Annotated in this window: 64 protein-coding genes and 2 tRNA genes (1 of these 66 running past the window's edge); 46 read left to right on the top strand and 20 right to left on the bottom strand. The window is 63.5% G+C overall.

What is annotated here, in order from left to right; all coding sequences use genetic code 11:
* Positions 1–279, top strand: partial view of a dTMP kinase gene (tmk, locus tag OQF70_RS03005; RefSeq protein WP_280535754.1) — the end only. 339 nt of this gene lie to the left of the window's left edge; the window shows 279 of its 618 coding nt (coding positions 340–618); the start codon falls outside the window, past its left edge; the stop codon is at positions 277–279.
* Positions 280–350: 71 nt separating this feature from the next.
* Here the strand turns inward: tmk and OQF70_RS03000 are convergent, their stop codons facing one another.
* Together OQF70_RS03000 and OQF70_RS02995 are read right to left on the bottom strand one after the other, a co-directional pair.
* Positions 351–668: a hypothetical protein gene (locus OQF70_RS03000; protein WP_280535753.1), complete on the bottom strand. Its 318-nt coding sequence runs from the start codon at positions 666–668 to the stop codon at positions 351–353.
* Positions 669–743: 75 nt separating this feature from the next.
* A complete protein-coding gene (locus OQF70_RS02995) occupies positions 744–977 on the bottom strand; it encodes an Lrp/AsnC ligand binding domain-containing protein (RefSeq protein WP_280535752.1) in 234 nt (77 codons plus the stop codon).
* A 124-nt stretch (positions 978–1,101) separates the two neighbouring features.
* On the opposite strand from OQF70_RS02995, the gene OQF70_RS02990 reads away from it, so the two are divergent.
* Together OQF70_RS02990 and OQF70_RS02985 are read left to right on the top strand one after the other, a co-directional pair.
* Positions 1,102–1,797, top strand: coding sequence for a TrkA family potassium uptake protein (locus OQF70_RS02990; RefSeq protein ID WP_092817656.1), 696 nt, complete (start codon positions 1,102–1,104; stop codon positions 1,795–1,797).
* Positions 1,794–2,027 carry an Lrp/AsnC ligand binding domain-containing protein gene (locus OQF70_RS02985; protein ID WP_092817655.1) on the top strand — a complete coding sequence of 78 codons (234 nt, stop codon included), beginning with the start codon at positions 1,794–1,796 and terminating at the stop codon, positions 2,025–2,027. The genes OQF70_RS02990 and OQF70_RS02985 overlap by 4 nt, the downstream gene beginning before the upstream one ends.
* Before the next feature lie 234 nt (positions 2,028–2,261).
* Here the strand turns inward: OQF70_RS02985 and OQF70_RS02980 are convergent, their stop codons facing one another.
* Positions 2,262–2,795 carry a DUF5813 family protein gene (locus OQF70_RS02980; protein WP_280535750.1) on the bottom strand — a complete coding sequence of 178 codons (534 nt, stop codon included), beginning with the start codon at positions 2,793–2,795 and terminating at the stop codon, positions 2,262–2,264.
* 158 nt (positions 2,796–2,953) lie between these two features.
* Between OQF70_RS02980 and OQF70_RS02975 the strand changes: the two genes are divergently transcribed.
* Positions 2,954–4,198 (top strand): carboxylate--amine ligase, encoded by a 1,245-nt coding sequence (locus tag OQF70_RS02975; RefSeq protein WP_280535749.1) that lies wholly within the window; start codon positions 2,954–2,956, stop codon positions 4,196–4,198.
* Between the two features lie 28 nt (positions 4,199–4,226).
* On the opposite strand, the gene OQF70_RS02970 is transcribed toward OQF70_RS02975, so the two are convergent.
* The 3 genes from OQF70_RS02970 to OQF70_RS02960 all read right to left on the bottom strand — a co-directional run bounded on the left by OQF70_RS02970 (position 4,227) and on the right by OQF70_RS02960 (position 6,577).
* Positions 4,227–4,517 (bottom strand): DUF5808 domain-containing protein, encoded by a 291-nt coding sequence (locus OQF70_RS02970; protein ID WP_280535747.1) that lies wholly within the window; start codon positions 4,515–4,517, stop codon positions 4,227–4,229.
* Between the two features lie 83 nt (positions 4,518–4,600).
* Complete coding sequence (locus OQF70_RS02965) at positions 4,601–6,235, bottom strand: bifunctional N(6)-L-threonylcarbamoyladenine synthase/serine/threonine protein kinase (protein WP_280535746.1); 1,635 nt, start codon at positions 6,233–6,235, stop codon at positions 4,601–4,603.
* A 21-nt stretch (positions 6,236–6,256) separates the two neighbouring features.
* Positions 6,257–6,577, bottom strand: coding sequence for a 30S ribosomal protein S24e (locus OQF70_RS02960; RefSeq protein ID WP_280535745.1), 321 nt, complete (start codon positions 6,575–6,577; stop codon positions 6,257–6,259).
* Positions 6,578–6,724: 147 nt separating this feature from the next.
* Between OQF70_RS02960 and OQF70_RS02955 the strand changes: the two genes are divergently transcribed.
* The 10 genes from OQF70_RS02955 to OQF70_RS02910 all read left to right on the top strand — a co-directional run bounded on the left by OQF70_RS02955 (position 6,725) and on the right by OQF70_RS02910 (position 15,891).
* Entirely contained in the window at positions 6,725–7,225 is a 501-nt protein-coding gene (locus tag OQF70_RS02955) for a DUF367 family protein (RefSeq protein WP_280535744.1), read from the top strand.
* Between the two features lie 285 nt (positions 7,226–7,510).
* Positions 7,511–9,913 (top strand): cation-translocating P-type ATPase, encoded by a 2,403-nt coding sequence (locus OQF70_RS02950; protein WP_280535890.1) that lies wholly within the window; start codon positions 7,511–7,513, stop codon positions 9,911–9,913.
* Positions 9,914–9,978: 65 nt separating this feature from the next.
* A complete protein-coding gene (locus OQF70_RS02945; RefSeq protein WP_280535743.1) occupies positions 9,979–10,278 on the top strand; it encodes a hypothetical protein in 300 nt (99 codons plus the stop codon).
* Between the two features lie 120 nt (positions 10,279–10,398).
* A complete protein-coding gene (locus tag OQF70_RS02940) occupies positions 10,399–10,584 on the top strand; it encodes a hypothetical protein (protein ID WP_280535742.1) in 186 nt (61 codons plus the stop codon).
* A 26-nt stretch (positions 10,585–10,610) separates the two neighbouring features.
* On the top strand, positions 10,611–11,855 hold the full coding sequence (locus OQF70_RS02935; RefSeq protein ID WP_280535741.1) for an MBL fold metallo-hydrolase: 1,245 nt from the start codon (positions 10,611–10,613) through the stop codon (positions 11,853–11,855).
* Positions 11,856–11,961: 106 nt separating this feature from the next.
* Positions 11,962–12,633 (top strand): hypothetical protein, encoded by a 672-nt coding sequence (locus OQF70_RS02930; protein WP_280535740.1) that lies wholly within the window; start codon positions 11,962–11,964, stop codon positions 12,631–12,633.
* A 128-nt stretch (positions 12,634–12,761) separates the two neighbouring features.
* Positions 12,762–13,400 carry a hypothetical protein gene (locus tag OQF70_RS02925; RefSeq protein WP_280535739.1) on the top strand — a complete coding sequence of 213 codons (639 nt, stop codon included), beginning with the start codon at positions 12,762–12,764 and terminating at the stop codon, positions 13,398–13,400.
* Between the two features lie 147 nt (positions 13,401–13,547).
* Positions 13,548–13,619: transfer RNA gene (locus tag OQF70_RS02920), tRNA-Thr, on the top strand.
* 154 nt (positions 13,620–13,773) lie between these two features.
* Entirely contained in the window at positions 13,774–14,973 is a 1,200-nt protein-coding gene (locus OQF70_RS02915) for a site-specific integrase (RefSeq protein WP_280535738.1), read from the top strand.
* A 189-nt stretch (positions 14,974–15,162) separates the two neighbouring features.
* On the top strand, positions 15,163–15,891 hold the full coding sequence (locus OQF70_RS02910) for a hypothetical protein (RefSeq protein WP_280535737.1): 729 nt from the start codon (positions 15,163–15,165) through the stop codon (positions 15,889–15,891).
* 92 nt (positions 15,892–15,983) lie between these two features.
* Here OQF70_RS02910 and OQF70_RS02905 read toward each other — a convergent pair whose 3' ends face one another.
* On the bottom strand, positions 15,984–17,099 hold the full coding sequence (locus OQF70_RS02905; protein ID WP_280535735.1) for a hypothetical protein: 1,116 nt from the start codon (positions 17,097–17,099) through the stop codon (positions 15,984–15,986).
* 147 nt (positions 17,100–17,246) lie between these two features.
* Here OQF70_RS02905 and OQF70_RS02900 point away from each other — a divergent pair, with 147 nt between their 5' ends.
* From OQF70_RS02900 to OQF70_RS02885, 4 genes are all read left to right on the top strand, one after another.
* Entirely contained in the window at positions 17,247–17,495 is a 249-nt protein-coding gene (locus OQF70_RS02900) for a MarR family transcriptional regulator (protein ID WP_280535734.1), read from the top strand.
* Positions 17,496–17,704: 209 nt separating this feature from the next.
* Positions 17,705–17,836, top strand: a complete 132-nt coding sequence (locus OQF70_RS02895; RefSeq protein ID WP_280535733.1) for a hypothetical protein — start codon at positions 17,705–17,707, stop codon at positions 17,834–17,836.
* Positions 17,837–18,124: 288 nt separating this feature from the next.
* A complete protein-coding gene (locus OQF70_RS02890; protein ID WP_280535732.1) occupies positions 18,125–20,110 on the top strand; it encodes a hypothetical protein in 1,986 nt (661 codons plus the stop codon).
* Positions 20,111–20,337: 227 nt separating this feature from the next.
* A complete protein-coding gene (locus OQF70_RS02885; RefSeq protein ID WP_280535731.1) occupies positions 20,338–20,742 on the top strand; it encodes an SHOCT domain-containing protein in 405 nt (134 codons plus the stop codon).
* 197 nt (positions 20,743–20,939) lie between these two features.
* Here the strand turns inward: OQF70_RS02885 and OQF70_RS02880 are convergent, their stop codons facing one another.
* Complete coding sequence (locus OQF70_RS02880; RefSeq protein WP_280535730.1) at positions 20,940–21,890, bottom strand: PD-(D/E)XK nuclease family protein; 951 nt, start codon at positions 21,888–21,890, stop codon at positions 20,940–20,942.
* 589 nt (positions 21,891–22,479) lie between these two features.
* Between OQF70_RS02880 and OQF70_RS02875 the strand changes: the two genes are divergently transcribed.
* The 8 genes from OQF70_RS02875 to OQF70_RS02840 all read left to right on the top strand — a co-directional run bounded on the left by OQF70_RS02875 (position 22,480) and on the right by OQF70_RS02840 (position 26,317).
* Positions 22,480–22,980 (top strand): hypothetical protein, encoded by a 501-nt coding sequence (locus OQF70_RS02875; RefSeq protein ID WP_280535729.1) that lies wholly within the window; start codon positions 22,480–22,482, stop codon positions 22,978–22,980.
* On the top strand, positions 22,977–23,471 hold the full coding sequence (locus tag OQF70_RS02870) for a hypothetical protein (RefSeq protein ID WP_280535728.1): 495 nt from the start codon (positions 22,977–22,979) through the stop codon (positions 23,469–23,471). Before OQF70_RS02875 ends, OQF70_RS02870 begins: the two co-directional genes overlap by 4 nt.
* A 166-nt stretch (positions 23,472–23,637) precedes the next feature.
* Positions 23,638–24,024, top strand: coding sequence for a hypothetical protein (locus OQF70_RS02865; RefSeq protein WP_280535727.1), 387 nt, complete (start codon positions 23,638–23,640; stop codon positions 24,022–24,024).
* Positions 24,021–24,407 (top strand): DUF6166 domain-containing protein, encoded by a 387-nt coding sequence (locus OQF70_RS02860; protein ID WP_280535726.1) that lies wholly within the window; start codon positions 24,021–24,023, stop codon positions 24,405–24,407. Before OQF70_RS02865 ends, OQF70_RS02860 begins: the two co-directional genes overlap by 4 nt.
* Positions 24,400–24,567, top strand: coding sequence for a hypothetical protein (locus OQF70_RS02855; RefSeq protein WP_280535725.1), 168 nt, complete (start codon positions 24,400–24,402; stop codon positions 24,565–24,567). The genes OQF70_RS02860 and OQF70_RS02855 overlap by 8 nt, the downstream gene beginning before the upstream one ends.
* 284 nt (positions 24,568–24,851) lie before the next feature.
* Complete coding sequence (locus OQF70_RS02850; protein WP_280535724.1) at positions 24,852–25,076, top strand: hypothetical protein; 225 nt, start codon at positions 24,852–24,854, stop codon at positions 25,074–25,076.
* Between the two features lie 438 nt (positions 25,077–25,514).
* The gene (locus OQF70_RS02845; RefSeq protein WP_280535723.1) at positions 25,515–25,976 is read left to right on the top strand and encodes a hypothetical protein; all 462 of its coding nucleotides are present in this window, start codon (positions 25,515–25,517) and stop codon (positions 25,974–25,976) included.
* Positions 25,977–25,978: 2 nt separating this feature from the next.
* Entirely contained in the window at positions 25,979–26,317 is a 339-nt protein-coding gene (locus OQF70_RS02840) for a hypothetical protein (protein WP_280535722.1), read from the top strand.
* 40 nt (positions 26,318–26,357) lie between these two features.
* Here OQF70_RS02840 and OQF70_RS02835 read toward each other — a convergent pair whose 3' ends face one another.
* Entirely contained in the window at positions 26,358–27,017 is a 660-nt protein-coding gene (locus tag OQF70_RS02835) for a hypothetical protein (protein ID WP_280535721.1), read from the bottom strand.
* Between the two features lie 102 nt (positions 27,018–27,119).
* Positions 27,120–28,469 carry a PD-(D/E)XK nuclease family protein gene (locus OQF70_RS02830; protein ID WP_280535720.1) on the bottom strand — a complete coding sequence of 450 codons (1,350 nt, stop codon included), beginning with the start codon at positions 28,467–28,469 and terminating at the stop codon, positions 27,120–27,122.
* Between the two features lie 420 nt (positions 28,470–28,889).
* Here OQF70_RS02830 and OQF70_RS02825 point away from each other — a divergent pair, with 420 nt between their 5' ends.
* A complete protein-coding gene (locus OQF70_RS02825; RefSeq protein WP_280535719.1) occupies positions 28,890–29,399 on the top strand; it encodes a hypothetical protein in 510 nt (169 codons plus the stop codon).
* Positions 29,400–29,715: 316 nt separating this feature from the next.
* On the opposite strand, the gene OQF70_RS02820 is transcribed toward OQF70_RS02825, so the two are convergent.
* From OQF70_RS02820 to OQF70_RS02805, 4 genes are all read right to left on the bottom strand, one after another.
* The gene (locus OQF70_RS02820) at positions 29,716–30,222 is read right to left on the bottom strand and encodes a DNA-binding protein (RefSeq protein WP_280535718.1); all 507 of its coding nucleotides are present in this window, start codon (positions 30,220–30,222) and stop codon (positions 29,716–29,718) included.
* Positions 30,215–30,907: a MarR family transcriptional regulator gene (locus tag OQF70_RS02815; RefSeq protein ID WP_280535716.1), complete on the bottom strand. Its 693-nt coding sequence runs from the start codon at positions 30,905–30,907 to the stop codon at positions 30,215–30,217. The genes OQF70_RS02820 and OQF70_RS02815 overlap by 8 nt, the downstream gene beginning before the upstream one ends.
* 321 nt (positions 30,908–31,228) lie before the next feature.
* Complete coding sequence (locus tag OQF70_RS02810) at positions 31,229–33,070, bottom strand: cation:proton antiporter (protein ID WP_280535889.1); 1,842 nt, start codon at positions 33,068–33,070, stop codon at positions 31,229–31,231.
* A 161-nt stretch (positions 33,071–33,231) separates the two neighbouring features.
* A complete protein-coding gene (locus OQF70_RS02805; protein WP_280535715.1) occupies positions 33,232–33,579 on the bottom strand; it encodes a hypothetical protein in 348 nt (115 codons plus the stop codon).
* Between the two features lie 119 nt (positions 33,580–33,698).
* Between OQF70_RS02805 and OQF70_RS02800 the strand changes: the two genes are divergently transcribed.
* Genes OQF70_RS02800 through OQF70_RS02790 form a run of 3 tightly spaced genes read left to right on the top strand, consistent with a single transcriptional unit; the run spans position 33,699 to position 37,179 of the window.
* The gene (locus OQF70_RS02800) at positions 33,699–34,823 is read left to right on the top strand and encodes a tRNA (guanine(26)-N(2))-dimethyltransferase (protein WP_280535714.1); all 1,125 of its coding nucleotides are present in this window, start codon (positions 33,699–33,701) and stop codon (positions 34,821–34,823) included.
* Between the two features lie 59 nt (positions 34,824–34,882).
* Complete coding sequence (locus OQF70_RS02795; protein WP_280535713.1) at positions 34,883–36,154, top strand: YihY/virulence factor BrkB family protein; 1,272 nt, start codon at positions 34,883–34,885, stop codon at positions 36,152–36,154.
* Positions 36,154–37,179: a phosphatase PAP2 family protein gene (locus OQF70_RS02790; protein ID WP_280535712.1), complete on the top strand. Its 1,026-nt coding sequence runs from the start codon at positions 36,154–36,156 to the stop codon at positions 37,177–37,179. Before OQF70_RS02795 ends, OQF70_RS02790 begins: the two co-directional genes overlap by 1 nt.
* Here OQF70_RS02790 and OQF70_RS02785 read toward each other — a convergent pair.
* Together OQF70_RS02785 and OQF70_RS02780 are read right to left on the bottom strand one after the other, a co-directional pair.
* On the bottom strand, positions 37,137–38,039 hold the full coding sequence (locus OQF70_RS02785) for an RNA methyltransferase (protein ID WP_280535711.1): 903 nt from the start codon (positions 38,037–38,039) through the stop codon (positions 37,137–37,139). The genes OQF70_RS02790 and OQF70_RS02785 overlap by 43 nt on opposite strands.
* Positions 38,036–38,665, bottom strand: coding sequence for a hypothetical protein (locus OQF70_RS02780; RefSeq protein WP_280535710.1), 630 nt, complete (start codon positions 38,663–38,665; stop codon positions 38,036–38,038). Before OQF70_RS02780 ends, OQF70_RS02785 begins: the two co-directional genes overlap by 4 nt.
* Before the next feature lie 134 nt (positions 38,666–38,799).
* Here OQF70_RS02780 and OQF70_RS02775 point away from each other — a divergent pair, with 134 nt between their 5' ends.
* The 12 genes from OQF70_RS02775 to OQF70_RS02720 all read left to right on the top strand — a co-directional run bounded on the left by OQF70_RS02775 (position 38,800) and on the right by OQF70_RS02720 (position 49,502).
* Positions 38,800–40,023, top strand: coding sequence for a dihydropteroate synthase (locus OQF70_RS02775; protein ID WP_280535709.1), 1,224 nt, complete (start codon positions 38,800–38,802; stop codon positions 40,021–40,023).
* Positions 40,024–40,293: 270 nt separating this feature from the next.
* Positions 40,294–40,989: a 6-hydroxymethylpterin diphosphokinase MptE-like protein gene (locus OQF70_RS02770; RefSeq protein ID WP_280535708.1), complete on the top strand. Its 696-nt coding sequence runs from the start codon at positions 40,294–40,296 to the stop codon at positions 40,987–40,989.
* Between the two features lie 111 nt (positions 40,990–41,100).
* Positions 41,101–41,391 carry a 50S ribosomal protein L21e gene (locus tag OQF70_RS02765; protein ID WP_092817731.1) on the top strand — a complete coding sequence of 97 codons (291 nt, stop codon included), beginning with the start codon at positions 41,101–41,103 and terminating at the stop codon, positions 41,389–41,391.
* 11 nt (positions 41,392–41,402) lie between these two features.
* Complete coding sequence (locus tag OQF70_RS02760; protein WP_280535707.1) at positions 41,403–41,759, top strand: RNA polymerase Rpb4 family protein; 357 nt, start codon at positions 41,403–41,405, stop codon at positions 41,757–41,759.
* Positions 41,760–41,860: 101 nt separating this feature from the next.
* Positions 41,861–42,559, top strand: a complete 699-nt coding sequence (locus OQF70_RS02755) for a DUF655 domain-containing protein (RefSeq protein WP_280535706.1) — start codon at positions 41,861–41,863, stop codon at positions 42,557–42,559.
* Positions 42,560–42,621: 62 nt separating this feature from the next.
* A complete protein-coding gene (locus OQF70_RS02750) occupies positions 42,622–43,500 on the top strand; it encodes a 16S ribosomal RNA methyltransferase A (RefSeq protein WP_280535704.1) in 879 nt (292 codons plus the stop codon).
* Between the two features lie 187 nt (positions 43,501–43,687).
* Positions 43,688–44,917, top strand: a complete 1,230-nt coding sequence (locus tag OQF70_RS02745) for a mechanosensitive ion channel family protein (RefSeq protein ID WP_280535703.1) — start codon at positions 43,688–43,690, stop codon at positions 44,915–44,917.
* On the top strand, positions 44,914–45,495 hold the full coding sequence (locus OQF70_RS02740; protein WP_280535702.1) for a HemK2/MTQ2 family protein methyltransferase: 582 nt from the start codon (positions 44,914–44,916) through the stop codon (positions 45,493–45,495). Before OQF70_RS02745 ends, OQF70_RS02740 begins: the two co-directional genes overlap by 4 nt.
* Before the next feature lie 117 nt (positions 45,496–45,612).
* Entirely contained in the window at positions 45,613–46,617 is a 1,005-nt protein-coding gene (locus OQF70_RS02735; RefSeq protein ID WP_280535701.1) for a 5-methyltetrahydropteroyltriglutamate--homocysteine methyltransferase, read from the top strand.
* Complete coding sequence (locus OQF70_RS02730) at positions 46,617–47,690, top strand: methionine synthase (protein WP_280535699.1); 1,074 nt, start codon at positions 46,617–46,619, stop codon at positions 47,688–47,690. Before OQF70_RS02735 ends, OQF70_RS02730 begins: the two co-directional genes overlap by 1 nt.
* Before the next feature lie 60 nt (positions 47,691–47,750).
* Complete coding sequence (locus OQF70_RS02725) at positions 47,751–48,200, top strand: Lrp/AsnC family transcriptional regulator (protein ID WP_280535698.1); 450 nt, start codon at positions 47,751–47,753, stop codon at positions 48,198–48,200.
* A 144-nt stretch (positions 48,201–48,344) separates the two neighbouring features.
* Positions 48,345–49,502 carry a DUF63 family protein gene (locus tag OQF70_RS02720; RefSeq protein WP_280535697.1) on the top strand — a complete coding sequence of 386 codons (1,158 nt, stop codon included), beginning with the start codon at positions 48,345–48,347 and terminating at the stop codon, positions 49,500–49,502.
* A 42-nt stretch (positions 49,503–49,544) separates the two neighbouring features.
* Here the strand turns inward: OQF70_RS02720 and OQF70_RS02715 are convergent, their stop codons facing one another.
* Together OQF70_RS02715 and OQF70_RS02710 are read right to left on the bottom strand one after the other, a co-directional pair.
* Complete coding sequence (locus OQF70_RS02715; protein ID WP_280535695.1) at positions 49,545–50,336, bottom strand: inositol monophosphatase; 792 nt, start codon at positions 50,334–50,336, stop codon at positions 49,545–49,547.
* Between the two features lie 257 nt (positions 50,337–50,593).
* Positions 50,594–50,677: transfer RNA gene (locus OQF70_RS02710), tRNA-Leu, on the bottom strand.
* Positions 50,678–50,793: 116 nt separating this feature from the next.
* On the opposite strand from OQF70_RS02710, the gene OQF70_RS02705 reads away from it, so the two are divergent.
* From OQF70_RS02705 to OQF70_RS02690, 4 genes are all read left to right on the top strand, one after another.
* The gene (locus tag OQF70_RS02705) at positions 50,794–51,285 is read left to right on the top strand and encodes a DUF309 domain-containing protein (protein WP_280535694.1); all 492 of its coding nucleotides are present in this window, start codon (positions 50,794–50,796) and stop codon (positions 51,283–51,285) included.
* Positions 51,286–51,355: 70 nt separating this feature from the next.
* A complete protein-coding gene (locus OQF70_RS02700) occupies positions 51,356–52,159 on the top strand; it encodes a succinylglutamate desuccinylase/aspartoacylase family protein (RefSeq protein ID WP_280535693.1) in 804 nt (267 codons plus the stop codon).
* Between the two features lie 107 nt (positions 52,160–52,266).
* On the top strand, positions 52,267–53,043 hold the full coding sequence (locus OQF70_RS02695) for a hypothetical protein (protein WP_280535692.1): 777 nt from the start codon (positions 52,267–52,269) through the stop codon (positions 53,041–53,043).
* Positions 53,044–53,108: 65 nt separating this feature from the next.
* Positions 53,109–53,342, top strand: a complete 234-nt coding sequence (locus OQF70_RS02690; protein ID WP_280535690.1) for a flagella cluster protein — start codon at positions 53,109–53,111, stop codon at positions 53,340–53,342.
* Between the two features lie 70 nt (positions 53,343–53,412).
* On the opposite strand, the gene folD is transcribed toward OQF70_RS02690, so the two are convergent.
* Both folD and OQF70_RS02680 read right to left on the bottom strand, forming a co-directional pair.
* Positions 53,413–54,306, bottom strand: coding sequence for a bifunctional methylenetetrahydrofolate dehydrogenase/methenyltetrahydrofolate cyclohydrolase FolD (gene folD / locus OQF70_RS02685; protein WP_280535689.1), 894 nt, complete (start codon positions 54,304–54,306; stop codon positions 53,413–53,415).
* 175 nt (positions 54,307–54,481) lie between these two features.
* Positions 54,482–54,758 (bottom strand): zinc ribbon domain-containing protein (locus OQF70_RS02680; RefSeq protein ID WP_280535688.1); only part of this gene is annotated, 277 nt, incomplete at its 5' end.

Below are 54,758 nucleotides of genomic sequence, written 5' to 3'. Positions count from 1 at the left end.
ATCCATCGACCGTTCACGCGCGAACCGGACGTCACCGTCTACCTCGACCTCGATCCGGAAACCGCGACCGAACGGTCGGGATCGACGAACAAGTTCGAACAGCGCGAGTACCTCGAGCGCGTCAGCGACAACTACGAACGGCTGATCGAGGCGGAGCCGGACCGGTTCGTCCGCGTCGACGCGACCCGGCCGCCCGCGGCGGTCCTCACGCGCGTGGAGTCGATCATCGGCGACCTTACCGACGACCGAGGCGTCGACCTCACCGACGACCGCCGGTGACACCGCGGCAGCGTGGCTCGGAGAGATGTGGCACGGCGTGGACGTGGCGCCGCGACGATCCACGACCGTCCTCAGGCGGACTCCGGCAGCTCGTACTCGTCGGGGGGGACGACGTACAGGACGTCGATCGCGACCCCGAGCGCGGTGGGGAGGAGGATCATCACCGTGAACACGGCCGCCGGCGTGCCGAGGTCGATCCCGATCCCGAACGGCCCCGAGACCACGAGCGTCGAGATCCACAACGCGACGGGGACGAGAAAGGCCACGTAGATCGCGGTTCCCCACGTGGTGTCGAGACGGATCCGGAGAAATCGGGTCATCACCGCCGCGATGAGGGTGTGAAGGCCCAACACCACGAGGAACAGGAAGACGTCGAGGATCGTGGCCATACACGGCGTACGTGGGCCGCGCTTTTTCCTCTATCGGCTTCGGCGTTACGTGTCACGCCACGAACAGCACGTCGGTCACTCGTCGATCGCCACGTAGGTCTTCGTGTCGAGGACGCCGTCCAACGCCTGAATGGCGGTGGTGGTCGTCGAGAGCACCTGATAGACCTCCGGAACCTCGAAGACGACCATCACGTCCCAGTCGCCGGCGATGACGTGGGCGGTCTCGACGCCGTCCATCTCGCGGATCGATTCGATGAGCTCCGGCGACGTTCCGACGTCGGTCTCGACCACCACGTATGCCCGAACCATACGTGAACGTATACCACACGATCGCAAAAACCTTCGTACGGTCCACACCCGGGATCGATCCGGCGGCGAAAGCGGACCGCAATCCGCCAACAGGGTTATTTCCCGGCCGGTCGTACGCCAGTGTATGAGGGTAGTTAACATTGGTTATGGGCGCGTCGGCGGCCGGACGGCCCGCGTCCTGGCCGAGGAGGGGCACACGGTGACAGTGATCGAAGCCGACCCCGACACGGCACGCCGGGCCCGCAACGCGGGGTTCGAGGTCGTGGAGGGTGATGGATCCCACGAGGACGTGCTGGAGTCCGCCGGCATTGCCGACGCCGATGCCCTCGGCGCGCTAACCGGCGATCTCAACACGAACTTCGCCGCGTGTATGATCGCGAACCACTACGATTGCCGGACGGTGATGCGCATCGATGAGGACTACCGCGAGGACATCTACCGGAAGTACGCCGACGAGGTCGACGAGGTCGTCTACCCGGAACGGCTCGGAGCGATCGCCGCCAAGAACGCGCTGCTGGGGGGCAACATTCAGGCGATCGCCGACATCGCCCAGCACTTACAGGTCCTGCTCGTGACGGTCTCACCGGAATCACCGATGCGCGGGTACACGCTCTCGGAGGTCACCCTCCCCGGCGAGGCACGGATCCTCGCGTTCGGCAAGGGGGATGCACAGCTCGGCATTCCCCTCCCCGATGACTCGCTCGAGGCCGGTGACCGCGTCGCGATCCTCGCGGACCACTCGGTCCTCGATGACGTCCGGCAGCTGCTCGTCGGAGAGACGGACCCGCCCGCTCGGGCGATGGCGGGGGGTGACCGATGAGCGTCACTGCCTACGTGATGGTGAAGGCGAACACCGGTGAGGCCGACCGGCTCAAAGCCGATCTGGCGGCGCTTGACGGCGTCGAGACCGTCAGCATCGTCGCCGGCGACGTCGACTTCATCGTCACGGTCGTTACCGAGACGCCGGCCGACGTCAAGGACGTCGCCGCGACCGCGATCCAGGACCTCGACGGCGTCGAACGCACCCAAACCTACGTCGCGATGGAGTGATCCGAATCCACGGTTGTCCCGGGTGAACGCATCGGATCGATGGCAGATGACGGATTCCCCTCCGTCCGAGCCCTTTTGGGACAGTACGACCCAGCCGCCCCGTGACCTGAGGCTCGCCCCGGTACGGGTCAGACGGGTGTGCGGCACCCCGGCCGGGATCGGAATCCGCCGCCTGCTCGCCACATCCAGCCATAATCCGAAGCCGATCGGACGATGGACCCATCCTAGCCGGGGTCAGGCCCCGTCGTTCCCATGCTGGCGGGCCTTCGATCGGATGCTCGTCACCGGTTCGGTGTAGTCGTATCCGGGGATGATCCCCTGCACGTAGGTTCCTTCCACGAAGTCGACGAACGCGGCGGCGTCCGCGACGCCGCGGGCTGTGTTCGCGTCCGTCAGCGACACCTCGACGACGATCTCCGATCCCGAACGCCGCACCGATGGATCGAGGTCCCGGGACCGCCTGGTGACCCCAGAGACGTCCTCGACGCGCAGTTCGAAGGTCTCGAGCCAGCCGTCTTCGACGACGTCAGCGACGTGCTCGTCGGTCACTGCCGACAGGGTCGGAAGCGTGACGGTGGCCGTGAACGTCGTCGCCTCGGTCACCGAGTCAGCTCCCGTTCCAGACTCGGGGTCACGCCGTTCGGACGGATCGACCGTCACACGTCCGTCGAACGCCGTCGTCGTATAGTCCCACGTCGACCCGTCGATCCGCTCGAAGGATCCGTCGGTTTCGAAGGCACGTTGGACCGACGTCGAAGCCTCGCTCATACGGAGTAGTGGGGCTGTATCGCCAAAAGTTCGTTGTGTCGATCCGATCGGGATCGGTCTCACGGTCTCACGACCACCCACATACCGGTCCCGTCGCCGACGGTGGCAGCAGCCGCCGGTTATGACGAGCTTTTTGGGCGGCGTCCCCACTGGCCGGTATGGCCGAGGAGTTCCTCTCGACGTCGGCGCTTCGCGATGCCCTCGCGGACGCCACCTTCGATCGTCCGCCAGCGATCGTGAGCAACGCGCATATCACCGGATTGAGCGTGGCACGCGCGCTGGATGCACACGACGTTCCAGTGATCGCACTCGACCGAAACGGAGACGGCGTCGCGCCGCCGTCAAACACGGTCGATTTCGCCGGCACCGTCACGTACCCGCTCGAGGATTTCGCGGGGTTCCAGGCCGATATCGAGGCGATCGTCGACGCCGTGGGCCGGGAGGTCGTTCCCTTCGGGTGTATGGACGAGTGGGCCCACGCATACGCCCGTATCGACGTCGACGGCGTTCGCCTCCCCTTCGCGGACGCGGACGTCGTCGACTCGGTGCTGGACAAATCCGAGCTGTACGCCACCTGTGAGCGGCTCGACGTCCCCTATCCGGAAACTCATCGCCTTTCCGACACCTCGATCGACGAGGCGATCGACGCCCTGGGGTTCCCGCTCGTCGTCAAGCCCGCGCTGAAACGGGAGTTCGAGGAGGCGTTCGGGACCAACGTGATCGAGGTCACCGACCGCGAGGAGTTCGCCGACGTCGTCGCCGCCGCCGACGACGAGGGTATCGACGTGATGGCACAAAAACGGGTCGACGTCGCCCCGGGCGAGGACCGGTCGCTTGCCTCCTACGTGCCGCCGACGGGCGTCGAGGAGGCGATCGGCGTCGTGGGGAACGCCCGCGTCCGGTACCCCCAGCAGTTCGGGACGTCCTGTCTCGTCGAGCGCGTCGATCACCCCGAGATCGAGGACCGGGCCCTCGGCGTGCTCGAGGAGACGGGGTACTACGGCATTAGCGAGTCGGAGTTCGTCTACGACGCAGACCGGGAGGAATATCTCCTGCTCGACGTCAACACTCGTCCCTGGAAGTGGATCGGGATGCCCGTCGCCGCCGGCGTGAACCTCCCGATGGCCGCCTACGCCGCGGTGACCGATGCGACCTATGAAGCCGACACGCCGCGTGATTCGCGGTGGGTCTACCTCCGCGATTACCTCTCGCTGCTCGGCAGCGAGGACGCCTTCTGGGACGTTCTCTCGACGGACGACTGGTCGGCGTTGCTGTCCGGATCCTTCGAGACGACGGCGGACACCGACCTCACGACCGGCGTCTACCGGCCCACCGACCCCGATCCGGCCGCGAAGCTCATCGAGACGGAGTTCACGGATCGGGAGTACTACTGCGCCTGCTGAGAAGTGCTCGAGAACCGCGGGGTCCGCGTCAGTCGTCTTCGACGATGACTTCGACCGGACCGTCATCGTCGGCGTCGCCCGCCTCCTCGTCGCTCGCATCGGCCGACTGCTTGCCCTGCCAGTAGAGGCCGGCCGCGACCGCGAGGACGACCCACGATCGCCAGCTCGCGAGGTTCAAGGTGTAGCCGATGCCGAACGGCTTCTCCACGATCATTCCCTTGCCGGGCTGCCAGTAGGACGAGAGGAGTCGGCCGAGACTCGGTCGCTCGAAGTTGTACGGGATACCCAGGAGTTCCCCGGAGGACGGTTTGTCTGCCATACGCAGGAATAGGCGGACCGACGGCTAAACCGTTTTGGCTCGTGTCGGAATCGATTCGCGATGGTGTCGCGACTCGCGGTGGCTCACCGATACCGGCCGCGGCCCTCGATCGTGCGGAGCCGATCGAGGACGTCGACGTCGCCGACCGCGGCGTATCCGGATTCGGCGGCCGCAACGAACGGATCGGGATCGGTCATCGTTCCCTGGATCGACTGCGCGAGGATATGGATGTCCATCGCGTGGTCCTCCACGTGGCCCGTGTGGTAGCCGAGCCCGAAGTCGATGAGCAGCGGCGAGTCGCCCCCGACACGAACGTTCCGCGTCGTCGGATCGCCGTGGACGATCCCGGCACGATGCAGGCGCGCGAGGTGCGCACCGACCTCGCGAACGCGGTCCGGGGTGATCGCGTCGGCCAGGTCGACGGTCCCGACGTGCTGGAGGATCAGAGTCGCGTTCGGGACGTCGACGTCGTGAACGAGCGGCGTCGGCACGCCGGCACGCCGCGCCTCGTGGAGGAGGCGCGCCTCGAGAGTGGTTCGCGTCCGCCGAAGGGTCGCATCGAGGGCCGGATGCCGGTAGTCCTTCGGGACTCGCCGCTTTCGGACCCGGTCGTCGTCGACGGTCTCGACCGTCGCTTCCGCCCCACGGCGGTCGATCGGCGTCGATCCGGTAGTCGACGTCGCCCCGACAGTCGGCGTCGACCCGGCAGTCGGCGTCGGAGACGGATCGGTGGATCCACGCCACGTCACCGGGACCTGATCGGGCCGGTAATTCGGGTCGATCGCCGAGTCGGCGATCGGGACGGTGTCGCCCGCCGCCAGCATCCGCGCGCCGAGAACGGCGATCATCCCGGCGTTGTCCCGCAGGAACCGCGGCTCCGGGGCGTAGAAGTCGACGCCGCGTTGTGCACACATCGTCGCCAACATCTCCCGGAGCCGGTCGTTCTGTCCGACGCCGCCGCCGAGTACGAGCTGGTCGTTGCCGGTCAGCGACAACGCGCGTTCGGACACCTCGGTCAGCATCGCGAACACGTGCTCCTGCAGGGAGAAACAGACGTCCTCGACGGGGACACCCTCGTCGTAGCGGTCCTTGGCGGCCGACATGATCCCCGAAAACGAGAAGTCCATCCCCTTGACGACGTACGGGAGATCGACGTAGTCGCCGTCGGCGGCAGCGCGCTCGACCTTCGGACCGCCGGGGTGTGACCACCCGACGTGTCGCGTGAACTTGTCGATCGCGTTGCCGACGCCCGTGTCCATCGTCTCGCCGAGCACGCGATAGCGACCGTCGTGGTACCCCAGAAGGTGTGCGTTGGCGCCGGAGGCGTTCAGACAGATCGGATCCTCGAACCCCGATCGATGGCGGCCGATCTCGAGGTGGGCGACCATATGGTTGACCCCCACGAGCGGGACGGCAAGCGACCCCGCGACGGCCCGAGCGGCGGTTCCGACGGTGCGCAAACACGGTCCCAGCCCGGGGCCGCGTGAGAACGCGACCGCGTCGATCCCGCCCGGATCGGCGTCGTCCTCGGCGTGGGAGAGGGCGATGTCGATGACCTCGGGGAGCGCCTCGGACATATGCTCGGCGGCCTCACGCGGGTGAATGCCGCCGCTATCCGGTTCGTACGCGTTCGACTCGATGAACACCTCGTCGGTCTCGGTGTCGTGGATCGCGGCGCTTGCACACCACGCAGTCCCTTCGATCCCGAGAACGCGCATTCAGAATTGTCGGCGCCGCGATCAGGCTTCCTCGGCTTCCGCCTCGGCCTCGTCGTCGGCGTCGACGCCGATCTTGTTGCGTTCGAGCATGTACTCCTGTTCGACCTCACGGGCATCATCCGGGGTGTCGTAGGCCTTCGCGTAGCCGATCGTCTTGCGCATTCCGAACTTCGTGTCGAGCTCGTGGATGACGACCTCGTCGGAGCCCTTATCCAGGGTCGCGGCGAGGGAGTCACGAACCGAGAGGCGGGACGGCGTGGCCTCCTCGTGGGTGATCTCGAAGCGGATGTCGGTCCGGTGCAACATAGGGTTCTCCTCCTCGGAGACGATGTCGATGTCCATGGTCAGTTATCACTACCTCCCCGCGAAAGAACTAAAAGGATTTCGAAGCCGACGTTTCCGCCGCTGTGCGCCGTCTGCCGTGTGTGGCGCCGGCAGACCGGCGCCGAAAGGCGGTCGGTTTTTGCCGGCCGGGCGCCAACCCAGCCCGTGGACGTACACGTTCGCTACGAGGGGGATGACGATCCCGAAAAATGCACGGCGCGGAAGCTCGCCCGCTTCGATCTGGTGACCCTTCATCGGTCGGACCGGGCGACGCCGCCCGGCGTCGTGTTGAATCCACACGCGGAGCGGGCGCTTTCTCCGGCCGACGCCGCGATCGCCCGGGAAAACGGGCTCGTCGCGTTGGACTGCTCGTGGGAATCGGCCGGGGAAAAGCGGTTCTCGCTGGACGGAGACCACCGTGCACTCCCGTATCTCGTCGCCGCCAACCCCGTGAACTTCGGTCGTCCGATGCAACTTACGACCGTCGAAGCCCTCGCTGCGGCGCTCGTGATCTTCGGTGAGAAACCCCACGCCGAACGCCTCCTCGCGAAGTTCACGTGGGGAGAAACGTTCCTCGAGTTGAACGAGGAACCGCTCGACAGGTATGCGGCGTGTGCCGACTCCGCCGAAGTCGTCGAGATCCAGAGCGAGTACCTGGATCGCTGACCGGACGATCATCCTCGTCCTCGTCCCCGTCTCCGCCTCCATTCCCTGCTCTACGACGTCGGTATCAGTGCCAGGTTATTATTATAATGGTGTGGGTTTATTAAATATAGCCAACTCATCGGGGTGTATTGGCAGTTGGATTAATAACTCTCGGGACGGTACGGTCGGATAATGACCGACGATGCGCCCCGCTGTGACGGGGATTGCGATGCCGGCCACGATCACGGTCCGCCGGATGAGTCGGACCCGACTGCAGACCCGGACCCGACTGCAGGATCCGGAGGGATGTCCGACGAGGAGATCCGTCAGGTTCGGCTCTCGGTTCCGGACATGGATTGTGCATCGTGCGCGAACAAGGTCCAGCAGGCGTTGACGATCGACGGCGTCGTCGACGCCGATACCCGCCCCACGATGGGGGTCGTCTCCGTGGGCTACGATCCGTCGATCGTGACCGAGGACGACGTCGTAACCGCGATCGAGTCCGCGGGATACGACGTGGTGACCGATTCCGAGGACGAAAACGGAACCGAAACCGGCGGAGAACCGCCGCTGTACCGCACGCCACGGGCGATTCGGACCGGTATCGGTGGGGTCCTGTTGGCGATCGGCCTGATCGTCGAGTGGGGACTTCCGGGGCTCGATCCCACTCTCGCGAGCGTCGGACCGTGGGCGATCACGGGATCGTGGATCGCGTACGTCCTCGCGGTCACGGCCGCTGGTCCGCCGATCCTCCGGGCGGGGTACTACTCGGCACGGGCCCTGAGTCTCGACATCGACCTGTTGATGTCGGCCGGAATGCTCGGCGCGCTGGCGATCGACGCCCCCTTCGAGGCGGCGACGCTGGCGGTGTTGTTCTCGACGGCGGAGCTGCTCGAACGCTTCTCGGTCGACCGGGCGCGAAACTCCATCGAGGAGCTGATGGAGCTCTCGCCGGACACGGCGACGGTGCTGCGCGACGATGACGACACCGGAACGCAACGGGAACGGGCCGTCCCCGCCGAATCTGTCACCGTCGGCGAACTGGTGGTCGTTCGGCCGGGCGAGAAGGTGCCGCTCGACGGGGTCGTCCGTGAGGGCACCTCCGCGGTCGACGAGTCGCCGATCACCGGCGAATCGGTCCCGGCCGGCAAGGAGCCCGGCGACGAGGTGTACGCCGGATCGATCAACGAGGAGGGCTACCTCGAGATCGAGGTCACCGCGACGGCTGAGGACTCGACGATCGCGACGGTGGTCGATCTCGTCGAGGCGGCAAGCGCCGAGGAGACGGCGGCTGAACGGTTCGTCGACCGGTTCGCCGGCGTCTACACCCCGATCGTCGTCGGGCTCGCGGTCGCGACGGTCGTCATCGGATCGCTCGTGGGTGGCGGGACGCTCGAGGTGTGGTTCGTGCGCGGACTGGCGTTGCTCGTCATCGCCTGTCCGTGCGCGTTCGTCATCTCGACGCCGGTCAGCGTCGTCTCGGGGGTGACCGCCGCCGCGCGAAACGGCGTCCTGATCAAGGGCGGTGAGCACCTCGAAGCGGCCGGCGACGTCGACGTCGTCGCGCTGGACAAGACGGGAACGCTCACCACCGGCGACCTCGGCGTTACCGACGTGATCCCGATCGGCCACGAGTCGGTCGCCGACGTGCTCTCGTGTGCGGCACGCCTCGAACGGCGGAGCGAGCACCCGATCGGACGAGCGATCGTGGATCGAGCCGCGGCGGAGGGTCGGGCCGCGACCGAGGACGGCGACGACGCGGTCGACGCCGTCTCCGACTTCGAATCCATCACCGGCGAGGGGGTTCGCGCGGAGATCGACGGGGAGACACACTACGTCGGAAAACCGGAGCTTTTCGCCGGTCTCGGGTTCGACCTCGAACACGCCCACGTCGGCGGAGGGGACCGAAGCCGATCCGACGGCGGCGAGATCCGTACCGGTGAAACCCCCACCGGCGAAACCGCCCCCAGAAACACCCTCTCCGAGGAGGTCGCCGACGGGGCGATCGCCGAGGATCTCACGGCGTGTGACCACGGGATCGCCGTCGATCTCGTCAACGAGACGATCCCGCGGCTGCAAGGCGAGGGAAAGACGGTCGTCCTCGTCGGGACGGAGACGCGACTTGAGGGAGTCATCGCGGTTGCGGACACGGTGCGGCCCGAGGCCGGGTGGACGGTTGATCGGCTCCACGACCTCGGGATCGACCGCGTCGTGATGCTCACCGGCGACAACGAACGCACCGCACAAGCGATCGGTGAGCGTGTCGGCGTCGACGAGGTTCGCGCGGACCTCCTCCCGGACCAGAAGGCCGAGGCGGTGCGGGAGCTCCGCGCGGAAACCGACGGGGGCGTGGTGATGCTGGGGGACGGCATCAACGACGCGCCCGCTCTGGCGGCCGCCACGGTCGGCGTCGCGATGGGGGCCGCCGGCACCGACGCGGCGCTTGAGACGGCCGACGCCGCGCTGATGGGCGACGATCTCACGCGGCTCCCCTACCTGATCGACCTCTCGGCGCGTGCGGCGTCGGTCATCCGCACGAACATCGCGGCCTCGCTGGGCGTGAAGGCGCTGTTGGCACTGGGCGCGCCGTTCGGGTACGTGACGATCGCGATGGCCGTCCTCGTCGGGGATATGGGGATGAGCCTCGGCGTGACGGGGAACGCCCTGCGGCTCGGGCGCGTTGAACCGACAGAACCGAACGACCGGTGACGGGACCGACCGCGAATACGTGGGAGACCTTCACACTAATATGGGTGCGGGTCCTACTGGCAGGTATGGACGCGAGCCGTCTCGAAACCGCCCTGGCCGAGGAGTTCGGTGGCAGCGCCGCCGAGCGGCGCGTCGTCGCCCGACAGGCCCGCGATCTCTCGGATTCCGGGAAGCCCAAGCGGGACCGTGGCCACGCGCTCACGGTGCCTGACGTCCTGCGACACCTCTCGGACGCGCCGGAGGGTTCGGACCTCGTCGAGCGGTGGAACTGGTGGCTGGGCGCGCTTGAGACCGCGTACGGCGGCTACGACCGGTTTACGGTTCGCGTCGTCGCCGACGACGACGAGCTCGACGTCGACCAGTGAGGACGGGACGCACGGCGGACCTGCTGGGTGACGGCGAGGCGATCGTCTCGACCCCACACTTTCAGTTTCACTCCGGAGTGTTGGCTCGGATATACCCCGTGTCGCGTCGAATCGACGTGTATGAGCTCGCGAACGCGGTCGACCCGGTTCGTCGGAACGACCCGCGTCGACGTCACCGACTGCGCGGCCACACGCATCCCCGATCGGATCGCGGCCAACGCCGTGGCTGACGCCGAGGTGTATCTCGAACGTCGCGGCGGCCGGACCTACCTCGTCACCGAGACGGCCCGGATCGACGCCCACTAGCGTCCCGGTCGCGTATCCCACCGACGATGGACGTCCAGTTCCTCGGCGGTGCCCGCGAGGTCGGCCGGAGCGCGGTCCTGATCGACGACCGCCTCCTGATCGACTACGGGATGCAGGCCGGAACGCCCCCGCAGTTCCCGGTGGGGGACGTCGATCCGGACGCCGTCGTCGCGAGCCATGGACACCTCGATCACGTCGGAGCGATCCCCGCGCTGGTGAGCGACGACGGCCGACCGCCGATCCACTGGACGCCGCCGACGCGGGAGCTGGCGCTCACGCTCGCACGAGATACCCTCAAACTTCACGGCGGCACGTTTCGGTGTCCGTTCACGGAGATCGACGTCGAGCGGGTCACGCAGGCCTCACGAACCCACGGGTACCGGGAGCCGTTCGAGGCCGCGGGATACGAGATCACGTTCTACAACGCTGGTCACATCCCCGGGAGCGCGCACGTCCTCGTCGATGACGGGGAGACGCGGCTCCTGTATACGGGGGACTTTCACACCGACGACCAGCGGCTCGTCGCGGGGACGACCGCGCGCCCCGACGCCGACGTCGTGATCTGCGAGAGCACCTACAGCGACGTATCGCACGCAAACCGTGCCGACGTCGAGGATCGCTTCATCCGGAGCGTCGAGACGACGCTTTGGGAGGGCGGCACGGTCGTCGTCCCGGCGTTCGCGATCGGCCGGACGCAGGAGCTGCTGCTCGTCTGTGCGGCACACGACGTCCCCTGTTACGTCGACGGGATGGGAAAGGGGGTAACCGAGATGCTGCGACACCACCCCGCGTTCGTCCGCGACGCCGAGGCGCTTCGGCGGACGACGTCGCACGCCCGGTTCGTCACCGGTCGCGATGGGCAGCGCACGCGCATCACCGATCAGCGGGCCGCGATCGTGACAACCAGCGGAATGCTGTCCGGCGGCCCCGCGATGACGTACATCCCCGAGATCCGGTCGAACCCGGTGAACAAGATCACGATGACCGGCTACCAAGTCGAGGGAACCCCGGGGCGGGAGCTCCTCGAAACCGGCAGCGCCGAGATCGACGGCCGGATGATGCCCGTCAGCGCGCAACTCGAACAGTACGACTTCTCCGCGCACGCCGACCGCGAGGGGCTTCGATCGTTTCTCGAGCCGTACGTCGAGTCGGGATCGCGGATCCTCGTCGTCCACGGGGACCGGTGTCGAGCGTTCGCGGATGCGCTCTCGACGGCGAGCGGGGACGCGAGTGCGCCCGCCGTCGGTGAGACGCTCCACCTCGGCTCGTGAGTCGGCCGGCGGCGCATTGGTCGGCGGCGTCGACGCGGCGTCACCGACGAGCACAGAGTTTGCCAACGTGCGAGAGTATTTTGGGTGCGGCCGTTCAGGTATCGGTATGAGTGACGAGCCAGGTTCGGACCGCCGCTCCCCGGTCGGGGAGCCGGTCGTCCGGGCCGACCCCGAGATCACCGGCGACCGGGCCGCGGAGGCGATCGGCTTCGATCCCGACGATCCCGACAGCGTCGCGGAGGCAGCGACGGTCGTCCACCGGTTCGCGACCGGCGACGTCGGCGGCGACGACCACGTGCTGATGTTGCGTGGAGCAGCCGCCTGCGCGGCGCTCGTCCGTGGAACCGGGTCGTATAAACACGCGGCCGAGCGGGCCGGCGACGGGGTCTCGGTTTCGTTCATTCGGAAGTGGGCCCGCGTCCACGACCTGCCACAGGCGATCCGCCGTCACGTGGCTCGTGGACACATCCCGCCGACCGCAGCGAAACACATCGCGCGCGTCGGCGGCCGAGACCGGTATCTGCTTGCATGGGGGGCCATCGACGGCGGTCTCACCGTTCGCGACGTGCGGGCGATCGCCTCGGACGTCAACGACGGCACGCCGATCGAGGCGGCACTTCGTGAACACGACGTCGTCCCCGGTCGGATCACGCTCGACCTCCCGATCGACGCCTACGTCGCGCTTCGGCGCGAGGCATCGATGCGGAACGAGGGTCCCGGGTCGATCGTCGGCACGGCGCTCGAGGCCACCGATCGGGACGACAACCGGGACGCCTGATCGAGGCGACGACGACCCACGAACGCGTCACGGATCGGGCGTTCGATGGTGCCCCGTTTCGAACTCGGACCGGCCGACTCGGGGCGGTTTCCAAAGGTCTTTGCCCGTTGCGATCCTTACGACAGTCGATGGATGACGCCGTGCGGGCTCGTGAGGCCGCACGCGAGGCGCTTGCGGACGTAGAGCCGACGCGCCTCCGTGCGGTCCTCGACGAGAGACTGGTCGATGCCGCCGTGACGCCGGGGGTTCTCGCGATCGTGACCGCGCGGGCGCTATCGCCCGACGTCGCAGCCGACCACGTCGAGGAGCGCGCCGCCGGCGTCCAGCTGATCTACGAGGGGCTTCGACTCACCAGACAGCTCTCCCACGAGGAGCCCTGGGTCACTGCCGCGGACGGTGCGGACATCGACGCCGACCTCGACGTGCTCGCCGCCGACGTGCTCGTCTCGCGTGGGTTCTCGCTGCTCTCGCGGACCGAGGCCGCGACCGCGGCCGTCGAGGTCGTCCGCGCGTTCGGCCGGGACCAGACGCTCCGGGAGCGCCCCGACGCGGACACGCTCGCCCTGGACCGGAACCTTGAGGAGGACGTCTTCGAGCTCGCCGTCGTCGCCGGCACGACCGCCGTCGGTGGCGATCCCCCGACCGACCTGCTCGCGTACGCACGCGAGCTTGCCGCCGACTACGACGGCGGCTTCCCGCCCGCCGGCCAGGCCCTCTCCGACGGGACCGCCGACCGGATCGCGACCCTCTCCGAGGAACGCGTCTGACGGAGACGACGACGTCGTGATCGACGAGGCGATCGAAACGCCACCTGATCGACGGGCGATCCGACCGCCGTGTGAGGGTGTCGCGGTGCCCGAACGGATCGAAACCCCTAAAGACGAATCCGCTCAACCGACGTATGCGCATCGAGCGCCTGGGTAGCTTAGCGGTAAAGCGCGTCCTTGGTAAGGACGAGACCCCGAGTTCAAATCTCGGCCTAGGCTTAAGCGGTCTTACAGGCTCTCTCGGCTGATTTCGCCCTTCTCAGGAGAGCCAAACGATGTCCAATAACGCACGAAAACGCTACAACCCGATAGCCGCGCCGTCTTGCGATTCGAGAAAGTGTCATGGCACACAAACAAACCGAGGGATGCGACGATGACCAACCAACCCGATCCCCTCGACAACCTTCCCGCTGGAGATGGCACTCCACGGGATGGCCTACCGCCAGCTCCGGAGTCTGTCGATTTCGACTTCCCGCTCGTCAGCGAACGTTCACGCGAAGACCTCGAAGCATACGGGCTCAATATGGTCGAGGACTACCACGATTTCAAGCAGGAAGTTCTCTCGTGGCTCGCCACATACGGAAAGAACCCAGAGAAAGGTCAGGGCCTCGCAGAGAGCACCCTTCAGTCAACACACTACAAGCTGGAGATCGTTTTTCGGTGGCTCTGGGAGGACGAAGACGCCTACACGACAGCCCTCACACCGGATCACGCCGACCGCTTCATCCGTCTCCTCAATCGCTCAGACGAGATGGCCGACTCCAGCGTGCTTCACTACGGGAAAGCTGTACAACGGCTATTCAAGTACCAGAACCAGATCCACGGAACCGACTACGACTGGGAGCCGAAACCCGAACTGAGTCAGGCGACCGGTGACGAACGGGATTACCTTCGTCGAACAGCCTTCAAGCCGCTCTACCAGGCCGCGCTGGAATACAACTCTGTCAAGAGCTATCATAGTGAGATGTCCACCGAGGAGCGTGATCGGCTCAAGACACACGTCTCACAGCGCCTCGGTATCCCCAAGGCAGAGGTCGGACCCGAGCACTTCGAACAGGCGAACTCGTGGAAGGAGCCATCAATCATCGCAGTGACGCTGGATACGGGACTCCGGCCCATCGAAGTCGGTCGAGCCAGCACAGACTGGGTCAATCTTGAGAATAACGAACTCAACATCCCCAAGGACGAGTCCACGAAGAACGAGGCTCACTGGAACTGTTCTATCAAGAAACGCACGTCAAGAGTCCTCGAACGGTGGTTGGAGGAGCGAGCAACGTACGACAAGTACAATGGTCGGAACGAACTCTGGCTCACGAAGCAAGGAAGCAAGTACAGTTCGAAGTCGTGTAACTATCTACTGAGTCGTCTCGTTGATGAGGGTAATCTCCCCATCCCGGACCACAAGGAGATCACGTGGTACTCGATTCGTCATGGGGTAGCTACCTACTGGGCAAATCACATCGGTCCACATCACGCGAAGGAACAGCTCCGTCACAAGAGCGTCACTACGACGATGAAATATCTTCACTCCGACGCTGAAACTCGCAACGACGCCGCCGAGCAGATCTGGTAGACACCCTGCTGTCGGAGCATCAGCCTACGTCGCGACAGCAGGGTCGCGCTGTCCTTCGATTTTTGCCTGACATATCAAAGTATACATATACTAACAAGTGTTTTACATAAACAACAATTCAGGGAAATGATACCAGGCTCAAGAGAGGCATCGCTCGCCAACCAACCAGCAAAACGAACAACCGAAACTATGAGCAACGATACGAACGATCTTGGAAAGCCACTCGACAACAACATGACCAAGGGCGGGTTCTCGCGCTACACGATAGCCAGCCTGCTCCAGAAGGGTGTCCGGCGAGGAGATCGAGAACGCGCGATGTGGGCCGTGTTCGAACTGTGTCGATCAGGGTACAGCTGGAACGCTTGGGATAGGCTCCAGGTTACGATGATAGAAGATAACCGCCTCTCGATCACCGAAGCCGACCTACTGCCCGCCATCGAACGACTCCGACAACTTGCGACGAAGAAGTGGGATCCCGACGAGGGGATGGGGATCGCCTGTGCGATGCGGGCCGCCAGCCTTCTCGCCGAAGCTGAGTCCGGGCGTGAATTACTACCAATGAAGAACTCGTGGTTGGAGATCGCCGAAGATCGGATGGAGGCACTTCGCCGTGGTGAACAGCCAGAGCACGACTTCCCTGTCCCGCCAGAGGACAAGAATCTCGGCGAGCTGGACTACATCGTCAACGACACGCACACTGCGACAGGTTCCAGAGCAGGTCGCAACATAGCGCACTACCTGATCGAGTCGAGCCGGACGACCAATCAGTCAGAACTCGGCCAGCAGTACCAGCGACTGATCATGGAGCACGAGATCAGCTACGACCTCACTGACGAGCAGATAGAGCACGGGACGACACCTGTCTCCGAAGACGAACCCTGGGAGTACGACCGTGAAATCGGCTTCCCGCGTCACTGAGGGGACTTAGACCCCCCCAGATTTCTGCTCCACACCCCGATTGATAGGGGACACTACGGGGGCCAGGGCCACTTTTACCCGAGGGCAAGGTCTCACGGACTCACGCCGAACACCTCATGCGTTATCTGTATCAGGTCAGCAAACTTCCTCGCAACTTCATCCTGTATCTCCTCGTCGTATAATGGCTCAACAGACTCGATCTCCCAGGTGAACATCACGACTCGATTGATTGACCGTGAATGGCTCACCTCGAATCCCTGCTGTCGGAACTTTGACTCAGCGTTCCGTACAGTCTCAACAAGCTCATCGCCGTTTTTGACGTCCAAGGAGACTCGGACAGTGTCATGTTCAATCGGTTTCACTCTTAGACTGTATTCGATTCCCTCGGGATGATCTGGGTTCTGTGACCGCAGGACGGGTTGACGACGGGAAAAATCCGATACTACAGCATCGGGGTTCTGGGCGTGGACGAGATCACCAACGTAGCTGAGAGTCCTGTCTACAATCTGGCGACTGATGTCTTCGTATGTCGGCTTACCGTGTCTGTCTGGTCGAACCTCACGTAGGTCGTAATCCACGACAACATTACTAACAAGAAAATCAGTCTGCTCATCGGGATTGTTGTATAGCCGCACCTCCTGACACTGAAGATTCAAGCCCTGATCTTGGAGGTAGCGAGCATTTTGCGCCGTTTGGTCAGTGATCTCCTCGGCGAGTACAACGAGTCGTTGCTGTTGGTTGAACCATCCCGACTTCAGCGGTTGCCCGAAGACCGACTCGAAAGCATTGTCCAGTTCTTCTGCGGGAACAGCTGAACTGTCTACCTCCCATTCGTCTGTCTGAACCTGCTGTCGGTACTCCTGATACAGCTCGTTCAGGTCGTCATAGTCGAACGGTGCCAGCGCACGAGCATACTGCTGTGGTTGCGAAATTATCGACTCCTCGCTCGCACTCCCCGAACCGCTCAGCCCCTTCTTTAGCTCGAACACAACGACGTTACCGAACTGATCAAGTGCGACGAGATCAGGAAGACCGGGATCAAGACTCGGCTGGCGGCTGAAGATGAAGACTTGCTCGTTCAGCAACAATTCAGGGCTTTGGTGAAGTATGGATTCGAGATCTTGCTCGGTCTCCACTGGTTGGTGGTTGAGTTCCGATACACTGGTTGGTTCGTCGGCTGGCGTGGGTTTTGATTTGAACGCTCTCATACGTTCGAACGATACATCAGAACCATAGCATATAGAATTGAGTACCATAGGCTAAAGACTAAGATACTCTATGCTACCGAGATGAGACAGACATGCTATACATAGTGGAAAGGGGACCGCAGAGTGATGCGGTCACGTGTTCCGTGGATGACCAGTGCCGATAATCGCATCCTGGAGTTTCTCCACGAGAAGGACATCGTGGCCACGCCGCACGTCATTTCAGCAAACATCGACTACAGTCAACAGTACGTCAACGAGCGCGTCCGCATCTTGGTACAGAATGATTTGCTCGAACAGACTGAGGGCGCCCTATACCGGATCACGGACCGAGGACAAGCCTACCTCACCGGAGATCTTGATGCCGAAGATCTACCACCGAAACACGAAGAGGAGTAGCTCTGAGAGCAGGATGGTGTCATCGTCATGGGTGTCAATTGACGGTGGCCTAATCGCGTGCCAGCAAGGTTGTAGGCTTGGATAAATTGCCAGAATACCCGCTTCAGACGCACCGATCACTCGGCGATTCCAGATTACTGTGCCGAGCCGGTGTGGTCGGGGGGTGGAAAACTGGTATAAGGGGAGTAGCCCGTCTATTAATACAGAATATGAACATCACGACGGTCAGCCTGGACAAGAGCACGCGGGACGCGCTCGCCTCGCTCAAAGAACAGGAGTCCCATCCCCACTACGACGCGACGGTTTCATGGCTCATCTCGGAGGTGGAGACTAACGACTGATTGATCAGTCGGAGGACGCCGAGCATAAGGGAGAGTGCTCGGCGAAAGGCCGATGCGGAGGCCACGGGATTCACGAGTGGGGCACTCCGTGCTAAAACCTACGCACGGGGTCCGCTTGGCTCTTTCGCTTACTTCGATTGTCCTCCGATCATCTTGATCTGGACCCCAATAATGACATCATCTGATAGACCTCACGGACGCTTCCAAACCGTCCCTCGTCACATCCGCCGCGATCAGGACTTCGGCTGGCTCTCTACCGATGTAGTACGGTCACGCCTGACCGAAAAAATGAGGGAAGCAATAGCTCAGGGGAAGTACGCCTTGATCCCAGCAGTAACAGCCAGTGGGAAATCAACTAATGGAGCAACAACTCCTTGGTCTGACCTTGACGTGACAGGTGGCGAGCCAGTTATCCACTTACACAGTACTACTGCCGCCCGTAATGACGCGGTAGCAAAGAGTGAGGACGCTGGGGTTTCGTACCGTGTTCTCTATGGACGGGACGAAGTCTGCGAAACTGCGGCTGGCAAGCACGACGACGTTGTAGATACACCCGATGGGACACCAGCGAGCGAATGGATCGATCATCAATGCGGACAGGGAGCCGGATCGACGCTCAGTACTGTCCACGCTCGACTCGAAGAGTACAACGGAGGCGAGCTACCGTGCGCTTCGTGTGACGCGAAAACTCAGTACGACGGCATCCCACGAGACGATGACGGGAACCCCGCTGTTGATGTCATCCACGCGACTCATGCGTTCGCCTACGTCCCGAGTCTGATCGACGACGCGAACGTGATTATAGACGAACAGCCCGATTTCAGTAGCGAAGTCGGTAAGCAAGGCGAGTTCACACAACAGCGAATCCAGGAGATGGTCGCGGCCTGGCTGAAGCATATCGATGCGTACACGAAGACCTGGGAGCAATTCGTCGTGCAGGCCAGAAACGGTCTCGACCAGTTAGAGGACGAAGTCAAAACATATCACGACGTTGACCCGGAGTGGTTCATCCAGCAGGCGGAGGGCCACACACTTGCCCCTGCCATGACCAAGGCACTATACTATGCACTGTCGAGCTCCGCTGACGCTAATGGACGACACAGTGCCACAGTCACCCATGACCTGACGCGGTTCGGGGAGATCGATGTAGATGACTCCCGCTACAGTCGAACCCGCGTCACCGTCGTAATCGACCAGGACAACCGCATTCAGAAGGTGTGGAACGTCCCTGAAATCGGGAACGCCCGAAGCGTGATCTGTCTGGACGCTTGGCCGTCAATGCCCGAGTTCCACCAGAACGTCGGGGATGAACTGGACCAGGTCGAACTGATGTTCAACGGTGAGCGCGAGCGATGGCGACGGTTCGAACGCGGCTTGGAGGTTATCCAGATCGGTGAGGCCGCACGTCCAGCTGGATCAGAGTTCGCCGTCGAGAACTACTTCAGCCGCGAGCAGGTGCGCGTCGTGATCGAGTGGCTCCGGACAATCTTCGGCGAGGATTTCCGATCAGTAATCGCCCCGAGTCGAGTCGAAGAGAAAGTCCAGAAAATGATGGGTGATGTCGGAATCGAGGAACCCGAAGAGTGGACGATGCATCAAGGTGAGGAAAAGAGTCGTAACGAATTCAGCACAGAACTGGTTGGCTTCGTCACGAACTGCATCGACCCTGGCGACAACTATGTTCTGGATCTGCTTGCGGCGCGAGGACTTGATGCAACGCCTGAGATGCAAGAATGTATCGTCTGTAAAGGAGCCGGATGCGCGAATTGCGACGGCAGAGGTGGACAACGTGTTCCCGGTCGGGGATTCGAGGGGCCGGACGCAGACAAAGCCCAGGAGATCCTCGATGGTCTTCGCGCAAACCACACGAATCAGTGCGTTGGACGATGGGCACGAAAGCCAGGACAGGAGGATGTCCGCTCGCTTGTATTCGTCCGCACCGACACCGTTGATGACGTACTCGTAGACAAAACTGTCCCTGATCCATGGGTGTTTGGAGACAAACAGCGAGCGGCTATCGACTACCTCCGCGCCAACCCTAAGACGACACTCAAAGAGACGAAAGAAGCGGTCGAACTCCAATTCGACAACGGAGCGACCAAAGAGGGAGTCAGGAAGACGTTCGAGAAGCTCGTCGAGTATGGCGTAGCCGAACGAAGCGAAGGAACCGGAGCCTATGGAGCCGACGAGTATCGCCTCACGTCACCGGTTCCGGAACACGGACTCATCAAGCACCCAGAGCTGAATAGACGTGGATCACCAACCGACCCGTAATAGAGTTCTTGTTACGGGTGAGTTGGTGATTCTGCGCTCGGTAACTATCTGTGTCTGGGGATGCTTTCCAAGGGAGGACGACCGCCACCTGCTGTCGGAACATCTACTCGGGTAGCGGAGCCCATCCCTCCTCTGACGTGAAGCTGGTAGCTAACATCAGAACTTCTCGATGTGCCAAAATACAATCCACCAGTATTAATTTACACCCGTGTTACCAAGGGGCAATCATGGGGATAATACCGTCAAAGAAAGAAAGAGCAAAAAATAGAGGAGATCGAATATTGGGTGGCTGTCCGTTCTGTGATGGTGAGATTGGTTTTTATTATGATAGATTTGAATGTGTAGAGTGCGACGGAAAATTAGTTACCTCAAACAGTTTACCCACCGGTAACTGGGAATGTGTTTCAGGGCCAGATCAGTATATTGGCGAAACCAAGCACCGGGATGGATGGAGTAATCTCACGGTTAAGGAAGGTGACTCAGAAAGCACAGAGGCTACAAAAAATAGTACTGATAAGTCGTCTAGATCATCTATAGAATTAATTCAGGAACTGAAAGAGTTACATGATGACGGAATCATAACTGATGATGAGTTCAAAAAAAAGAAGCAGGATATATTAAACGAATTATAACATACATCCACTATATGAGCTGAATCAAAGTATCTATCGAGGCTAATCCACTTCTAATATAGTATTTGATTCCAGAAAATCGAAGAGAAAATATCTCGCTACACTGCTATCAAAACGTTTGCTGATTGACGACTGTAAAGATACCTTTACTTTGGATGCCGTCTCGACAGCACGGGTCGCTCTCGAATATACGATGTTTATTCGGTCTTATGTTCTGCGGTGACGAGACGAGGATGGTAGAAATTAAGTAGCTCATGTACCGCTTCAGCAACTTGGTCGATGTAGGCTTTTCTTCCCTCAGATGATTCCTCTTCGCGCCAGATCTCTGTCCAGACGGCATCCATAATCCGGCCTGGCTCGTATTCGAAACCGTCCAGTTCGTCGATAGATGACGACAGTACTGATCTGATACGCTCTTCTTCGGCCTCTGTGGCGTCACTGGAGATCTGTAGTCGGACAATCGCCTTGTTTCCGTCCTTGGAGCCGGGGAAATACACGCGATAAAACACGTTCTGCGGGTGATCCGGATGTCGTGAGTGAAGCTCGACATGAGTCGGATTCACCGTTGGTGGTTCAAGCGGAGGTAATCGGTCACTCACAGTAAGACGGTCACTGATTTCAGCAGTCAGGCCAGAGTGATCGGTTCCCGGTCGGCGTTCAATCGCGGACTCAAACACGTCGCGTATGAACGGTATACCGTCGTGATTGAGCTCCTCCAGTCTATCCAGTATTTCCTCGTATTGAATCACTGTTTGGAACTCTTTGCGTTCAGCTCGGCCGATGTACCGTGCGGGTGCGATCAATCCGACACGGAACTCGTCCCATGATCGATTCGCTACGTAGCTTTGGCCCCGTTCGTAGTAGCGTTCAGCCTGGCGTTCTTGTTTGGCGGCATCGATTTTGTTTTCGATGAGGAGAAGATATCGCTGACCGTCCTGAGTTTCGACGCCGAACACAATATCAGACTCCCCTTTAGTGTCCGTGACAGAGTGCTCGATACCGAGGAATTGATCCGGTTTATCCTCCGGTTCTAAGTGTTCGAAAAACCAGTTCCTAAACCCTGGAGAAGTCTGGAGAAGCTGGATGACGAATAAGTCCACATCCCGTTCGAGTACGTGTGTTATGGCCCGATCATCAGTAATGCTCATAGATTGATATCATACTCTTGCCTTATCGTAGTTTGGTACCAATAACGTCTGTCGATTATGACTGTACGAATACCGGCACCTTAGATTCCGTCTCGACAGCAGTTTTCGTCTCGCGTAGTTGAAACTATTTTCTGAAGACCATTTCTAAGGTATGCTACAACCAATATTCTCAGGTTCAGATATTTCTAATACCCTACAAGTCCTACTATCATACACGGGGAATTACCCTATCAGAGGCATCGCTACCGAGAATCGATTCCGGAGCAGGAACCGGTGCTTGGGGCACCGGACCTCTGCGGGCTCCCCTGGAGAAGGAAGCAATGTCAGATAGTGGCGACACTCGGTTAAAGACACCGAGAACGACGATAGCACAGGGCAAAAAGGACAGGATTCTCGAACAACACGCGGCTTCGGTCAACGGCCACGACTTGGCGAAATGCGAAGGCTGGGAAGGTCCACTGACTCCCGAGGAGCGACGTGACGGCGCGTCAGCGTGGTACACGTTCTGGGCCTGCGAGCGGTGCCAGCGTGAATCAGTCGAACCGCCTCACCGCTGGGAAACAATTCCGTGTAAGCAGGGTGAGCTCCAATGAGCGGGAATCTCCCTCCTGGAGTCTCGACTGCCGACATCGACCAGCACTTCGGGGGTCCGACTCATAAACACGAGTGGGAACCTGTCGAACGCGACTATCCGATTCTTGAGGATATGGCGGCGATGTTCCACGAGCGATGCGTGTGGGCCGAAGTCGCCAACTCCTACACCGACAGCCAACGCGATGAGGTCTATTACGAGTACGGTCGCGAGTGTGATGAGACGCGGTGGCGACGGTTCGATCTCGCCTACGTGACAGAGCTGACTGGAGATGAGTATCCAGAACTACGGTTAGATCGGGACGATATTGACCGACTCGAAGAACAGGATACAGAGCTGTTCGATACTATTGTTGAAGCCGTCATCCAGGCCGAGCAAGCGTTCCCGAACGAAACCGAAGTCGTTGAGATTGACCCTGAGCCTGAGCAGGGCCAAGTGGTCATTCGTCACAACGGCTACGAGTTCGGCTACGCGTCCAACGGAGGTGACGACTCGTGAAACTGCTTGCGGCCTCGGTAGATTGGATGGAAGATGTCGGAAACGACCCACGGTTACAGGTGGTCGTTGATGAGATCCCATCCCGCGATGAACTCCTGTTCGAGCACGAGGACAGAATCTACTGCGGCATCAAGGACGGTTTCGCATCCTACTACGCGTGGTCAGGTGACGGCAACGACGGCGGGTACTCAGGTCGGTGTTACAATATCACGATGCGAGATGGGAGAGAGGTCACACTCAAAGGCCCCTGGTCAAGTCGCGCTGGATGCGTGAACCAGCGGTCGTTCGGTCCAGTCGTTGATGTGCGGATTACGACGGACCCCTCTGTGTTGGAGCGTGGGCACACGTTCCGGTCTGGATCGTTGACTCTCGAAGCCGCCAAACAAGCGGTCGACCTCGTAGACGAACCGTGTCACTTGGAGCGACGGCTCAAGTATTCGAACGACGAGCCGGTCTGGGTCCCTGTCCGTGACAACGGAGGTGAGGCGTGATGGCGACGTGCCGAGAACTTGGTTGTCGCAGAGAGGCCACACATACGGTGGTCGTCAACGCGCCAGTTCGTGGCTATGCGGAGGACCCGGCATGTACGGAGCACGCGGAGAAGGCTCGGAGTCACGTCTACGTTCGGGAAGTCCAGCGTCGAGGAGGTGACGCCTGATGTCTTCGGAGTCGATTCAACCGGATGTCGAGCCCAGGACGATCAGGGCCGCCACCGAGTATATGACTGTGCTTGAGGAGGCTCAGTCGTTGTTCTCGATAAGCACTCAAAGTGGCTCGGAGTACACCGTTGATCTCCGAGAGCCAGCCTGTACCTGCCCGGACTTCCAACATCGAGAGGAAGTAACAGAGTGTAAACATATAAGAAGAGTTAGATTAGAATACGGACAAATAGATGTCGAGTCGCTTGAGGAGAAGCTCGAACACACCGCCAGCGAACTGGCAGACAGTGCCGAACAGCTTGAGAAACAAGCTGACGACCTCCATGCGGAAGCCTCGAACTTAGAGGACGCTATCGACCGGCTTCAGGAGGTGGCGGGACGATGAGTCAGGGGGTTGACCCCAACGGTTCGAGTGGAGAAGATACCCTTTCGAAATCCGATGAGACGGCGGAAACGGTCTATCGTGGACACCGTGACCTCAATGCTCCGGTTGGTCACCGGATAGAGGTGACTGTTGACGGCGATCCTATCGATTACCGCTACGATCTCCTGTCAGCCTCACCGAGTGGCTTCGAGTGGGGATACGGTGGAAGCGGGCCAGCACAGTTGGCTATCGCCACTCTCGCACACGCGTATGATAACGAGTTCGCCTGCGAGCACTACCAGCAGTTCAAGCAAGAGATCGTATCCGAACTCCCTGACAGCGGGTGGACGCTGACGAAGCAGGATCTCGATACGTGGCGACGGGAGGTGATCGACGATGCTTGAGCGACTCGTTCGATTCCTCCGGTGGAATATGAGGCTCTGGTATCCGGTCCTCCGATTGCTGGGTCGGATTACTGGCCAGGAGGATCGTGTCGAGACGTGGATCGAACTAACCGAGGAGAACCTACAGAACAGCCTCAATGCGTTGGAGGACGACAAATGAGTCGCCCTGACCCAGCGGCGGCACTCAACGGTGTTCAGACAGGGCATATCTGCGACCGGTGTAACCGTCGCATCCAGCATGCGGACAAGGCCGGGATGTATGTCACTTGGTATGACGAGAGTGGGTGGACACCTCGGCGGACGTGGTGTCTCGACTGCTGTCCCGAGTCAGTTGATCCCGCCACTAAGAAAGCCGACGAAGCCATCCTGCTCGGTGTGTTCTTCGCGCACAAACTTGTCAGAGTGACCGTCAGAGACAGGAGCCGTCCGGCCACACCGTAAGATATGGAACTCACGGATCGAGAGTATGAAGTCGTGACCAACGTCTACGGAGATGAGACGCCCCGCGACCTCCGCGAGATAGACACCGACCAATTGGTGGTAATACATGAGCGCGTGTCGAAGGCTGTACAAGCCTGCTATGAGGAGACGGACGTAGACAGAGACAGCCTTGGCATCCTTCTACCGCTAGAGGGAAAAATCGTTCAGGTGCTTCACAAGCGGATCTAAGCCGTATACCAGGGGGTGTGCCGCCCTCCAGCAAAAAGTTGGAAACTTTGCGGAAGCATAGATAGCAAGTGCCACATCAGGACGAAAACCGACCCCCTGCTGTCGCGACGGCCGAGAGCTCACGGAAGCCCGGATGCCAATCTGCCCCAGCACACGTCTCGATAGCAGAAGAGGGCGTCCGGATTTACCTCTGAACGCCGTTATCAGACCGTAAAAACAATTAATTCGAGCGAATCGGGCTTTCACTATTAGAATAATAATGGCGGTAACGCCGCACTCCTCGAAATAACTGTGTAGAGAATCCCTACGTGGGTATTAGTACTTTAGTTCCGGTGATCCTTGACCCGCCTGGTTAACGAGCCGAGTCAGATTATAATGTCCTTAGTAACCAAGTACAGGAAAAGTTTTATATGGCTAAGGGAGCATAGTACGACGTACATGGCGCGAAGTATCAAGGTGGCCGACGACCTGTACCAGGAACTCGGCCGCTTCGGCAATCGGGACGAATCGTGGAACGACGTGCTCGCTCGCGTACTCGCGCACGTAAATGAAAACGCGGCCCTCGAAGACCGTGACAACCGTGTGACGACGCACAATAGTCAGGCGGCGGAAGCAGAAGACTCGGCACTGAGTCATTTGCCCGATGGCACCGTGGTCCGTCACCGCTACCAGCGAGGTGATTACAGCGGTGAGATGGTCGAGGCGACGGTTCAGGGCGGACGCCTCTCTGTCGAGGGCGACACCCAGGAAACGCGAAGTCCCACCGGAGCCGCGAGGGTGGCCGACAAACAGCTTCGCGAGGATGACGCGCGTGGTGAGGGATACAACGGCTGGACATGGTGGGAGTACGAAACTGAGGATGGCGACTGGGAACCGATCAACGAACTTACGGAGGGATAACGATGGGAGAGATGCCCTGGTACCTGAACCCGAAGCTTGGACAGCTTGAGAACGGCACAACGCTCCGCCACGTCTACAAACAGGGCGAATACAGCGGTGACGAGGTGACCGCTCATGTGCAAGGTGAGCGAATCAACGTCCCCGGTGACGCTGGACCAGAGGATTTTGAGGACTCGACGCGAACGCCCTCCGGTGCCGCCCGGGAGGCTGACCGGTTACACAGAGGTACGGACGCGCGTGATGATCCCTATGGGTACAGCGGCTGGGACTGGTGGGAGTACCAGAACGAGGATGGGGAATGGGTCCCGATTAGTGAACTTCCGGAGTGGACGCGACCGTAGCGTCAGGTGCTCGTGGTCACTCCCTGTTGTCTTCTGACGATCAGTCAAGCCATCGAGAGAGATCGGCGAGTTCTCTGCCGATGACTTCCGAACTCAAGAACCTCAGTTGCTCTCGTAAGGCGGGGATCTTGTCCCGGTTCACGCCCCAGTTGGCATGGAACCAGACGCGATAGCACTCCAGCTGGACGCCGTCTTGGATGCCACGAAACGCTCGGATGTCGTGGTCGAGTTCCCGTGATCTCGAGCCACAGTGCTCCCTTAGCGTCTGAAACACCTTCTCGTGGAAACACAGGACTTGATACGTCTCTTGGTCGAGGAGGTCCAGTTGTCGGAGGAGGTTCTCGACATCGTCCGGAGTCGGGTCAACGTTACCTGAATCCGCATCCACGACACGCTCAACCAGATCCGTCATGTAGGCTCCTTCGAGATCAGCGTCCTCGACGAGATCGCGGAATTGGTCGTTACGATGTTTCGGTTCTGTCGAGTGGAAGTTCTGATAGTCGGACGGTAACTGCGTTGAGGGGTTCAACGAGAGCAACACAACCGACGGTCGCAATTGGTTCTGGTTGCGCTTGATGAACTCGTAGAGCTGGGCTGGATTCTCTTCGATACAGCCATCGGCCGGGAAGTCCGAACTCCAGAGTGCCCAACTCGATGTAGGGTACTCATCTTTCAGCGTCTCCAGTGTGCTGACATCCATTATGAGCGTCTACCGAGGCCAGATTGTTGAACGTATCTCTGGCCGTGCGCGAAGGCTTCTGGGCGGGACAAGATTATGACGAACGCAACCCTACTGTCGGGGTCAGTCAAACACCTCAAGAGACTCTTCGTACGCTTCATCGATGAGAGTGATTATCTGACGGTTCTCGATGACCAGATCGTGAAATCCATCGTCTAACGCCGCGACATATGCTTCGAAGAAATCATCATACTCTCGTACCGGGATGTTGTATGTCGCTGTAAGTGGACTGCTACGAGTACCAGGAACAGTCACTGATGATGGCATCTCGTCGTTGCTATTTTCGACTTTGGTGATGAACTTTTGTCTGAACCTGTCATTAAACTCGTCACTATTTCCTATGCCATTGATTAGTCTAATCTGTAGCAAATTGTCTTTGATGGCCTTTTCTCTGTTCTTTTTCAAGCGATGACAGAACAATATCCAAATATCATCCCTATTTTGATCTGGGGTATAGATATTTGATAGGTCATCCTTGTGGCGGAACCACCCTTCTTTGTAGAAGGACGCCCAGTCTGAATCACTATGTGTAAAGATCCATGTCTCGTCCGCAGTAGCTGGCTGAGTGAGTTCAACCGCTATATCGGTATCTCGTAGAGAGGGGATCTCGATTAGCTCAGCACTATCCATAGTCTTAGCCAGTTGACTTCCCCAGTTGTTGGCGAACCAATCCCACCGGTCTTCATATGCTTCCTGTGCTTCAGTTATTGCATCGTAGTACTCGAAGTACAGTTCTGCTTTCTCTTGCTGATTTTCCTGATAGTCAGTCATTGTTACTTCATTTTGGATTGTTCCGATGAACTGCTCAAGTTGTGCCGTCGTTCGAGAGGGGTATCCGCCGTGACCCTCATTCAGAAACGTTTGAATCTGCTCGGCTATCCATCCCCACGAGACATGGACAAACTCCTCGGCTTCCGGAGGTGAAGCGTCCTTCGGCGCAAGGTACACATAGTAATGACCGCTGTCGGGTACGTCTTTTTTTGCCAGATTGATGCTCTCGAAGGACTCAGCATCTGCGTAATCTCGCGTCTGATCTACATCCTCAGGGGCATTAATTTTCAGCTCCCAGCAAATGAACCATTCTTCAGAAGCCCACACGACAGCGTCTGGCCGTCGGCCGTTCGGAATCGTAACCTCTTGCTTGACCTGAACATCAGCGAGATCCAGCCCGGAGAAGGTGAAATCCAAGTCGTCTCGATCCGAGAGTGCCGACAGGGTGTGCTCCAAGAACGCGTGATCCAGCCCGTGTGGTTCGTCCTGAGACAGGTAGTGAAAGAGAAGCTGTTGCCACTCTTCTTCCTGCTGGTTGTTCCGAATGATTTGGAGTATCGTTGACGGCGGTTCCGTAGCCTCCGGAAGCCGATCAAGATCGCTTTTGAGTCCGGCTAATTGATCCGCGAGACTGTCTGTCACACTAGACGATATACAAGCCCTACAAATCAGCTTTGTCGTTAAAACGTTGATTCGTGCCGAATTAGCCAAGGGTTCTTGCTCTGAGGCTTCTGAGCAGAGTAAAACCAAGATCAGCGGCGAACCTGCTGTCGGAACGTCGGCCCGGTCGCGGCTTACATCTCACCCTGAGCACAGCTAACCGGCAGTCGTAAACGAGGATGACAGGAGATCGCCAACTCACGCATTAGTAGATCTTGTTACGGCTCGGTTGGTGATTTCGAGCTACGATGATCAGCACTCGTTCCGACAGCATGCGCCGATTCGGCTGACCCTCACGATTTTGTTGTCGCCTCTTGACAGTCGAGATATGTCGTTTAGTGTATCTTGGCACACGTTCTCCAGAGAACTCATCTGTTGTCTAACGGAGGGTGAGATACACGAATGACTGTCTCTGTGGAAGTACCGCCCCGATACGCTCGGCTTGCAGATAAGATAGCGAAGGAACGGAATCAGTCGTTCGAGGAAAACAACGGCTGGGATAATAAATCGGATACCTGGGGAGTTGATCCAAATGACCGACATACAGTTGGGGCGATGGGTGAGATTGCGTTCGCTATCTATGCGGATCTACAGATCGACACTGAAGTCGTAGCGTGGTCAGACGGAGGCGTTGATTTTGAGGCGTCTATCGAAGGGGTTGAGCGGACGATTGACGTGAAGACCAGCCAGAAAGAGCCGTACGCGTTACCGGTGAAAGAGTATCGGGTTAATGCGGATTACTATGTTCTTGGGAATCTGGAGGGTAGGACGGTCACGTTCTTGGGAACGGCTACGAAAGAGATGGTCCTCGATGGAGAGCGAGAGCAGTCGCAGTTTGGTCACTATAATTATCTGGTGTCCGTTTCCTCGCTGAATCCGATGCCGGATAGCGAATCGATTGTGGGCCTGTAGTGGTTCGGTGGGGTGTTATCTGGAGCGTACTCCTGTGACTCCCGAGAGTGTACCATCGTTTATTTATAGGATCGTGTAGTTATTTCGGGATGAGAAGGTTCGATCTCAGTCGAGAATAGGCAATAGTGGCCGTGAATCGGCCGAAAATAGCCGATCTCGAAAAAGTCCTTGGTAAGGACGAGACCCCGGGTTCAAATCCCGGCCTAGGCTTGATACGATTCCTGCAACTTCCCTCGTTAATGGGGAAGGCTACCTGAATACTCTAGTCTCGACCATCTAAGTACGGTCTGCGGTGAGGAAACAGTCGAGAAGCCAGTTACCGATCGCAGGTACAGACGCCGCCTTCGCGAATCTGATTGGTGACGTGGCGGTGAATTTCATCGGCCAACCGGTGCATCGTCTCGGCTTGTCGCTCCGTTGGATGACGGCCGCCATAGTAGCTATCCGTCCGGTTCTCACCGTACATATCTTTGAGTTCCCGCGTCAGATCCCTCGTGAAGAGGCCGAACCGTGCCGCCCGATCGTAACAGCGGTCGTGTGAATCGGTCTGGAAATCATACAATTGGTCGCCCCCCTCTACGATGGCGAACGCCTCCAACGACCGCTCGATGATTCCGAAACAGAGCTCGATAACTGCGGTATGGTACCCACCATCCGAAATTTCCTCAACAACGGCAAGGAGACGACATCCCTTGGTGAGTTGGGTCTTCCAGTCGGCGTCCGTGTCGATCGCCGGTTCCCGAGCGGGGATCCCGTGGCCTGCCTCGTTGAACGCGTCGACGGCCGCATCAACTGCCTCGCTGACCGCGTTCGGGTCACTCATCCGAACCACCGTGGAGGATCATACTGCGGACGGTATCGAACTCGTCCGTTCGGTAGACAGCGATGCCATCGCTGAGAATCTCTCGGAGGTCGTCCGCGTAGTTCGGAATCGCTTGCAGGCCTTCGACATCGATCTCGAAGGCGTAGCGATTCCCATCGAACGTCTCCTCCTCGAGGGATTGTCGGACGTGGTTTGCCTGTCGCTGATTGCTCATTCGGTCGTCACGTACCAACACCCAGAGATCGACGTCGCTACGGCGGTCTGCCTCCCCGCGAGCGACGCTTCCGTAGAGAACGATAGCGAGGACATCGGTAAGTTCGTCGAGTAACAGTTCCGTCGCCTTCTGCACCGGCGTATGGAACTCTGACTGGGGGATCCCGAGATACGGGTCATCCGGGACGGTGAGCCGATCACGATCGATCTGGACGAGCCGACGTGATCCATCGCGTTCTTCGACGACGAGATCGTTGGCCGAGAGCACGTCGACCGTCTTGGTGATCGTCGGCCGCGTGTATCCGGTTGCGTCAGCGATGTCCGTTATCGAGAACAGCCCATCGTGATTCCGCGTTAAAAAAAGAAGAACGTCGCTCGTCGCATCGCCACTGAGTAAACGGTCGTCTTGGAGGGGTAAATCGATCGATATCCGAATCCTACCAGATAAAACACCGTTCGGATCTGTTTTCATCGTAAAGTTATCCTTTGTGTTACCACTTCAACTTTATTATGAAATTGGGTTTGTATTGATATAGGTTGATGGACCCCGACAGCTCGAGCCTTGAATACACTTCTTACCTCGTATCTCCCGCGATAGTAGCAAGAACGAGCGGCAGAACAGCAAACCGGGTCCGCGAAGCCGTTCCGAGTAGCGGTGGCTCATCGAGGTATACTCGATAGTACCCACCGGAAAGTGAAAGATGATGATACGCTGCTCAAGAGTCGTCTCTCTCGCTCGGGAGGCATCCCGAACGGTGGCGACTGCTGGAATCGGTCGTCAGCGATCGAACCATCAATCGTGCGGGTGGAACCGCTCCATCGCGCGTCTGACCGCGTCGGTGTCGCCGATGAAGGTGACGTGGTCACCGTACTCCAGAACGGTGTCCGCCGACGGGACGTGATTCTCGCCGTCACGGCTGACGACCGCGACGAAGGTGCCGTCGGGGATCTGCGCGTTGAGGTCGCGGATCGTCTTTCCGGCGAGGTTTTCCGCGGTCACCTCCACCTCCTGGACGTCGTGGCTATCGCCCAGCTCGTTCATCCAGTGGGTGATCGCCGGCCGTTCGATCTCGTCGTCGATGGCCACCGCCGTCGCCGTCGGCGAGTCGATCCCCGTCACACCGATGCTCTCGAAGGCGTCGACGTTGTCCGGCTCATTCACTTGCGAGTACACCGATTCCACGCCGAACTTCGTGATCGCGAGCTGGCACGCGAGCAGGTTGACGTCGTCGTCGCGAGTCACCGTGATCACGCGCTTGGCGCCCTCGATTCCCGCGCCCCGCAGCGTCTCCGTGTCGCTGCCGTCGCCCTCGTAGACGGTGAACCCCTCCGATCGGGCCTGCTCGATCTCGTCATCGTCGGTCTCGATGATGATGACGTACTCGCCCCGCTGCTCCAGTCGTGTGGCAAGCGCCCGGCCGACCCGACCGCCGCCGATGATTATCGTGCGCATTGGTGACACTCCGAGGACGTCGCCGATCTGTCGCGCCAGCCCGGCCTCGATCGCGACCGTGGTAAAGATGACGGCGAACACCGTCCCGACCAGGAGATCGCCCGCCGCCACGTTTCCCGCGAGCTCCAGTTCGATCGCGAACAGCGTGGCCACGCTCGCCGGGATGATCCCGCGCGGTCCCACGCCGGCGATGAACAGCCGCTCGGGCCACGTGAACCGCTCGACGCCGACCGTGGCGATCAGCGCCCCGAGCGGTCGGAGCACGAGCATGATCACGAGGACGAGTCCGACCGCACCGAGGCCGAGCTGCAGTATCGCCTCGACGTCGATCAGCGCGGCCAGCGAGATGAACACGAACGAGAGAACGACGAGCGTCGTGTTCTCCGTGAACCGCTCGATCTCCGCCCTGTTGTTGATGTCGAGGTTTCCAAGCAGGATCCCGCTCGTTGCGGCCGCCGCGATGCCCGCTTCGGCGGCGACGGCCTCGGCGGCCGCGAACGCACCAACTGCCGCCGCCAACACGAGGAACTGCGACGCCTGCACGTCACGTTTGGGGACCAGATCGCTGTTCAGCAGGAAGTATATCACCATCGCCGCGAGCATCCCCGCGAGCACGCCGACGCCGAGTCGCTCGACGAACGAGACGACGGTCGCCGGAACGCCGAGGTCGTCGAGCAGCAGCGTTTCGAAGACCACCACGGCGACGATCGCGGCCGTCACGTCGTTCACGATCCCCTCGGTCTCCAGTGCGGTCGCCACGTGGTCCCTGACGCGGACGACGTTGAGGATCGGCGTGATCACGGTCGGCCCCGTCGCCACGAGCAGTGCCCCGATGAGCAGTGCGATCTCCCAGTTTGTCCCCTCGAGGAACCGGACCGCGGCCGCCGTCCCGAGGAACATAACGAGGGCGCTGACCGTCACCAGCCGGAGCGACACCGTGGATGCGCCCCGGATCCGCTCGATCTGCAGGGCGAACGCGCCCTCGAAGACGATGATCGCAACGCTGAGTCCCACGATGATCTCGAGCCCGTCCCCGAACGTCTCGAGAGTCACGAGTCCCAACACCTCGGGTCCAAGCACGACGCCGATGAGCAGGTAGAAGATGACGCTCGGCACCTGCAGGTGATGAGCGACCAGCTGAACGACGAGCCCCGACACGAGAATCACCGCGATGACTGGCAACAGACTGGACACGTCTACGAGTTGTACGTCCGTCACCCTTCTTAGTAGTACTCTTCCACGTCGTCACTACGGGCGGAGTGGATCTCTGACCGGTCGGTGGTCAGTCACCCGCGGTGCCTGACGACCGAGACCGGAACGATGGGGGCATCCATCGATGGCGCCTACAGGAACTCCCGAACCTCCGAGTACCACATATCGTGGTGCTCGACCGCGTCGATCCGGTCGGCGATCTCGACGGCGAGGGCGTGCCAACAGCGCTGGGCGGGGTCGTCCTCGTCGAGGTTGTACGTCGCGTCCGCACAGGTGCAGCCGCCGTCCTCGATCACGTACTCGTCCTCGTGGCCGACGACGACGGTGAAATCCCGGTAGCGTTTGACTCGTCCCTCGGCGACGGCCTCGATCGCACGCGTACCGCGATCGCCGTGGGCGTCGACGATCGCGGCGGTCACGGGACCGGTGAGCTCGCCGGCCGCCGCGAGCGCCGCGTGCCAATCGTCGGCCGAGTCCATACCCCCGCGTTCAGGAGGCACCGGCAAAACGGCGTCGGTGTCCGGGGGAACTCGCGGCGGCGACGAAGCGATCACGCCCGGAACGCCCGGTTTTTACCGGCCGTCGCCGAACGGGCGGTATGGAACGCGAGGAGGGCGGGATCGTGATCGAGGTCCCGGAGTCACGCGACGGCGCGAGCGAGGGCACCGGCGACGACGTCTTCTTCAACCCGACCCAGGAGCTGAACCGGGACGTGACCGTCGCAGTCCTGCGCGCCTATCGCGACCGGGAGCCCCGGGCGGCGTCGTACCTGGACGCGATGGCGGCCTCGGGGATCCGCGGCGTCCGTGCCGCCGCTGAGGGATACGACGTCACTTGCACCGATACCGACGCCGACGCCGTCGCGCTGGCCCGGGAGAACCTCGAGCGCAACGACCTCGACGGGGTGGTTCACCAGCAGGGGTGTAACGCCGCGATGCACGAGGGGCTCTTCGACGTGGTCGACCTGGACCCGTACGGGACGCCGATCCCCTTCGCGGACGCCGCGTTCGCCAACGCCCGCAACCTGGTGTGCGTCACCGCGACCGATACGGCGCCGCTGTGTGGCGCCCACCAGCGGTCGGGGATCCGCAAGTACGGGGCGGTCCCGCAGAACACCGAGTACCATCCGGAGATGGGGCTCCGGACGCTGCTGTCCGCGCTCGTCCGGACGGCGGCGCGGTACGACGTCGCGGCGACCCCGATCTGCTCGCACGTCTCCCGGCACTACGTGCGGACCTATCTCGAACTCGACGGCGGCGCGCAGGCGGCCGACGAGCTGATCGATGAGCTCGGGTTCGTCCATCACTGCGAGGACTGTCTCTTCAGGGATCACGAATACGGGCTGATCCCGTCGGCCGATCGCCCGGATCGATGTCCACGGTGTGACTCGAACCGGCTGCTCGTCGCCGGGCCGATCTGGCTCGGGGCAGTCGCCGAACCCGACTTCGTCCGATCGGTCAGGGAGGCGATCGACGACGGGATGGGCGAAGCAGCGCGGGCACGGCGGCTCCTCGACCGCGTCGCGACGGAACTCGACACGCCGACCCACTACGACCAACACCGGCTCTACAAGCAGTGGGGCGAGCCCGCGATCGGGATGGACGAGTTCATCGACCACCTTCGGACGGCCGGCCACGAGGCGACACGGGCCCACTACCACGGCACGGCGTTCAAGACGCCGGCGACGATCCCGGAGATCCGTGCGGCGGTTCTCGAGGAGTGAGCGTTCGGACCCACTGGTTTTTGTAAGCCACCGCCGAATCCGTCTGCGTGTACGCCACGGTGTCACCACATATCGAGACCGCACGGCGGATCGTCGCCGCCGTTCGTGACCGCGACGTCACGTTTCTGGCGGCCAGCGTCGCGTACTACGCGTTCATCTCGCTCGTTCCCGCCCTGCTCTTGTTGATCGCGGTCGCGAGCGCAGTCCTCGGGGACGCGGTCGCGTCGATCGTCGTGACCGAAAGCCGGTCGTTTCTCACGCCGGCCGGCCAGGAGGCCGTCGCGAGTGCGATCGCGTCCGCGGAGGGGCGAACGGGAGCGACCTTCCTCGGCGCGGTCGTGTTGGGATGGTCGACGCTGAAGGTGTTCCGTGGGCTCGACACCGCGTTTCAGACCGCCTACGGTGTGTCGGAGCCCTCGACGTTGGTCGGCGAGATCTCGGACGCCGCGGTCGTCGCCGTCGGGATCGGAACGGGGATCGTGTCGATGGTCGTCCTCGGAACGCTGATCGCGGGCAGCGAACTCCTCCCCGCGATCGCGGACGTTCCCGGGATCGGGATTGCCGGCTTGCTCGTGTTGCCCCTGGTGCTCGTGGTGGTCTTCTTCCCGATGTACTACGTGCTCCCGAACCGCCCGGTTTCGGTCCGGGAGGCGATCCCCGGAACCGCCCTCGCCGCGGTGGGCTGGACGGTCCTGCAGGCGGGGTTTCAGGTGTATGCCGCGAACGCCGGTCAGTACCAGGTGTACGGCGTTCTCGGTGGCATCCTCCTGCTCGTGACGTGGCTCTATCTCGCCGCGATCGTGGTTATCACCGGCGCGGTGGTGAACGCGGTGATCGCGGACGTGACGGTGATCGAGGACCGGCAACTCCAAGGGGACCCCGGTCGACCGACCGATATGGGCGACCGCGAGGACACCGAGGCGCGCGCCACGAGCGACGACGAGACCCCCCGGGGGGCACCCGACGTCGCCGAACTCGAGGCCGAGGTTCGTCGGCTTCGAGCCGACCTCGACGAGTTCGAGGACGACGTCGAACGACGCACCGTTGACAGGCCCCGGCTCGAAACCGAACTGAAGACGTACGTTCGCAAGCGGATGCGTCGCGGACACGCACGAGGGTGGGGACCGTACCTCGTGTTGCTGTACGGCACCGTCCTGACGCTGGGTGCCTTCCGATACCTCGATGGCGGCTACGCGATCGCCGCGATGCTGATCCTCGGCCTCTCGACGCTCGGGCTGTACACCCTGTTCGTCCTCGTCGGGGTCGGGCTCAACGCGCTCGAGGCACCGGGGAAGGCGGTCGAGTACGTCCGGAACCGCGGCGACGACTGATGACCGCGATGGGTCGCGGGATCGGCGAGTCCACGATCGTCGAGGCGCTGCCCGACGCCGTGGTCGTGGCTGGCGCCGCCGTGACCACGCTCGGCGACACCGCATTCGTCTTCGTCCTCCTGCTTGCCGCCTACTGGGTCCTCCCCGAACGAGTCGCGACCGAACCACGGCGGACGGCCGCGACGGTGATCGCGATCGTCACCGGCACGCTCGCCGTGCTCACGCTGTTGAAGGTCGGCTTCGGGCTCCCGCGACCGCCGGCCGCCGCGACCCCGGCCGTCGCGCCCGACTGGCTGCCGACGCTTTTCGAACCGTGGTTCGCGGAGACGACCGCCGACGATGGGTTCGGGTTCCCGAGCGGCCACGCGACCGGCGGCGCGGCGACGTATCTCGGGCTCGCCGTCGCGCTGGACCGGCTCGGGACCGCCCGTCGCCGGATCGCGGCGGGAGCGATCGTGGCGGCGGCGGTGGCGATCTCACGCGTCGTGATCGAGGTACACTACGTGGTCGACATCGTCGCCGGCGCGGCCCTCGGAACGGGACTCCTCGTCGGGGGAGTCGTGCTCGCGCGCGGGCGGAACGACGGAGCGAATCGGAGCGCTGCAGTTGCCGGTTGGCTCACGGCGGTCCTTTATGGATCGGCGAGCGGCCGACGGACGCTCGACCCGACGCGACCGTTCATCGCCGCAGCCGTCGCCGCCCTCCTCGGGGTCGCGGTCGCGATCCGGGCCGGCGACCCCGGAAGCGTCGTCGACGCGAGCGCGGCCGTCGGGACCGCGCTCGGCGGCGCGGCTGGGTGGCGTCTCTGTGACGGGTCGGAGCCCCCGGTGTGGGCGCCGGTCGGGCTGGCCGCGGCCGCGGTCGCCGGGCCGCTGTGGATCCTCTCGCTGGCGGGCGCCGTCCCGCCGATCGTGGGCGCCTGCCTCGCGTTCGTGGCGGCGGCGATCATCCTCTCGGCGCCGCGACTCTCAGCCCGCGTGGATCACCGACGCGGGGCGTCCTCGTCGTACAGCGATTCGCCGTAGGTCTCGGCGAGGTCGTCGGCGAACTCCAGCTTGTCGGTCGCCTTCCGGAAGACGCCGAGCAGCGTGTGAACCTCCCGGTCGGTCGGATGGGCGCGACCGAGGAGACGACGAAACAGCGTCTCGCACCTGTCGCGACGGTACTCGCGGTGGTCAGCGTGCTCGAGGAATCGCTCGAAGTAGTCGTGCAGCCGCTCGACGTCGGCTTCCGTGGCGCGCTCGAGTTCGACGTCGGGGAGTTGGTACTCGTCGACGGTCAGCTCACGGAGCTCGTACAGCAGAACGGTCGCGGCCTGGCCGAGGTTGAGGACCGGGTAGTCCCCGTCGGCCGGGATCGAACACACCTCGTCGAGCCGCCGGAGCTCGTCGTTGTCGAGCCCGGTTCCCTCGCGACCGAACACGAGCGCGGTCCGCGTCTCGACGGTGCGCAACGACTCCCGCAGTTCGACTGGCGTCGAGTAGGGGAACCGGACGTGGCGGCGAGCGTCCTCGCCGGTGATCGCCGTGCAGCCGACGGTGTGGTAGGTCTCGACGACCTCCTCGAAGGTGACCGTCTCGGCATTCGGGAGGACGTCCTCCCGGGCGTGCCCGGCGAAGCCGTAGGCCTCGCCGTCGGGCTCGAGCTCGGGCGGGTCGACGAGCTTGAGATCCGTGAGTCCGAAGTTCTTCATCGCCCGAGCGATCGTCCCGATGTTTCCCGGCGTCTCCGGCTCGACGACGACCACGACGGGCTTTGTCGATCGGGGACCCGACCGGGTGTCCGGTTCGAGGTCGGTGTCGGGGTCCGTGTCGGAGTCGACATCTGGATCGGAGCCGTGGTCAGAGCCGGAAGCGGGATCGACAGTGGGATCGTCGTCGGTCATCGATCCCCACTCGGATACTCGGTCGAGAGGTCGACGGCGGCGTCGTCGAGATCATCCGGCGAGAGACGGTCCTCTGCGGTGTCGTCGTCCGTCCCGTCGGAGTCGTCCGGCGCGTCGGAGTCGTCCGGCGCGTACGACCGGATGTCGATCCGGCGGCCCTCGAAGCCGGCCTCGACCCGCTCTTGGACCTCCTGTTGGCCCGGGGGATCGGGAAGCGCCTCCGGATCGGAATCGACGTGTTCGAGCCCGCCGTATCCCTCCGGTGCGCGGTTGTCGGCCGCGTACCACTCGTGGAATCGGTCGGCGAACGTCTCCTCGCCTTTGTGTTCGCTGCCGCCGTCCTCACGGAACCAGTAGAGAAAGTCCGCTTCGTGGTCGTCACACAGCAGGAGCTCCCCCATCGGTTCGCCGTAGACGATCGTCGCCTGATTGGCGCGGTACAGCTCCTCCTCGCCGTACTCGAGGTAGCAGGCGTCACACGGCTCCTCGACGAGTTTCATCAGGCGGACCAGTCGTTCACTCGACTCCTCGGGGATCTCGTCGAGGGGCCTGAACTCGCCGTCGTCGTCGAAGATCTCGGACTCCTCGAAGCGCCATCCGCGGAGCCCGACGCTCACCTTGCCCATATCCATTCGTCGGCGGCGCGGGAGTATAAGCGCGTTCTTCCCAGGGTGGGCCGTGGACCCGCTGCCACACGATCCGAGTCGTCACCTGGACCGGTTCCGGACCGCCTATGGTGATCGCGACCGTGTCGATCGATATGCGAACTGTGGACGCGGCAGGACTCGAGATCGGCGACGGGCGGCCGCCGCGGATCATGGGCGTGCTCAACGTCTCGGCGGAGTCGCCCTACGACCCGAGCGTGTTCGACGACCCGGGTGACGCGGCCGACTACGTCGACTCGGAGCTGATCGACGAGGGAGCGGACATCGTCGACGTCGGGCTCGAATCGGCGAACAAGCGGTTCGACGTCCTCACCGCCGACGAGGAGCTCGACCGTCTCGACACGGCGCTTGACGCGATGGCGTCGACCACCGGCGACGCGGTCTGGTCGATCGAGACGCGGTACCACGAGGTCGCCGACGCGGCGCTCCGCGGCGGATTCGACATGGTCAACGACATCTGTGGGTTCGCCGATCCCGAGATGCCGGCTGTCTGTGCGTCCCACGACGCCGCCGTCGTGAAGATGGCCTCGCCGCCGGACCTCGAGCGTCCTGGCGCGATCCCGGACGTCGACGGGATCTACGAGGCGCTGTCGCGGAACGGGTTCACCGAGAAGACGATCATCGATCCCGCTTTCGGCGGCTGGACCGAGGAAAAGACACTCGCCGATGACCGTGAGACGTTCCGGCGGCTCCGGGAGTTCCGGGGCTACGGGCGGCCGATGCTCGTCTCGATCAACCGGAAGAACTTCCTCCGGGAGGTCGCCGGGCGCGACACCGAGGCGGCGCTGCCGGTGTCGCTTGCGGCGACATCGATGGCGGTCGAGCGGGGCGCCCACGTGATCCGGACCCACGACGTGGCCGAAACCCGCGACGCCGCGCTCATCGGCGCCGAGTTCGCCCGAGATCGGTACAGTCGTACGGCCGAGGGAATCGGAGTCGAGGAGCTCGACGTGACCACGCCTGGTGAGGCGACACGGCACCTCGATCGGCTGGAGGCGGCCGCGGCGATCGCCGACGAAAGCGTCGTTCGAGCCCTCGAGCTGTCCGGGCTCGACGGCGACCGGATCCGGACGCTCCGGGCGGCGACCGAGGGAACGACCGCGGCGTTCGCTCCGGCCGGCTCCGCGAACGCCGAAACGGAGGCGGAGACGAAGGCGACGGCCACCGACGGATCCGGACGGGAACCGACGCGCGGACTCCTGGTCGGAACGCCGGCCGCGATCGCCCGGGTGCACGAGCGCGTCAGGGGCGCCGACGCCGCCCTTGAAGCGGCGTTCGATGAAGTCGTAGAGGACGGAGCGACCGAACGGTCGAAGTAAGAGAAAGTGTATGCCATCGGATGGAAAACGGGTCGACCGGACGCCGAAGGGGCACGCGGGTAGGGGCAGTTCGTGCCACTTCGGCCCACACCTTCACCGACGCCGAGCGGCGACGCCGCCGATCGCGGACCCGGATCGTCGATCGGCCGGCACCGATCGGTCGACCGGTACCGATCGGTCGACCGGCTCCTGGAGGATGGCCGACCGAGATCGGCGACAGAACCACGCTCGGCGACAGAACCACGCTCGGCGACGCGACGGGAGGGCCGGATGAACTTCGAGACGTGGGAACCGGCCTACGAGGCGATCCTGTCGGATTTCGGGTTCGACCGCGCGGCCGACGAGCGAGCGCGTGACGTGGCTGCGGAACTCGCACCCCCGTTTCCGCCCGACCAGCTCGACGTGCTGGCCGACGCCACCGTGGCGATCGCCGGGGCGGGACCGTCGCTGACCGACGATGCCGATCTGGAGCGGGCGGCCACCGCCGACGCCGTCGTCGCGGCGTCCACGGCGGTCGACGTCCTCGCCGACGCGGGGATCACGGTCGACGTGATGGTCACCGATCTCGACAAGAATCCCGAGACTGCACGCCGGCTTACGGCGTCCGGGACGCCGGTTGCGGCACACGCACACGGGGACAACGTGCCGGCCGTCCGGACGTGGCTCCCCCGGTTCACGGCCGAGCACGTCCTGGTAACCACACAGGCCGCGCCGCGCGGACCGGTCGTCAACCACGGTGGATTCACCGACGGCGATCGGGCGGCGTTCCTCGCGGACCACGCCGGCGCCGCGGAGCTGGTCTTCGTCGGCTGGGACTTCGCGGACCCGAGCGTGAGCCCGATGAAGGCGCACAAGCTCGCGTGGGCCGCCCGACTGTTACACTGGCTCGAACTGCGGCGCGACGCCCGGTTCGACGTCCTCGATGACCACCGGGCGGAGCTCTCCCTGCCGTGGCTGTCGGCGTGAGCGGGCGATCGACCATCCATCCACGGGAGCGACCGCGGCTGTGAGCCGATCACGAGCGCGTCTCGTAACGCACCATTTATAACCGCGCCGACGGTAGACGGGCTCACGACTATGCCGAGTTCCAACGGGCCCAACAAAGCGACGCGCAACAAGCTCTCGAACAAACCGCGCGAGCGCGGGACGTCCCCGCCGCAGCGGGCGATCCAGGAGTACGAGGAGGGCCAGAAAGTCCACCTCAAGATCGACCCGAGCGTTCGCGATGGCCGGTTCCACCCCCGATTCGACGGCCAGACCGGGACCGTCACGGGCAAGCAGGGCTCGGCGTTCACCGTCGAGATCACCGACGGCGGCAAGGAGAAGACGCTCATCGTCTCCGCCGCCCATATGCGCGCACAGAACTAGAGGGGACGGAGATGAGCATCTTCAAAGAGAAGCTCGAGGAGGAGACCATCACGACGGCCGAGGCCAAGGACATCCTGGTGGACATCGAGGCCGAGCGGGCCGACGACGAGGAGCGGGAACTCCGCTACGAGCTGGCGCGAGCGATCGAACACGTCAACCGGTTCGCGGTCCTCGAGGCCGAGGAATCACGGGAACTCGTCGAGGAACTGGCCGCCCTCGAGTACGTCGACGAGCAGGCCGCGATCAAGATCGCCGACCTGTTGCCCGGCGACCGGACCGAGCTCCGCTCGGTGTTCGCTCACGAACGGTACTCGCTCGACGGCGAGCAGCTCGACGAGATCCTGAACGTCGTCGCGAAGTACGCCTGAGGGCGACGCGAGCGGACTACGGCCCTGCGGCCCGGATCGGCGGATTCGGATCCACGTGGTGGCGGGCGATTTTTAAGTATCACCTCCCCATAGAGAGGCGTATGAACGAACCCCAGCGTTCGCGCGTGCTCCCGGACGGCGGGACCGAGACCGAGTCCGGCGACGCCGCCGACCGCTCGGACGCACCCGATGCCGCCGACGCATCCGAGGCCGACTCGACCGCGGAGGCATCGACGGCGGCCGACGAGGACCGCCAGTTCGCGGTCGCACTCGACGTGTTGCCACAGGGGCGCCCGGGCGACGACCGCCCCCAGTACCAGAAGTCGCCGATCGCGTACGCGCTGGGAGAGGCGGACTTCCGGCTGTTCGAGCTCACGCTGACCGACGACGCCGACCGCTCCGTGGGCGATCGGATCGCCCTCGATCCGCGGCCGGAGGACGTCTCGCGGTACCGGGAGGTCGAGCACGACGACCTGACCCACAACGCGGCTGCCGAGATCGAGTACGCGGTCGAACAGATCGTCGAGACGAACGAGCGCCGGTTCGTCGACTTCTACAACGACGCCGAGCCGATCACGCTTCGGCTCCACCGGCTCAACCTGCTTCCCGGCATCGGCAAGAAGCTGCGCAACAACGTCCTCGACGAGCGGAAACGCGGTCCCTTCGAGAGCTTCGCGGACATCGCCGATCGGATCTCCGGGCTTCACCGGCCCAAGGAGGTCCTGATCGAACGGATCATCGAGGAGATCAAGGAGGACGACCTCAAGTACCGCGTGTTCGTCGATCGCCGCGAGGAGTGATCGACGAGCGGGGGGACCGACCGAAACGGGACGTTTACCGGGGCGGTCCGTGTAGCGGAGGTATGACCGATTCGCCGACCGCCCCCGAACCGGGCGACCGCGATCCGGACGGCCTGATCCGACGGGCCGGCCTTCGGGTCGACCCCGATCAGGACCAACACTTCCTCGTCGACGACCGCGTTCTCGACCGGATCCCGACGTACCTGCCGGCAGCCGCCGACCGAAGCCACCTGCTCGAGATCGGTGGTGGTGCTGGTGCGCTCACCGACCGCCTCCTCGGATCGCTGCCCGTGGACGGGCAGCTGACCGTGATCGAGCGCCACGAGGGGTACGCGTCGTTTCTGGAGACGGAGTTCGCGGACGCGGTCGACGCCGGCCGGCTCACGGTGGTGACGGGGGACGCCCTCGACGTCGAGTTGCCGCCGTTCACCGCATCCGTCTCGAATCTCCCGTACGGAGTGTCCTCGGAGATCGCCTTCCGGCTGCTGCCCGAAAAGCGACCGCTCGTTGCCACGTTCCAGGCGGAGTTCGCCGACCGGATGGTCGCCGAGCCGGGAACCAGCGCGTACGGGCGGCTGTCGGTGTCGGCCCAACACTACGCCGACGTCGAGATCGTCGAACGGATCCCGCGGGAGGCTTTCGAGCCGAAGCCGGCCGTCGAGAGCGCGGTGGTCCGGTGCACCCCGCGGGACCCCGAGTACGAGGTCGCGAACGAAGCGTTCTTTCTCCGGTTCGTCAAGGCGCTGTTCACCCAGCGGCGGAAGACGGTGCGGAACGCGATCCGGAACACGGGCCACATCTCCGGGCTCGAGGAGCCGGAGGCCGTCGTCGACGTCGTCGACGAGGACCTGCTCCGGAAGCGTCCCGGCGATCTCGCGCCGTCGACGTTCGCCGAGATCGCGGCGGTGGCTCTCGAGCACGGAGAGCCGACGGGGGAGTGACGGGACGGGACGATCCGAGTGTGAAGCTTCTTGAGTCAGTGCGCGCAACACGTCCGACAGTGACTGTGGGAGAGATCGACGCATCGACGGGACACCCGCGTTCCCCGAGGCGGGCACGACTGCGGGAACGGGTACGACCGTCGGAACGGGCACGGCTTTCGACGTCGTCGCGACTGGAGCACGTCCGATGACCGGGTTCGAGGCGATCGTCGGGGTCCTTTCGGGAACGCTTCCGGCGAGCGATGGGGTGATCCTCGCAAGCGACACCGTCTGGCCCGGGAACGGGCAGGTCGCGCTCGGACCGCTCGAGCGCGCGGTCGCGAGCGCCGGCGTCGTCGCGGTCGTGGTCGTCGTTCGGTTCCTCGTGCGACGCTATCGAAGCAGACAGGATGGCGACCTCGGGACGACGAAACGGCTCACCCTCTCGAGCGTGATCGCCGCGTCGACGGCCGCGGGCGTCCTCACGGTCGTCGGGCTCTGGGGACTGGGCGACCAGCTCGTGGCCGCCTACGGCAGCCTCGAGCTCGCCGAGCAGGTTCCGAACATCGTGCTTGCGGTCATCGTGCTCGGCGGCGCGTACGCGCTGACCGACTTCTTCGGACAGATCATCCGCGAGGTCGTCTCGACCGGAAAGACGGTCTCGACCCACCAAAAGCAGATCATCTACCGGCTGACCCAGCTCGCGGTCTACTCGCTGGCGGGGCTGATCGTCATCGGCCTGTTCACCGATAATCTCGGGAACCTCCTCGTCGGTGCCGGCTTCCTCGGCATCGTCGTCGGCATGGCGGCGCGTCAGACGCTCGGATCCGTCCTGGCCGGGATCGTGTTGATGTTCTCACGTCCCTTCGAGATCGGCGACTGGATCGAGTTCGAGGAGAACGAGGGGACGGTCACCGAGATCACCGTCTTTCACACCCGGATCCAGACGTTCGACGGCGAGTACGTCACGATCCCGAACGACCGTATCGCGAACAACCCGATCATCGATCGATCGCGAAAGGGACGGCTCCGGATCGAGGTCGAGGTCGGCATCGACTACGACGACGACCCGGACCACGCGGCGGACGTGGCACAGGAGGCGATGGCCGACCTCGACGACGTTCGAACGGCGCCGCGACCGAAGGTGGTCGCCAAACGGTTCGGCGACTCCTCTGTCGTCCTCGGGGCCCGGTTCTGGATCGACCAGCCCAGCGCGCGCAAGCGGTGGCGCACACAAACGGCGGTCATCTCGGCGCTCCACGACGCCTTCCGCAAGGAGGGGATCACGATCCCGTTCCCGCAGCGGACCCACGGCGCGCGGTCGGAGGGGCTGTCGGTGACGGTCGGGTCGGGTGGCGACGCCGGATCGAGTGGTGAGGCAGCACCGGGTGGCAACGCTGCATCGGGTTCCGACGCGGGAACGGGAGGCAGCGAGTGACCGACCTCGCCGAGCGGCGCGGCGCCGAAACGACCGTGTACCAACCCGCCGAGGACTCCGGCCTGCTGGCCGAGGCGGCGATCGCCGAGGCCACCGGGCGCGTACTGGAGGTCGGCACCGGGTCGGGCTGGGTCGCAGAGCGGATCGCGACGGCCGACGACGGCGCCGACGTCGAGGTGGTCGCCAGCGACGTCAACCCACACGCCTGCAGACAGGCGCGTGAACGCGGACTCGATGTCGTCCGGGCGAGTCTGCTCGACCCCTTTCGGGACGGCGTCTTCGACACCGTCGCGTTCAATCCCCCGTACCTGCCGACCGACCCCGACAACGAGTGGGACGACTGGATGGAGACGGCACTGTCGGGCGGGCGAACCGGCCGTGAGCTGATCGAGCCGTTCCTCGACGACGTCGGCCGGGTGCTCACACCGGGGGGCTGCGTCCTGCTGCTCGTGAGTTCGCTGACGGGCTACGAGGCCGTCATCGATCGCGTCGAGGCGGCCGGCTTTTCCCACGAGGTCGTCCGGGAGGAGTCGTACCCCTTCGAGACGCTCTCGATACTCCGGCTGACGCGGCAGTGAGACCGCTGGACGCAGCGGTGGAAGGCCGACGGATGCAGCACAGGGGCCGGGGGAGATTACCATTGGGAATAAGTTCCATTAGAAAATATTAAACTACGGCATATCCTAGCTTCGCTGATGACTGAACGAGTCGCGACGACGCCGGGACTGTTTCCGCTCCCGGACTGGGCGAAGGAGACCCTCTCCGATCTGAAGGGTCACCAGAAGGGGGACCTGTTGAGCGGCGACGAGGGGCCGGAGATCGTCTCGACGTACGCCGACGTCCGATCCGAACTGATCGATGACCAACTCGATGCCGGATTGGACCGCATCGTGGAGGGCCAAGCGCGATGGGACGACATGATCGCCCATCCGCTGACGGTCGCCGACGGCGTCGAGACCGGCGGGATCGTCCGCTACTACGACAACAACAACTTCTACCGCGATCCGCGGGTCGTCTCGGAGCCGACCGCAAGCGGCGACGTCGCCGAGGAGCTTGCGGCCGCACGCGATCAGCTACCGGCCGACGATGACGTCGCCCTCCAGGCGGTGCTGCCGGGTCCGTACTCGCTGTCCGAGCTGGCCACGAACGAGACGGGGGCGGACGCGGAGGCGTTCCGCGAGTCGATCGCCGCCTTCCTGGCGGCTGAGGTCGAGGCGCTCGGGGACCACGAGACGCTGTTCCTGCTCGAGCCGTCGCTCGTGGAGCAACCCCCCGAGGACGGCGTGGACGCGCAGGCAAGCGACGCGATCGATCGCGTCGCGTCGGCGACCGACGCCGACGTCGTCGTGCACACCTACTGGGGGGCGATCCCGGAGAAACCCTACGCCCACCTGCTCGATGCCGACATCGACGCGGTCGGGCTCGATCTCGTCACCGGCGACCGGGACGATTCGGTGTACAACGTCCAGGAGTACGGTGCTCCCGACTCGGTGGCGCTCGGCGTCGTCGACGGACAGAACACGCTCGTCGAGGAGCCCGAAACGATCGCCGAGCGCGTCGAGTGGTTCGAGGAGCAGCTGCCGGTCGGCGGCTTCGAGACGACCTACGTCACCTCGAACACCGAGCTGTTCTACCTGCCGGAGAACAAGTATCAAGCCAAGCTGAACGCCCTCGCCGCGGGCGTGGAGGTGTTGTCCTGATGGTTCGAGTTCCCGACGCCAACCGCGACCAGTTCCGCCCGGAATCGCACCCGAACGACCACTTTCTGTTGACCACGGTCGTCGGCTCCTACCCGAAGCCGAAGTGGCTCAACCGCGCCGACGACCTCGTCGATGACCCCGACTCGAAGTTCGACGCGGACGACCTCGCGGAGGCCCACGACGACGCCTGTCGGCTCATCACACACGAACACGAACGGGCCGGACTGGACACCGTCGTCGACGGCGAGATGCGCCGCAACGAGATGGTTGAGTTCTTCGCCCACCGCATCCCGGGCTACGAGTTCAACGGCCCGGTGAAGGTGTGGGGACACAACTACTTCGACAAGCCCTCCGTCGTCGAGCCGGTCGAGTACGACGAACCGTGGCTCGTCGACGAGTTCGAGTTCACGAGCGACGTCGCCGAACGGCCGGTCAAGGTTCCGATCACCGGCCCCTACACGCTCGGCTTCTGGGCGTTCAACGAGGCCTACGAGACGACCGAGGAACTCGTGTACGACCTGGCGGACCTCGTCAACGAGGAGGTCGAGGCGCTGGTCGAGGCCGGCGCGAAGTACATTCAGATCGACGAGCCGGCGCTGGCGACGACTCCCGAGGACCACGCCATCGTCCACGAGGCGCTCGACCGGATCACGGCCGGGATCGACGACGACGTCCGGATCGGCCTGCACGTCTGTTACGGCGACTACTCGCGGATCTACCCCGAGCTCAACGAGTTCCCGATCGACGAGTTCGACGTCGAGCTATGCAACGGCGACTACGAGCAGGTCGAGGTGTTCACCGACCCCGACTTCGAGCCGGACCTGGCGCTCGGCGTCGTCGACGCCCACACCGCCGAGGTGGAGTCGGTCGCCGAGATCAAACGGAACATCAAACAGGGCCTGCGGATCGTGCCCCCGGAGAAGCTCACGATCTCGCCCGACTGCGGGCTCAAGCTTCTGCCCCGGGAGATCGCCTACGGAAAGACTGAGAACATGGTGACGGCCGTCCGCGAGGTCGAGGCCGAGCTCGACGCCGGCGAGATCGACCTCGAAAACCCGCTCGCGGACGAGTAGGCTGGCGGTCCGGATACAGGCGGTCGCAACGCCAAAGGCCGCTCCCGCCATCGGAACGGTATGGACCTCGATGGGACGGATCGGGCGATCCTCCGCGTCCTCGGAGAGAACGCCCGAACGCCCTTCTCGGAGATCGCACATCGTGTGAACGAGACCACCGACACCGTCCGGGATCGGGTGAATCGGATGGAGGACGCGGGCGTGATCGAGGGGTATCACGCCGCCGTGAACGCCCCCGCGTTGGGATACGATCTCGAGGCGTTCGTCGGCCTCGAGGTGACCCAGCGCAACGTCGACGACGTCATCGCCGCGCTCGACCCGATCGAGGCGGTCCGGGATCGTCACCTCACGGCCGGCGAGTGGGACCTCCTGCTTCGGGTCGTCGTCGAGGACGCCGCGGCGCTTCGTGATCTCGTCTACGACCGGATCGCCGGGATCGAGGACGTGGATCGGTCACGAACGCTGCTCGTCCTGGACGGAGAGACGGACGTGGGCGATCCGCAGCTGTGACCGGTCCGTCCGCGGTCGTCCGTGACTGAGCCGTCCGCGGTCGTGGCGAACTACTCCGGTCGTGGACGAACTACTCCGGTCGTGGACGAACTACTCCGGTCGTGACCGGAACGCTCAACCCGTCGGTCGTTCGCAGTTGTACCAATGAGTGACCGGATCGACGAGCGCCTCGACGTCTCGCCGGAGGCGGCGTGGCTCACGGCCGTCGTCTCGATCGTGGTCGGGATCGGCACCGGCGCGGTACTGTTCCCACGGATCGTCTACGACGGGTTCCTCTGGCGGTACTTCTGGGGGCCGGTGGTCGCCGACGGCGAGGGCGCCGCCTGTGCGGTGCGCCGCGGCGGCGGGACGGAGTATCTCTACTCCACGGACGCGTGTGCGGAGGCCACCGCGGCCGCCGACGCGGTGGTCGCCTCGCCCGGATACACGACCGTCTCGACGGTCTCGTACATCGTCATCCTGCTGGTCGCGCTGATCGGCGTCCTCTTCCTCCTTCGCCGGCTCGGGATCGGCGAGGAGCGGCGGTTCTTCTTCGCGCTGTTCCCGTTCGTGCTCCTCGGGGGCGCGCTGCGAACGATCGAGGACGCGGGCGTGGCCGCACTCGACGCGGGCGGCCAGCACCTGATCCCTGCCCCCTGGACCGCGCTGTTCATCAGCCCGTTCATCTACGTGACCGTGTTCGCGATCACGCTCGGCTGCGTGGTCCTCGCGTACGCCCTCGCGGACCGCGGGGTGACCGATGACTACGCACGACCCCTGTTCGCGATGGGAAGCGTGGCGGTGGTCGGGTCGGTCGGCTACCTCGGGTCCCTCGCCGCAACGACCACGTTCGTCGGGTTCAACGCGGCGGTGATCGTCGCCATCCTCGCGATCGCCACGGCGTCGGCGGGCGTGACCTGGTGGCTGATCGAGCGGTACGAGCCGTCGGTCAACGCGGGAACGGGGTACATCGGACTCGTCGTCATCTGGGGCCACGCGATCGACGGCGTGGCGAACGTGATCGGGCTCGACTGGATGCCCGTTCTCGCCGACAGCGCGAACCTCGTGCCGAAACACGTGGTCAACGCGGCGATCGTCGACTGGACGGCACGGCTGTTGCCCCCGTCCGTCCTCTCGGTGACCGGCGACGCCTGGCCGTTTCTGATCGTGAAACTCGCGGCCGCGACGTTCGTCGTCTGGGTGTTCAACGACGAGATGTTCACGGAGTCGCCGCGGTACACGGTCCTGCTGTTGATCACCGTCCTCGCCGTCGGCCTCGGGCCGGGGACCCGGGATATGCTGCGCGCCACGTTCGGGATCTGAGACGATCGTCCGGGATCGCGGCGATCGCCACGGTCGACCGACTCAGGCGATCTCGGCGGCCGCATCGAGCAGTTCGTCGTGAAGGTCGCCGTTGGAGGCGACCAGTCCGGTCGAGTCGTGTCGCCAGCGGTCGCCCTCGAGGTCGGTGACGGTGCCGCCCGCCCGTCGGATCAGGTGGACGCCCGCGACCGAGTCCCAAGGGTGAGAGACGACGTTCGTGATCGCGCCGTCGATGCTGCCGTGGGCGATCCCCGCAAGCATCGCCTGGGCGGAGCCGATCCGGCGGACGTCCCAGAAGCGCTCGAGCAGCGCCGCACACGCGTTGCCGTACTCCTCACGGCGGTCCATCGGCCACCACATCGCCGGCGCGGCGAGGGCGGCCTCGGGATCGGTCACGTCGCTGACCACGATCGGCTCGTCGTTTCGGACGGCGCCCGCGTCGCCGGCGACGTAGACGTCCTCGAGCGCCGGCATCGCGACGGCGGCGGCGACGGGCTCACCGTCCACGACCGCCGCGACGGCGGTTCCCCAGACGGGATCGTTGCGGACGTAGTTGGTCGTCCCGTCGATCGGGTCGACGATCCAGACGGCGCCGGCGTCGGGGACCGTTTTCAGCTCGTCCTCCTCCTCGCCGACGATCGCGTCCTCCGGGAACGTCTCGCGGACGACGTCGATGACCTCGCGCTGGGCGGCGCGGTCGGCCTCGGTGACGACGTCGGCCGTTCCGCCCTTCGTCTCGACGGCGATCCCGGTCCGGAAGTGCTCGTGGGCGACGCGGGCCCCGGCCCGAGCCGCGCGCTCGGCGACCGTGACTCGATCGACGGTGTCGGTCATACCCGGACTCGACCTGGCGCGCCCGTTAACGCATCGATCGGCCCCACGGGCGGGACGCGTTCCCCGTGAGTGATGGTCGATCGTGACCGCCGTCAACGGGCTCGAACGGGCGTCACGGGGACGTCTTCACACGAAACGGTGGTGTGTCCCGCTCCCGATCGAAGCCGGCGGCTCACGGGAGTCTGTGGTGATGAAGTTTTGCGAGGGAAGAGCGCTCCAAGAGCGGTCTTCCGCATCACGGGGTGTGACCCCGGCGATGCGAGGGGAGGGATTTGAACCCACGGACCTCTACAGGAGCGGATCTTGAGTCCGCCGCCGTTTCCCGGCTTGGCTACCCTCGCACGCAACTCGGTCTGACGCCCTCGTAGGGGTTTAAGCCTCCGGTTTCGATCGGTTTGGCCGTTCACGCCACCCGCCTCCCGCAGCGTTTACGCCGATCGACTGCCACCGTTCCGGTATGGACGAGCACACCCGGGACCCGGGCGTCGCCCCGCCGCTTGGCAACCCGACCGGGTGGCGATACGGGGACCGCGTCTGGGAACACGCGACGCTCCGGCGGGCGACCGAACACGGGGTGCGGCTGTTCAACGCGGGCGCCTACCACGAGTCCCACGACTGCTTCGAGGACGAGTGGTACAACTACGGCGCCGGGACGACCGAGTCGGCGTACCTCCACGGGATGGTCCAGGTCGCGGCGGGCGCGTACAAACGCGTCGACTTCGACAGCGACCGCGGAATGCGGTCGCTCTTTGAGACCGCGCTCGAGTACCTCCACGGCGTCCCCGAGGACTTCTACGGCGTCGACGTCGCGGACGTTCGGGTCACGATCCGGGCGGCCATCGAGGATCCGGCGACGATCGACGACTGGCGGATCACGATCGACGACGCGTGCCCGGACGCGTATCCGGCGGACTACGAATACGCCGAAACGCTCGAAAACGGGCCGTAAGGACCGCGCATCCGAGCCGAAGCGACCTCCGGACCGATCCCCACTTATTCGACGGGCCGGTAGCACCGGTATGCGCGTCGTCGAACTCGGAGACGGTCGCCCCGAGATCGCGGTTGTCGCGGCGATCCACGGGGACGAACCCTGTGGCTCCCGCGCGGTCGATCGCCTCCTCGCGGACGAGGAGGAGTACGAACGGCCGGTGAAGCTGATCGTCGCCAATGAGGAGGCGCTCGCGGCCGGGGAGCGCTACCTCGATGCGGACCTCAACCGGTCCTTTCCGGGCGACCCCGACGCCGAGACCCACGAGGGGCGGCTCGCCCATCGGCTCACCTCCGAGCTGACCGGGTGTACGACCCTCGCGCTCCACTCGACGCAGTCGTACGCCGAGCCCTTCGCGGTGATCAACACGATGGACGAGGTCGCCCGCGGCGTCGCCCCACACCTTCCCGTCGAGGTCGTCGTCCAGACCGACGCCTTCACCGAGGGACGGCTCATCGAACATCCGCACACGATCGAGGTCGAATGCGGCCTCCAGGGCTCGGATGAAGCCGCCGACAACGCCTACTGGCTCGTCCGTGCGTTCCTCGCTGCGACGGGCGCGCTGTCCGCACCCGGAACCGATAGCGTGGTCGACGCCGGCGGTCGCAAGGACGTCGACGTCTTCCGATTGGCCGACCGGATCCCCAAGCCGCCGGCCGAGGAGTACGAGGTGTTCGCGCACAACTTCCAGCGCGTCGAGGCAGGCGAACGCTTCGCGGCCGCCGACGGCGAGTCGATCGTCGCGGAGAAGTCCTTCTACCCCGTCCTGCTGTCGGCGTACGGCTACGAACACGAGTTCGGCTACGCCGCCGAGTACGTGGACACGTTCGGATGAGGGCGGGATCACCGAGGACCGGCCCGCCGAGTGAGAACCGGTCCGCGGGAAGCGGACCGAGCGCCGGGTGCGCAACCATTTAGGGCTCGCCCGGCAACCACCGAGCGATGAAGGTCCGCGGCGAACGCGAATGTGTGTCCTGCGGGACGCAGTGGTCCTACTACGAGACCGGCGAGATCGCGTGTCCGGAGTGCGGGAGCGTCCGGAGCGTCGGGGTCTCCCAGCGTCGCCGTCACACCGACTCGCCGGCAACGCTCGAGTTGACGACCCACCGCGCCCGATTCGGCGAGGCGACCGGAGCGCTCCCGTCGGAGGGCGTCGACGACCTCAAGCGCGACCTCCGCGAGTACGTCCGCAAGCGTGGGTTCATCGACGGTGGTGAGCTGCAGGCCCTCGACGACGAGGTACTCCTCGCCCACGAACTCCTACAGGCCGTCGACCTGGTCGATCGCCTTCCCGATCCGGACGGCCGTGACCGCGAGTACCTCCTCCGTCTGCTGAGCGGCGCGGACGAGGGCGACCGACCAACACCCGGTGACGTCCCGCCGAACCTCCACCCGGCGCGCGGACTCGCAGCCGTCGAGGCCGTCGAGGCCTACCGGGAGGACCTGCGGACCTACCTCGACGATCTGGCGGCGGACGGGACGGACGGGGGAAACGACGGCCGCGAGGAGGACGCCGATCGCGACCTCGAGACGGCACACGACGTTCTCGAGTCGCTTCGAGACCGGAGCAAACGCATCGAGTCCCTTCAGGGCGACGTCGACCCCGAGACCGCGGAGACGCTGGTTCGGGCAGCCGACGACCTCGGTCGATACCTCCGAACCGGCGAGCCGGACGCGCTCGAGGGCGCTCGCGGTCGGCTCGCGGATCCCGTCGTGTGAGGCGCCTTCGACACGCCGGTTCCCACCGGCGCCGTTAAGGTATCTCGGTGACCACCCCAGAGAGGATGCCCACTCTCGAGTTCGACGTCCACGACCACCGCCACCAGCTGAAACAGCTGCGAAACGCCGGCGAGACCGAACTCTACGAGAACCGCGACGGCGTGGCCTGTCCGGCCTGCGGCGAGCCGTTCACCCGGCTATTCCTCACCGAGCGGGCGACGACGACGTTCCCGGAAACCGACGGCTCACGGTTCTGTTTGGGAAACGGATCGAACGGGATCTACGTGTTCCGACACTGAGTGGGCCGGACGCCGATCGGACGTCGATCGGCCATCGGGTCACGGACGCAGTGAGTCAGAGAGCCGTGAGTCAGGGTAGCTCGACGTCGACGTCCGTCTGCAGTCCGGCGGCCTTGACGGTGTTGTACAGCAACATCGCGCGGGTCATCGGGCCGACGCCGCCGGGGACCGGCGTGATCGCGCCGGCGACGTCCGCCGCGGAGTCGTACTCGACGTCGCCCACGAGCGTCGTTCCCTCGCCGTCGTCCGCCTCGACGCGGTTGACGCCGACGTCGATGACGGTGGCGCCCTCCTGAATCATCGAGCCGTCGATGAACTCCGGGATCCCGACCGCGGCGATCACGATGTCGGCGTTCCGAGTGTGGGAGGTCAGGTCATCAGTCCGGGAGTGACAGACGGTGACGGTGGCATTCCCCTGCGGGGCCTTCTGGATCAGGAGGTTGGCCATCGGCTTGCCGACGATGTCGGACCGGCCGACGACCACGGCATCGGCGCCCTCCGTCTCGACGTCGTAGGCCTCGAGCAGCTTCAGGACGCCGTGGGGAGTACACGGTTTAAATCGGGCGTTGCCGGCGACGAGCCGGCCGACGTTCTCGGGGTGGAACCCGTCGACGTCCTTCGCCGGGCTGATCCGGCGGAGGACCTCGCGCTCGTCGACGTGGTCGGGGACGGGCAGCTGGACGAGGATCCCGTGGACGGCGTCGTCCGCGTTCAGCTCGTCGATCGTCGCGTAGAGCTCCTCGGCGGGTGCCTCGGGATCGACCTCGACGTGGATGCCCTCGATGCCGACCTCCTCGCAGTCGCGCTGTTTCATCGAGACGTACGTTTCGCTCGCGGGATCGTCGCTCATCAGGACGGTCGCCAGTCCGGGCTCGACGCCCGCGTCCGTGAGCGTCTCCACGCAGTCGGCGATCTCCGTCCGGATGTCGGCCGCGACGGCGTCGCCGTCGATGACGTCGGTCATATGCGGATCCTCGGCGAGCATAGTTAAAATGGACAGGGATCGACGCGTAGCCTCGACGGCGATACGGCCGGCGGACGTGCGACTGCGAGAGACGTGTCACCTCGACGGTGGGACGCGTGCCGACGCGTAAATTGCCTCGGGGTCAAGCCCCGAGGCTTTCGCGTGGACTCCCGTTCTATGCCTCGGTAGAGGCAGGGGGTACGTACTCCCCGCTCACGTTCAACGTCCCGCGATTCAAGCGCACATCTACGGGTGCGCCTCCATCGCCTGCGTTTTGCCGACGACGGAGATACTGCAAACCGATGTTCTTGGAAGCGTTGTAGTCGGCGTCGTTCTTATACCCACACTGCTGACACTCAAACGACTCCCCGTTACGGTTATCGTCGTGGGTAAACCCACACGTCGAGCAACGTTTCGACGTGTTTCGTGGGTCAACCTGTACGGCTTCGATA

The organism is Halopenitus sp. POP-27 (assembly GCF_029889855.1).
In the GTDB taxonomy this organism is placed as follows: Archaea; Halobacteriota; Halobacteria; order Halobacteriales; family Haloferacaceae; genus Halopenitus; species Halopenitus malekzadehii.
The sequence above is the reverse complement of the archived record's forward strand: the minus strand, read 5'-3'. Positions and strand labels throughout refer to the sequence as shown.

Bases quoted from the DNA above. Each gene is read 5' to 3' on its own strand.
- OQF70_RS02890 (WP_280535732.1), top strand. From the start codon at position 18,125: ATGAGGGAAGCAATAGCTCAGGGGAAGTACGCCTTGATCCCAGCAGTA.
- OQF70_RS02750 (WP_280535704.1), top strand. From the start codon at position 42,622: ATGACCGATTCGCCGACCGCCCCCGAACCGGGCGACCGCGATCCGGAC.
- OQF70_RS02820 (WP_280535718.1), bottom strand. From the start codon at position 30,222: ATGAGTGACCCGAACGCGGTCAGCGAGGCAGTTGATGCGGCCGTCGAC.
- OQF70_RS02840 (WP_280535722.1), top strand. From the start codon at position 25,979: ATGGGAGAGATGCCCTGGTACCTGAACCCGAAGCTTGGACAGCTTGAG.
- OQF70_RS02780 (WP_280535710.1), bottom strand. From the start codon at position 38,665: ATGGGCAAGGTGAGCGTCGGGCTCCGCGGATGGCGCTTCGAGGAGTCC.
- OQF70_RS02730 (WP_280535699.1), top strand. From the start codon at position 46,617: ATGGTTCGAGTTCCCGACGCCAACCGCGACCAGTTCCGCCCGGAATCG.
- OQF70_RS02865 (WP_280535727.1), top strand. From the start codon at position 23,638: ATGTCTTCGGAGTCGATTCAACCGGATGTCGAGCCCAGGACGATCAGG.
- OQF70_RS02950 (WP_280535890.1), top strand. From the start codon at position 7,511: ATGTCCGACGAGGAGATCCGTCAGGTTCGGCTCTCGGTTCCGGACATG.
- OQF70_RS03000 (WP_280535753.1), bottom strand. From the start codon at position 668: ATGGCCACGATCCTCGACGTCTTCCTGTTCCTCGTGGTGTTGGGCCTT.
- OQF70_RS02720 (WP_280535697.1), top strand. From the start codon at position 48,345: ATGAGTGACCGGATCGACGAGCGCCTCGACGTCTCGCCGGAGGCGGCG.
- OQF70_RS02970 (WP_280535747.1), bottom strand. From the start codon at position 4,517: ATGGCAGACAAACCGTCCTCCGGGGAACTCCTGGGTATCCCGTACAAC.
- folD (WP_280535689.1), bottom strand. From the start codon at position 54,306: ATGACCGACGTCATCGACGGCGACGCCGTCGCGGCCGACATCCGGACG.
- OQF70_RS02855 (WP_280535725.1), top strand. From the start codon at position 24,400: ATGCTTGAGCGACTCGTTCGATTCCTCCGGTGGAATATGAGGCTCTGG.
- OQF70_RS02940 (WP_280535742.1), top strand. From the start codon at position 10,399: ATGAGCTCGCGAACGCGGTCGACCCGGTTCGTCGGAACGACCCGCGTC.
- OQF70_RS02860 (WP_280535726.1), top strand. From the start codon at position 24,021: ATGAGTCAGGGGGTTGACCCCAACGGTTCGAGTGGAGAAGATACCCTT.
- OQF70_RS02895 (WP_280535733.1), top strand. From the start codon at position 17,705: ATGAACATCACGACGGTCAGCCTGGACAAGAGCACGCGGGACGCGCTC.
- OQF70_RS02790 (WP_280535712.1), top strand. From the start codon at position 36,154: ATGACCGCGATGGGTCGCGGGATCGGCGAGTCCACGATCGTCGAGGCG.
- OQF70_RS02910 (WP_280535737.1), top strand. From the start codon at position 15,163: ATGAGCAACGATACGAACGATCTTGGAAAGCCACTCGACAACAACATG.
- OQF70_RS02915 (WP_280535738.1), top strand. From the start codon at position 13,774: ATGACCAACCAACCCGATCCCCTCGACAACCTTCCCGCTGGAGATGGC.
- OQF70_RS02765 (WP_092817731.1), top strand. From the start codon at position 41,101: ATGCCGAGTTCCAACGGGCCCAACAAAGCGACGCGCAACAAGCTCTCG.
- OQF70_RS02850 (WP_280535724.1), top strand. From the start codon at position 24,852: ATGGAACTCACGGATCGAGAGTATGAAGTCGTGACCAACGTCTACGGA.
- OQF70_RS02925 (WP_280535739.1), top strand. From the start codon at position 12,762: ATGGATGACGCCGTGCGGGCTCGTGAGGCCGCACGCGAGGCGCTTGCG.
- OQF70_RS02930 (WP_280535740.1), top strand. From the start codon at position 11,962: ATGAGTGACGAGCCAGGTTCGGACCGCCGCTCCCCGGTCGGGGAGCCG.
- OQF70_RS02800 (WP_280535714.1), top strand. From the start codon at position 33,699: ATGGAACGCGAGGAGGGCGGGATCGTGATCGAGGTCCCGGAGTCACGC.
- OQF70_RS02770 (WP_280535708.1), top strand. From the start codon at position 40,294: ATGAACTTCGAGACGTGGGAACCGGCCTACGAGGCGATCCTGTCGGAT.
- OQF70_RS02735 (WP_280535701.1), top strand. From the start codon at position 45,613: ATGACTGAACGAGTCGCGACGACGCCGGGACTGTTTCCGCTCCCGGAC.
- OQF70_RS02775 (WP_280535709.1), top strand. From the start codon at position 38,800: ATGCGAACTGTGGACGCGGCAGGACTCGAGATCGGCGACGGGCGGCCG.
- OQF70_RS02725 (WP_280535698.1), top strand. From the start codon at position 47,751: ATGGACCTCGATGGGACGGATCGGGCGATCCTCCGCGTCCTCGGAGAG.
- OQF70_RS02965 (WP_280535746.1), bottom strand. From the start codon at position 6,235: ATGCGCGTTCTCGGGATCGAAGGGACTGCGTGGTGTGCAAGCGCCGCG.
- OQF70_RS02945 (WP_280535743.1), top strand. From the start codon at position 9,979: ATGGACGCGAGCCGTCTCGAAACCGCCCTGGCCGAGGAGTTCGGTGGC.
- OQF70_RS02760 (WP_280535707.1), top strand. From the start codon at position 41,403: ATGAGCATCTTCAAAGAGAAGCTCGAGGAGGAGACCATCACGACGGCC.
- OQF70_RS02825 (WP_280535719.1), top strand. From the start codon at position 28,890: ATGACTGTCTCTGTGGAAGTACCGCCCCGATACGCTCGGCTTGCAGAT.
- OQF70_RS02805 (WP_280535715.1), bottom strand. From the start codon at position 33,579: ATGGACTCGGCCGACGATTGGCACGCGGCGCTCGCGGCGGCCGGCGAG.
- OQF70_RS02905 (WP_280535735.1), bottom strand. From the start codon at position 17,099: ATGAGAGCGTTCAAATCAAAACCCACGCCAGCCGACGAACCAACCAGT.
- OQF70_RS02755 (WP_280535706.1), top strand. From the start codon at position 41,861: ATGAACGAACCCCAGCGTTCGCGCGTGCTCCCGGACGGCGGGACCGAG.
- OQF70_RS02745 (WP_280535703.1), top strand. From the start codon at position 43,688: ATGACCGGGTTCGAGGCGATCGTCGGGGTCCTTTCGGGAACGCTTCCG.
- OQF70_RS02980 (WP_280535750.1), bottom strand. From the start codon at position 2,795: ATGAGCGAGGCTTCGACGTCGGTCCAACGTGCCTTCGAAACCGACGGA.
- OQF70_RS02815 (WP_280535716.1), bottom strand. From the start codon at position 30,907: ATGAAAACAGATCCGAACGGTGTTTTATCTGGTAGGATTCGGATATCG.
- OQF70_RS02995 (WP_280535752.1), bottom strand. From the start codon at position 977: ATGGTTCGGGCATACGTGGTGGTCGAGACCGACGTCGGAACGTCGCCG.
- OQF70_RS02845 (WP_280535723.1), top strand. From the start codon at position 25,515: ATGGCGCGAAGTATCAAGGTGGCCGACGACCTGTACCAGGAACTCGGC.
- OQF70_RS02700 (WP_280535693.1), top strand. From the start codon at position 51,356: ATGCGCGTCGTCGAACTCGGAGACGGTCGCCCCGAGATCGCGGTTGTC.
- OQF70_RS02885 (WP_280535731.1), top strand. From the start codon at position 20,338: ATGGGGATAATACCGTCAAAGAAAGAAAGAGCAAAAAATAGAGGAGAT.
- OQF70_RS02960 (WP_280535745.1), bottom strand. From the start codon at position 6,577: ATGGACATCGACATCGTCTCCGAGGAGGAGAACCCTATGTTGCACCGG.
- OQF70_RS02785 (WP_280535711.1), bottom strand. From the start codon at position 38,039: ATGACCGACGACGATCCCACTGTCGATCCCGCTTCCGGCTCTGACCAC.
- OQF70_RS02715 (WP_280535695.1), bottom strand. From the start codon at position 50,336: ATGACCGACACCGTCGATCGAGTCACGGTCGCCGAGCGCGCGGCTCGG.
- OQF70_RS02975 (WP_280535749.1), top strand. From the start codon at position 2,954: ATGGCCGAGGAGTTCCTCTCGACGTCGGCGCTTCGCGATGCCCTCGCG.
- OQF70_RS02705 (WP_280535694.1), top strand. From the start codon at position 50,794: ATGGACGAGCACACCCGGGACCCGGGCGTCGCCCCGCCGCTTGGCAAC.
- OQF70_RS02990 (WP_092817656.1), top strand. From the start codon at position 1,102: ATGAGGGTAGTTAACATTGGTTATGGGCGCGTCGGCGGCCGGACGGCC.
- OQF70_RS02880 (WP_280535730.1), bottom strand. From the start codon at position 21,890: ATGAGCATTACTGATGATCGGGCCATAACACACGTACTCGAACGGGAT.
- OQF70_RS02985 (WP_092817655.1), top strand. From the start codon at position 1,794: ATGAGCGTCACTGCCTACGTGATGGTGAAGGCGAACACCGGTGAGGCC.
- OQF70_RS02690 (WP_280535690.1), top strand. From the start codon at position 53,109: ATGCCCACTCTCGAGTTCGACGTCCACGACCACCGCCACCAGCTGAAA.
- OQF70_RS02835 (WP_280535721.1), bottom strand. From the start codon at position 27,017: ATGGATGTCAGCACACTGGAGACGCTGAAAGATGAGTACCCTACATCG.
- OQF70_RS02900 (WP_280535734.1), top strand. From the start codon at position 17,247: ATGACCAGTGCCGATAATCGCATCCTGGAGTTTCTCCACGAGAAGGAC.
- OQF70_RS02695 (WP_280535692.1), top strand. From the start codon at position 52,267: ATGAAGGTCCGCGGCGAACGCGAATGTGTGTCCTGCGGGACGCAGTGG.
- OQF70_RS02935 (WP_280535741.1), top strand. From the start codon at position 10,611: ATGGACGTCCAGTTCCTCGGCGGTGCCCGCGAGGTCGGCCGGAGCGCG.
- OQF70_RS02875 (WP_280535729.1), top strand. From the start codon at position 22,480: ATGAGCGGGAATCTCCCTCCTGGAGTCTCGACTGCCGACATCGACCAG.